Origin of the sequence: Pseudoalteromonas sp. SR44-8 (assembly GCF_014163635.1) — a bacterium.
GTDB lineage: Bacteria > Pseudomonadota > Gammaproteobacteria > Enterobacterales > Alteromonadaceae > Pseudoalteromonas > Pseudoalteromonas rhizosphaerae.
This window is the reverse complement of sequence record NZ_JACJDS010000018.1, coordinates 57,672-102,495: the sequence shown is the minus strand read 5'-3', so window position 1 is coordinate 102,495 and position 44,824 is coordinate 57,672. Positions and strand designations below refer to the sequence as shown.

At 41.0% G+C, this 44,824-nt stretch carries 43 protein-coding genes (1 of these 43 running past the window's edge); 14 read left to right on the top strand and 29 right to left on the bottom strand.

Going from position 1 to position 44,824, the window contains the following annotated elements; all coding sequences use genetic code 11:
* Nucleotides 1–136: 136 nt before the first annotated feature.
* The 4 genes from H5183_RS11020 to rpe form a co-directional block, all read right to left on the bottom strand.
* On the bottom strand, nt 137–445 hold the full coding sequence (locus H5183_RS11020; protein ID WP_145238560.1) for a hypothetical protein: 309 nt from the start codon (nt 443–445) through the stop codon (nt 137–139).
* A 157-nt stretch (nt 446–602) separates the two neighbouring features.
* Nucleotides 603–1,607 (bottom strand): tryptophan--tRNA ligase, encoded by a 1,005-nt coding sequence (gene trpS / locus H5183_RS11015; RefSeq protein WP_145238557.1) that lies wholly within the window; start codon nt 1,605–1,607, stop codon nt 603–605.
* Between the two features lie 50 nt (nt 1,608–1,657).
* Nucleotides 1,658–2,323 carry an HAD-IA family hydrolase gene (locus H5183_RS11010; RefSeq protein ID WP_145238554.1) on the bottom strand — a complete coding sequence of 222 codons (666 nt, stop codon included), beginning with the start codon at nt 2,321–2,323 and terminating at the stop codon, nt 1,658–1,660.
* Complete coding sequence (gene rpe, locus H5183_RS11005) at nt 2,323–3,006, bottom strand: ribulose-phosphate 3-epimerase (protein ID WP_145238551.1); 684 nt, start codon at nt 3,004–3,006, stop codon at nt 2,323–2,325. The genes H5183_RS11010 and rpe overlap by 1 nt, the downstream gene beginning before the upstream one ends.
* 284 nt (nt 3,007–3,290) lie before the next feature.
* Here rpe and H5183_RS11000 point away from each other — a divergent pair, with 284 nt between their 5' ends.
* Complete coding sequence (locus tag H5183_RS11000; RefSeq protein ID WP_145238548.1) at nt 3,291–3,584, top strand: hypothetical protein; 294 nt, start codon at nt 3,291–3,293, stop codon at nt 3,582–3,584.
* 4 nt (nt 3,585–3,588) lie between these two features.
* Nucleotides 3,589–3,774 carry a DUF2970 domain-containing protein gene (locus H5183_RS10995; protein ID WP_145238545.1) on the top strand — a complete coding sequence of 62 codons (186 nt, stop codon included), beginning with the start codon at nt 3,589–3,591 and terminating at the stop codon, nt 3,772–3,774.
* Here H5183_RS10995 and H5183_RS10990 read toward each other — a convergent pair.
* From H5183_RS10990 to H5183_RS10950, 9 genes are all read right to left on the bottom strand, one after another.
* Complete coding sequence (locus tag H5183_RS10990) at nt 3,737–4,588, bottom strand: Dam family site-specific DNA-(adenine-N6)-methyltransferase (RefSeq protein WP_145238542.1); 852 nt, start codon at nt 4,586–4,588, stop codon at nt 3,737–3,739. The genes H5183_RS10995 and H5183_RS10990 overlap by 38 nt on opposite strands.
* Nucleotides 4,589–4,641: 53 nt before the next feature.
* Nucleotides 4,642–5,982: an AAA family ATPase gene (locus H5183_RS10985; RefSeq protein ID WP_145238539.1), complete on the bottom strand. Its 1,341-nt coding sequence runs from the start codon at nt 5,980–5,982 to the stop codon at nt 4,642–4,644.
* Nucleotides 5,982–7,052, bottom strand: coding sequence for a 3-dehydroquinate synthase (gene aroB / locus H5183_RS10980; RefSeq protein WP_145238536.1), 1,071 nt, complete (start codon nt 7,050–7,052; stop codon nt 5,982–5,984). Before aroB ends, H5183_RS10985 begins: the two co-directional genes overlap by 1 nt.
* 25 nt (nt 7,053–7,077) lie before the next feature.
* Nucleotides 7,078–7,596 carry a shikimate kinase AroK gene (gene aroK / locus H5183_RS10975; RefSeq protein WP_008466255.1) on the bottom strand — a complete coding sequence of 173 codons (519 nt, stop codon included), beginning with the start codon at nt 7,594–7,596 and terminating at the stop codon, nt 7,078–7,080.
* 184 nt (nt 7,597–7,780) lie between these two features.
* Entirely contained in the window at nt 7,781–9,865 is a 2,085-nt protein-coding gene (locus H5183_RS10970; RefSeq protein WP_182731698.1) for a type IV pilus secretin PilQ, read from the bottom strand.
* Nucleotides 9,852–10,388: a pilus assembly protein PilP gene (locus H5183_RS10965; RefSeq protein ID WP_182731697.1), complete on the bottom strand. Its 537-nt coding sequence runs from the start codon at nt 10,386–10,388 to the stop codon at nt 9,852–9,854. Before H5183_RS10965 ends, H5183_RS10970 begins: the two co-directional genes overlap by 14 nt.
* A complete protein-coding gene (locus H5183_RS10960) occupies nt 10,385–11,005 on the bottom strand; it encodes a type 4a pilus biogenesis protein PilO (RefSeq protein WP_182731696.1) in 621 nt (206 codons plus the stop codon). Before H5183_RS10960 ends, H5183_RS10965 begins: the two co-directional genes overlap by 4 nt.
* Complete coding sequence (locus H5183_RS10955) at nt 11,005–11,568, bottom strand: PilN domain-containing protein (RefSeq protein WP_145238523.1); 564 nt, start codon at nt 11,566–11,568, stop codon at nt 11,005–11,007. The genes H5183_RS10960 and H5183_RS10955 overlap by 1 nt, the downstream gene beginning before the upstream one ends.
* The gene (locus H5183_RS10950) at nt 11,556–12,635 is read right to left on the bottom strand and encodes a pilus assembly protein PilM (RefSeq protein ID WP_145238520.1); all 1,080 of its coding nucleotides are present in this window, start codon (nt 12,633–12,635) and stop codon (nt 11,556–11,558) included. The genes H5183_RS10955 and H5183_RS10950 overlap by 13 nt, the downstream gene beginning before the upstream one ends.
* Nucleotides 12,636–12,767: 132 nt before the next feature.
* Between H5183_RS10950 and H5183_RS10945 the strand changes: the two genes are divergently transcribed.
* A complete protein-coding gene (locus H5183_RS10945) occupies nt 12,768–15,263 on the top strand; it encodes a penicillin-binding protein 1A (protein WP_182731695.1) in 2,496 nt (831 codons plus the stop codon).
* Nucleotides 15,264–15,344: 81 nt separating this feature from the next.
* Here the strand turns inward: H5183_RS10945 and metL are convergent, their stop codons facing one another.
* Together metL and metB are read right to left on the bottom strand one after the other, a co-directional pair.
* Nucleotides 15,345–17,690: a bifunctional aspartate kinase/homoserine dehydrogenase II gene (metL, locus tag H5183_RS10940; RefSeq protein WP_182731694.1), complete on the bottom strand. Its 2,346-nt coding sequence runs from the start codon at nt 17,688–17,690 to the stop codon at nt 15,345–15,347.
* A gap of 6 nt (nt 17,691–17,696) precedes the next feature.
* On the bottom strand, nt 17,697–18,959 hold the full coding sequence (metB, locus tag H5183_RS10935; RefSeq protein ID WP_145238511.1) for a cystathionine gamma-synthase: 1,263 nt from the start codon (nt 18,957–18,959) through the stop codon (nt 17,697–17,699).
* Nucleotides 18,960–19,194: 235 nt separating this feature from the next.
* On the opposite strand from metB, the gene metJ reads away from it, so the two are divergent.
* The gene (metJ, locus tag H5183_RS10930; protein ID WP_016709540.1) at nt 19,195–19,515 is read left to right on the top strand and encodes a met regulon transcriptional regulator MetJ; all 321 of its coding nucleotides are present in this window, start codon (nt 19,195–19,197) and stop codon (nt 19,513–19,515) included.
* Nucleotides 19,516–19,624: 109 nt separating this feature from the next.
* Here metJ and H5183_RS10925 read toward each other — a convergent pair whose 3' ends face one another.
* Nucleotides 19,625–20,866 (bottom strand): malic enzyme-like NAD(P)-binding protein, encoded by a 1,242-nt coding sequence (locus H5183_RS10925; protein ID WP_145238508.1) that lies wholly within the window; start codon nt 20,864–20,866, stop codon nt 19,625–19,627.
* Between the two features lie 564 nt (nt 20,867–21,430).
* On the bottom strand, nt 21,431–21,643 hold the full coding sequence (gene rpmE / locus H5183_RS10920; protein ID WP_145238505.1) for a 50S ribosomal protein L31: 213 nt from the start codon (nt 21,641–21,643) through the stop codon (nt 21,431–21,433).
* A gap of 233 nt (nt 21,644–21,876) precedes the next feature.
* On the opposite strand from rpmE, the gene priA reads away from it, so the two are divergent.
* The 5 genes from priA (at nt 21,877) to H5183_RS10895 (ending at nt 26,997) form a co-directional block, all read left to right on the top strand.
* Entirely contained in the window at nt 21,877–24,063 is a 2,187-nt protein-coding gene (priA, locus tag H5183_RS10915) for a primosomal protein N' (protein ID WP_149982625.1), read from the top strand.
* Between the two features lie 21 nt (nt 24,064–24,084).
* Nucleotides 24,085–24,615, top strand: a complete 531-nt coding sequence (locus tag H5183_RS10910) for an SPOR domain-containing protein (RefSeq protein WP_149982624.1) — start codon at nt 24,085–24,087, stop codon at nt 24,613–24,615.
* Nucleotides 24,616–24,695: 80 nt separating this feature from the next.
* Nucleotides 24,696–25,214 carry an ATP-dependent protease subunit HslV gene (gene hslV, locus H5183_RS10905; RefSeq protein ID WP_145238496.1) on the top strand — a complete coding sequence of 173 codons (519 nt, stop codon included), beginning with the start codon at nt 24,696–24,698 and terminating at the stop codon, nt 25,212–25,214.
* Between the two features lie 11 nt (nt 25,215–25,225).
* The gene (gene hslU / locus H5183_RS10900) at nt 25,226–26,554 is read left to right on the top strand and encodes an HslU--HslV peptidase ATPase subunit (protein WP_182717691.1); all 1,329 of its coding nucleotides are present in this window, start codon (nt 25,226–25,228) and stop codon (nt 26,552–26,554) included.
* Between the two features lie 68 nt (nt 26,555–26,622).
* Entirely contained in the window at nt 26,623–26,997 is a 375-nt protein-coding gene (locus tag H5183_RS10895) for a gamma-butyrobetaine hydroxylase-like domain-containing protein (RefSeq protein WP_182731693.1), read from the top strand.
* Between the two features lie 376 nt (nt 26,998–27,373).
* Here H5183_RS10895 and H5183_RS10890 read toward each other — a convergent pair whose 3' ends face one another.
* The 9 genes from H5183_RS10890 to H5183_RS10850 all read right to left on the bottom strand — a co-directional run bounded on the left by H5183_RS10890 (nt 27,374) and on the right by H5183_RS10850 (nt 35,199).
* Nucleotides 27,374–27,859, bottom strand: a complete 486-nt coding sequence (locus tag H5183_RS10890; RefSeq protein WP_182731692.1) for a hypothetical protein — start codon at nt 27,857–27,859, stop codon at nt 27,374–27,376.
* A 411-nt stretch (nt 27,860–28,270) separates the two neighbouring features.
* Complete coding sequence (locus tag H5183_RS10885) at nt 28,271–28,615, bottom strand: hypothetical protein (protein ID WP_182731691.1); 345 nt, start codon at nt 28,613–28,615, stop codon at nt 28,271–28,273.
* Nucleotides 28,616–28,754: 139 nt separating this feature from the next.
* Nucleotides 28,755–29,138 (bottom strand): hypothetical protein, encoded by a 384-nt coding sequence (locus H5183_RS10880; protein WP_182731690.1) that lies wholly within the window; start codon nt 29,136–29,138, stop codon nt 28,755–28,757.
* Between the two features lie 72 nt (nt 29,139–29,210).
* Entirely contained in the window at nt 29,211–29,948 is a 738-nt protein-coding gene (locus H5183_RS10875) for a DUF4145 domain-containing protein (RefSeq protein WP_182731689.1), read from the bottom strand.
* Between the two features lie 135 nt (nt 29,949–30,083).
* Nucleotides 30,084–30,590 (bottom strand): hypothetical protein, encoded by a 507-nt coding sequence (locus H5183_RS10870; protein ID WP_182731688.1) that lies wholly within the window; start codon nt 30,588–30,590, stop codon nt 30,084–30,086.
* 412 nt (nt 30,591–31,002) lie between these two features.
* Nucleotides 31,003–31,443 (bottom strand): hypothetical protein, encoded by a 441-nt coding sequence (locus tag H5183_RS10865; RefSeq protein WP_182731687.1) that lies wholly within the window; start codon nt 31,441–31,443, stop codon nt 31,003–31,005.
* Nucleotides 31,444–31,638: 195 nt separating this feature from the next.
* Complete coding sequence (locus H5183_RS10860; RefSeq protein WP_182731686.1) at nt 31,639–33,519, bottom strand: methyl-accepting chemotaxis protein; 1,881 nt, start codon at nt 33,517–33,519, stop codon at nt 31,639–31,641.
* Between the two features lie 115 nt (nt 33,520–33,634).
* Nucleotides 33,635–34,663 (bottom strand): MJ1255/VC2487 family glycosyltransferase, encoded by a 1,029-nt coding sequence (locus H5183_RS10855; RefSeq protein ID WP_182731685.1) that lies wholly within the window; start codon nt 34,661–34,663, stop codon nt 33,635–33,637.
* Complete coding sequence (locus tag H5183_RS10850) at nt 34,660–35,199, bottom strand: phosphatase PAP2 family protein (protein WP_145238476.1); 540 nt, start codon at nt 35,197–35,199, stop codon at nt 34,660–34,662. The genes H5183_RS10855 and H5183_RS10850 overlap by 4 nt, the downstream gene beginning before the upstream one ends.
* Nucleotides 35,200–35,417: 218 nt before the next feature.
* Here H5183_RS10850 and rraA point away from each other — a divergent pair, with 218 nt between their 5' ends.
* Both rraA and H5183_RS10840 read left to right on the top strand, forming a co-directional pair.
* Nucleotides 35,418–35,915, top strand: coding sequence for a ribonuclease E activity regulator RraA (gene rraA / locus H5183_RS10845; RefSeq protein WP_145238473.1), 498 nt, complete (start codon nt 35,418–35,420; stop codon nt 35,913–35,915).
* 3 nt (nt 35,916–35,918) lie between these two features.
* Nucleotides 35,919–36,965 carry a formimidoylglutamase gene (locus H5183_RS10840; protein ID WP_182731684.1) on the top strand — a complete coding sequence of 349 codons (1,047 nt, stop codon included), beginning with the start codon at nt 35,919–35,921 and terminating at the stop codon, nt 36,963–36,965.
* A 7-nt stretch (nt 36,966–36,972) separates the two neighbouring features.
* Here the strand turns inward: H5183_RS10840 and H5183_RS10835 are convergent, their stop codons facing one another.
* Complete coding sequence (locus H5183_RS10835; RefSeq protein WP_182731700.1) at nt 36,973–38,628, bottom strand: GGDEF domain-containing phosphodiesterase; 1,656 nt, start codon at nt 38,626–38,628, stop codon at nt 36,973–36,975.
* A gap of 130 nt (nt 38,629–38,758) precedes the next feature.
* The gene (gene hutI, locus H5183_RS10830) at nt 38,759–40,006 is read right to left on the bottom strand and encodes an imidazolonepropionase (RefSeq protein ID WP_182731683.1); all 1,248 of its coding nucleotides are present in this window, start codon (nt 40,004–40,006) and stop codon (nt 38,759–38,761) included.
* A 109-nt stretch (nt 40,007–40,115) separates the two neighbouring features.
* Here hutI and hutC point away from each other — a divergent pair, with 109 nt between their 5' ends.
* The 3 genes from hutC (at nt 40,116) to hutH (ending at nt 44,135) form a co-directional block, all read left to right on the top strand.
* Nucleotides 40,116–40,823, top strand: a complete 708-nt coding sequence (hutC, locus tag H5183_RS10825) for a histidine utilization repressor (RefSeq protein WP_145238461.1) — start codon at nt 40,116–40,118, stop codon at nt 40,821–40,823.
* A 103-nt stretch (nt 40,824–40,926) separates the two neighbouring features.
* Nucleotides 40,927–42,600, top strand: coding sequence for a urocanate hydratase (hutU, locus tag H5183_RS10820; protein WP_145238458.1), 1,674 nt, complete (start codon nt 40,927–40,929; stop codon nt 42,598–42,600).
* A gap of 2 nt (nt 42,601–42,602) precedes the next feature.
* Nucleotides 42,603–44,135, top strand: a complete 1,533-nt coding sequence (gene hutH, locus H5183_RS10815; protein ID WP_145238455.1) for a histidine ammonia-lyase — start codon at nt 42,603–42,605, stop codon at nt 44,133–44,135.
* On the opposite strand, the gene H5183_RS10810 is transcribed toward hutH, so the two are convergent.
* Nucleotides 44,132–44,824, bottom strand: the 3' portion of a protein-coding gene (locus H5183_RS10810; protein WP_145238452.1) for an NADP-binding protein. Its footprint extends 81 nt past the window's final position; only the last 693 of its 774 coding nucleotides appear in the window; the start codon falls outside the window, past its right edge — the gene reads right to left on this strand; its stop codon occupies nt 44,132–44,134. The two genes, hutH and H5183_RS10810, sit on opposite strands and share 4 nt — an antisense overlap.

Here is a 44,824-nt window from a genome sequence, read left to right as displayed (position 1 = left end):
ACGGGCTACGGAAAATACTAAAGTCAGTTAATTAAAGTCAAACCTGTTTTTTAATTTGGCAATTACTTTGAGTTAATAGGTGGAAGCTGAGCTTTATATAATAAGCATGTTTATATCCCGCGAGCTAAATAGCTTGTTATCTGATGCTTTTAAGTTCAATCCCTGCAATACGAGTTATCAATTCATCGAGAAAGGACAAATCCACTATTTCGCCGTTACTAAATAGTCGGTAATCCGACTCCAAACCTGCCAACAATTCTCTTGCCTCAGCAACACCTTTAAAAAACTCGCTACTGCGTAAAATACACACCAAGAGATCATCTTGCAGCGCAATGCGCTGCTTTATTTCATGTAGACCTTGTCCTAAATAAGACTTGAGCGTCTTTAAATCAGAAGAAGATATACGTCCATTTTCGAACTTTAACGTAATTTTGAAGTATTCCATGAACTTAATCTCATAACGATTGCACTTAACACTTGAATTTAAATAAGATTAAAGCTGCTGCTTCGAGCCTAAATTTGTATATAACAGCAACAAAAAAGCCAGATATTCCGTTGTAGTTGGAACCATCTGGCTTTATATGATTAGTTATTAGCAAGCGTTACGGACGTGGAATAAATCCTAACGCGTTGTAAACAGACTTTAAGGTTATCTCTGCACGTGCGCTGGCTTTTTCAGCACCGGTTTTCATGATGTTGTTGAGCAATGCTTGATCTTCACGGATCTCCTTAAAGCGCGCTTGGATTGGCTCGATCATGCTTACTACTGCGTCAGCGGTGTCTTTTTTCAGATGACCATACATTTTGTCTTCGTATTCAGGCACTAACTCTTCAATTGAGCGCTTGGTTGCAACAGACATAAGTGTTAGTAAGTTTGATACGCCTGGTTTTTCAGTGCGATCAAAATAAATACGCGCTTGCTCGTCTGAATCGGTTACTGCTTTTTTAAGCTTTTTCTCGATCTTTTTTGGTTCGTCTAACATCATGATAAAACCATTTGGGTTTTCATCTGATTTAGACATTTTTTTCAGTGGATCTTGCAGGCTCATTACGCGCGCACCAAACTCTGGAATGTAAGGTTCTGGGATCGTGAAAACTTCACCATATAAGTTATTAAAGCGCGTTGCGATATCGCGTGTTAGTTCAAGGTGCTGCTTTTGATCATCACCTACTGGTACTTGCGCCGCTTGATAAAGTAAAATATCAGCTGCTTGTAATACCGGATAAGCAAACAAACCAACGTTTACGTTGCTGGTGTTCTTTGCTGACTTATCTTTAAACTGGGTCATGCGGTTAAGCTCGCCCATTTGCGCATAACAGTTTAATACCCAACCTAGCTGTGCATGTTCAGGCACTTGCGACTGCACAAATAAAGCAGCTTTATCTGGATCAATACCACATGCAACATACAAAGCTATACCATCTAATACACGGGTTTTTAAAAGCTCTGGATCTTGGCGTAACGTAATCGCGTGCAAATCAGCTAACATAAAGTGGCTATCATACTCTTCCTGTAGCTTTACCCACTGGTTAATAGCGCCAACATAGTTGCCTATTGTCATTCCACCGGTTGGCTGCATGCCACTTAACACTACTGGTTTACTCATGATGTTCCTTTATATTACAAAAATAAAAAATGCTAAAATTAAAAAATCGCTTAACGCTGGGTAAGAACAGGTATTATATCTAAGAAATTCTCACAGAGGTACTGTGGATTCAAATCAGCAAGATTTTCACCTTGGTTATAACCATAATTAACGGCAAGTACGTCTATATGTGCCGCTTGCGCCGCTAAGATATCACTTTTTGAGTCACCAATCATAATTGCTTGACTCACTGGTACATTTAATTGCTGACAAGCAAATAAAAGAGGCTCTGGTGAAGGCTTTTTGGCCATGTCATCACCACACACTATCACCTCAAAATGACTGCTTAAAGCGAGCTTATCAAGTAGCTTTTCAGTAAAGCAGCGGGCTTTGTTAGTGATCAACGCTTTTGGTATACCACGTAACGCCGCAAGGCCTGTTTCTACGTGTTGATAAAGCACACTGTATTCACCTACTTGTTGCTCATAATGACCATAAAAAAGCGCAATTGCTTTATCTGCTAATGCTGGTTCTAGGTGTTCACTGACTTTCATGTCGCCACTGAGGCCTCGCTTAACCAGCATTTCAATGCCGTTACCAACCCAGCTTTGTACCAACCCCTGACTTACAATTGGAAAAGCTAAATCAGATAAAGTCAGATTCATCGCTATATATAAATCATAAACACTATCAACTAAAGTACCATCAAGATCAAATAAAGCGGCTTCATACTTCATTATTTTACACCCTCTAACTGGGCACGCATTTGTTCAATTACTTGTTGGTAATCTGGCTGATTAAAAATAGCAGAGCCGGCAACAAACATGTCAGCTCCGGCTTGAGCCGCCGCCGCAATATTATCGACTTTAATACCACCATCTACTTCTAAACGAATAGCACGACCTGAATCATCAATTATTTTCCGTGCTTGGCGTAGTTTTTCCAAAGTATTAGGAATAAAACTTTGACCGCCAAAACCTGGATTAACCGACATTAATAAAATCACATCAAGCTTATCAATTACATGTTCTAAATAGCTTAAACTCGTCGCAGGGTTAAAGACTAAACCAGCTTGGCAACCATGATCTTTGATCAGCTGCAAAGTGCGATCAATATGTTCACTCGCTTCAGGATGAAAAGTAATGATTGAAGCACCAGCATCAGCAAATTGCGGTATTAAACTATCGACCGGTTTAACCATTAAATGCACATCAATAGGCGCCGTAATACCATAATCACGCAGCGCTTTGCACACCATAGGCCCAATTGTTAAGTTTGGCACATAGTGATTATCCATCACATCAAAATGAACTACATCTGCACCAGAAGCTAAAACACGCTCAACATCTTCGCCCAAACGGGCAAAATCAGCAGATAAAATAGACGGGGCGATAAGGTACTTTTGTAGTGTTTCTAACATAAACAATCCTTAGTGATATTAAAAATGCGCAAAATAGCAGGGCCGATAATTGCCATAATGTAACCTAAATCAAGCTATTCCCCAAGAATCCCAGCTAATTAAAGCTTTAACTCTATTTGAAGTTTTGCAACGGTTATATTTTAAACAGCTAAATATAAACATTATTTTTACCTTAACCTTTTAATTTTATTAATTTTTTATATTTGTTAAGGATAAATTAAGTTTGTTATTTGAGCATTTTTTATGTATGCTCTAGTGAGTAACACTATTATGGACTTAGTAAAATGCGTGCTTTTAAAATCGGGATCTTAACTGCGGCTGCTATAACTATCGGTACACTAAGCTATTTTTCAAAAAGTGATAATACACTTATCGCAGCTAACGATTGCGAATGTAGCTCAGGCCATTTAAAAATTAATAATGCAGTGCAATGTATGAAGGTCGAACAAGAATCAAGTTGGATGTCATGGATCACTGGTGATAGTCGCAGTGCACAATTTCATTATTTAGATTTACTTGAATTATTAACCAGCTCAGACGAACCACAAAAAGCACGTTCACTTAGTCCTAGGTTCTAGTAAAGTGCGGCAACTGATCAGCGCTATACAAAGTGTTGTTGCGGCATTTTTTGGTGTGCAATCTGAGCACAAGCGTCACGCTGACTTTAAACAACACTCGCCTACCAGTATTATTATCATCGCTATTATTTTATTTATATTTTTTGTAACCGCTATCTATGGCGTGGTGACTTGGGTGCTAAGTACATAGCCATCAACTCATTGACTTTATTGCGCGAACCACCTTTTGGACTAATCGTCCGCTTAACTTGAATTTCAGCTAACGTTGCTTGGCTATATATTTTACGTGTCCATACAGTGTCATGATTCGAGATCAATACCGGTGTTTTGTTTTCAAATGCCGCTTGCTCAGCTAAATTAGCTAGATTCGCCTGATCATCTAAATTAAAGCCACCCTTAGCATAAGAGGTAAACGACGCCGTTTTACTCAAAGGAACATAAGGTGGATCGCAATAGATCACTGCGTTATCGGGTACTAATTTAAATACATCGTCATAACCTAAACAAGTAAACGTGGCTTGTTGCGCTTTTTCGGCAAAAAAGTACATTTCTTTTTCAGGAAAATACGGACGTTTATACTTACCGAACGGAACATTAAAAATTCCTTTCAGGTTATAGCGGCATAAACCGTTGTAGCCGTGGCGATTCATATATAAAAATAAGATCGCTCGCTCGTAAATGTCATTACTTTGATTAAACTGTACGCGATAATCATAATATGCGTCAGGCTGGTTGTTTAAATCAACAAACAGCTTTTTAGCATCGCTGATGAATTCATCTGGAGAGTTTTTTAATTCGTTATACAAGTTAATGAGATCAGCATTAATATCATTAAGAATATAATCTTTAAAATTTGTGTTTAAAAATACCGAGCCAGCACCAACAAACGGTTCAACTAAGGTATCAGCGTGTTTGCTCGCTTCATTTAAGCGCGCGCTAATATCTTCAACTAAGCTGTATTTTCCGCCAGCCCATTTAAGGAAGGCTCTGGTCTTTTTCTGCATCGGCTCTTTACTTCAAACTGGTGTGCCGCGATTTTACACTAAACAGTGTAAATTTACTGATCTAGTAACGCGATTTCTTGTTTTATTTTACTGATTTTTTTATAAAACGGCTGATTTTTACGCACATCTTCAGGTAGGCTTGCTAGCACTTCGCGAGCAGCATTTAAGTTATCAAAGCTGCCATAGGTTACCACCCACCAAATTTTATCGTTGCGGCGTGTTTGATAGACTTTACCAAGTACTTGCAGCGACTGTTTAGCAACAAACTGCTCGGCGATTGTTTGCTGAGTTACCGCTAGTAACTGGATCACGACCTTACTATCCGGCTGTTGTAGATACCAAGCATTATCTGCTGGCATAATTTGCTGCGCTTGAGGAACAGGCTCTACCACAGTGGGTTCTTCAGCCAAGCTAGTCGTGATATCAACAGGCTCTGCAACTGGCGCTAAACTATCGAGTATTGCCGCAACATTATTTTCCTGAGTAGGATTATCAATAAGCGGCTTGTCTTGCTCTGGTTGAGCTTGTTGATCAGCTGATTGAGCATCTGCAGCTTCTACTTGTGAGGAATCTATTGTCACCGCTGGTTCTGTTACAGCTTGCTTTAAAGTATCGACTGCGATTGCCGTCGCCACTGGAGTTTCAGGTTGTGGCTGATAAAAATCATACCACCAACGGGTCATATCAGATTTATATAAAAAGCCAATGATGAGTAACATAATAATCACTAGCAGCGTTATTAAATGTACTCGCCAAGATACTTTATCAGTGACTACAACCTTAGCTGTATGCTGTGTTGGTTGCCACGCTAACAATAAACTCGGATTACCGTGTGCTTCGCGCAAAAAGGTTTGAAATACCGGGTCTTCATCATAAGGTAAATCATTAAAATAGCACTTCATCAACTGTTTACTTTCTGCTATTGAAAGTGCTTCAAGATGAATTTCAACAGCGCTTTTAAATTGCCCCACTGATTGCGATGCCAGTAAGACATATAAAGTAGTAGGACTATGCTTGGTAAGCGCTGTTAACTCTTCGACCATTTCTTCAGATAAATGCCGTCCACCATCTAACACCCATAAACATGGACCACAGTTTTGCTGTTTAGCTAGTTGGTAGAAATTTTCTGACAGGCTTAGGTTTTGATCAATTAACGGCGAGCGGAAGCTTTGTTCCAGTAACTCACTCATCAATTGCATATCACTCATACGCGCACTTAGCTGCACAAATGACTTATTAAAATCACTGTATTTATCAGTAATGAAGGTTTCGAGAAGATAACTTTTACCAAGTCCAGAAGGACCCAGTAAGACAATTAAATTTTGCCCATATTCAAACTGTAGGGCAATCCGATCAACCAAAGCCGCACGGCTAGGTAAGATTTGCGATTGCATTAGCGCCCTATTAAATCTCGGACCTGTTGATCTGAGACATCATCAACCAACGCGCATTGACCAAACTGAGTAGGAAGAATAAAACGGATCGTGCCTTTTTTATTCTTTTTATCTTTACGCATATGATGAAGGAAATGTTCAGCAGTCATCACATCAGGGATCTCACTAGGCAAATTATATTGCGCTATTAAGGTAACGATCCTTGCAACTTCTTGTGCACTTAAATCACCACGAGTATGAGCTAGCTGTGCTGCTAATACCATGCCAGTAGCAACAGCTTCACCATGTAGCCATTGGCCGTATCCCATTTGCGCTTCGATAGCATGTGCAAAGGTATGGCCTAAATTAAGTAACGCTCGTAGTCCTGCTTCTTTTTCATCCTGAGCGACAATCAGTGCTTTAATTTCACAACAACGAAAAATCACATGCTGAATGGTTTCTTCATCCAAAGCCTGTAATTGCGCGGTGTTGTTTTCTAGAAAAGTAAATAATTCTGTATCGTAAATTAAGCCATATTTAATAACTTCAGCCATACCGGCTGCAAATTCACGAGCAGGAAGTGTATGCAATGATTGAGTATCAATAAACACGGCTTGCGGCTGATAAAAAGCCCCAATCATGTTTTTACCCAAAGGATGGTTAACCGCCGTTTTACCGCCAACTGATGAATCAACTTGCGATAATAAGGTAGTGGGTACTTGAATAAACGGTGCTCCGCGTTGATAGCAGGCCGCAACAAAACCAGTCAGATCACCGACCACACCACCACCAAGGGCGATTAAGCAAGTATCTCTGCCGCAATTATTTTCAAGCAAAAAAGCCGAAATTTTCTCAAACCATTCCAGTGATTTATATTGCTCACCATCAGGAATAATAAAACTTAGCGGATTTAAATCAGCTAATAACGCCATTGCATCGCTTAAGTACAAAGGTGCAATGGTGTCATTAGTGATAATGATAGGTCGACAATCACCAATATGATGATGCAGCCTGTCAGTCTGTTGAAGAGCAGATTGACCAATATAAATAGGATAACTTCGCTCGTCTAAATTAACTGTTAATTCAAGCATCGCTAGTATCCTTTCTTATTGGTATTTAAAAATCTAATTTCTCGATGATTTGATTAGCGACAACTTTAGCGCTTTGCTCATCAGTGCGTACAACAAAATCAGCTACTTCTTTATACAACGGTTCGCGTTCTTCAGCTAAGCGCTCTAATACATCACGAGGTGCTTCTTCTGTTTGCAGTAATGGGCGACGCTTGTCGCGCTGCGTGCGTGCAACTTGCTTTTCGATAGGTGTCTCTAGGTATACAACAATACCACGAGCCGAAAGCTTGTTTCGTACTTCTTTACTCATCACAGAACCACCACCAGTTGCAAGTACAATACCTTGCATTTCTGTTAGATCGCCAATGACAGATTCTTCACGAAGTCGAAAGCCTTCTTCACCTTCAAGATCGAACACCCAGGCAATATCTGCACCGGTACGGCGTTCGATTTCTTGATCAGAATCGACAAATTCAAGGTGCAATTGATCTGCAATGTGACGACCAATTGTGCTTTTGCCAGCCCCCATAGGGCCAACTAGAAATATATTACGTTTTTCAGCCATATCTTTTAGTACAAACGAACTCTAAAATTTGAAATAAAACCCCGCCTAACGACCTGGCCCCAAAATTAAGGAGGGGATTATCTCAGTAATTGATTGGGTATTTCAAGTCAATTAGAACAAAAAGCCAATTAACGAGCAATTAAAGTCAATAATTGCCCATTGTGTAAGAATAAATCAGTGTAAATTACTCTATTTGGATTTTCGGAGTAACGAAAATCAGCAATTCTTTCTTTTCATTGAACTCACTAGTGCTTCTAAACAGCACTCCTAGGTAAGGAATATCACCTAATAATGGTACTTTTTTAACTGAGTTAATGATTTGCTGCTGGAATATACCACCAAGTACCACGGTTTGACCATTCTCAACCAGTACTTGGGTTTGAATTTCTTGGGTATCAATTGCAACTGCAGGACCAGTTCCAGTTTGTACCGTATCACCTCGGGTATCTTGGGTAATGATTAAATCCAAGATAACTTTATTATCTGGGGTGATGTGTGGTGTTACCTCAAGACTCAATACTGCCTTTTTAAAGCTAACAGTTGTAGCACCACTTGAAGCAGATTCAACATACGGTATTTCGGTACCTTGTTCAATACGTGCTTTTTTCTGGTTGGCAGTAGTAATACGCGGACTTGCGATAATTTCACCACGGTTTTCTTCTTCAAGCGCGGTTAGCTCTAAATCAAGTAACGTGCCATTTGCTAATTTAGCAACGTGCATACCAATACTGCCAGCGGCACCTGTGATAGGCAAGTTTACATTAAGGCGATCAGAAATACTTGGAATGGTGCCGTTAGAAATCGTATTAGCACCTTCTAAGGTACCTGAAATACCATCAGTGCCTTGTTGATCACTAAACCCCCAACGTACTCCTAAGTCTTCTTTTACGTTATCACGTACAGTAACCATACGTGCCTCAATAATAACTTGTCTAACCGCTATATCCAAAGTTTCGACCATACGGCGAACACTTGCAATGCTTTTAACGGTGTCTTTAATTAACAAGGTATTGGTACGTTTATCAACGGATACACTGCCGCGAGCACTAATAATGCTGTTAGTGTCGGTTTTCAGTAAATCAGCAAACTCTTCCGCTTTAGCATAATTCAAACGAATATATTCACTATAAAGCGGCTCTAAATCTTCAACTTGTTGTTTGGCTTTTAGATCTTTCGCTTCGCGGGCGGCAAGCTCTTCAGATGGTGCAACCATTAATATAGAGCCATCCATACGCTTATCTAAACCTTTAACGCGTAATACCACGTCAAGAGCTTGATCCCAAGGCACACCATCTAAACGCAGAGTTATGTTGCCACTGACTGAGTCACTGGTTACTAGGTTGAAATCATTATAGCCGGCAATAATTTGTAATACGGCACGCACTGAGATGTCTTGAAAGTTTAGCGTCATTGGCCGACCTTGATACTCTTTACCACCTTCTAAATATGAACGTTGCGAGTCATCTTTTTCAACTGTAAGAGTAAGGATATTTTCAATTTGCTGATAAGTAAATTTAAACGCTGCATTAGGAGTTATTACCACCCTGCTCATATTATTTTCTTTAAATGTCTCAATTGAGCTGACCACAGTGCCAAAATCTAGCACATCTAGCTCATATAATAAGTCATCTAAAATATCGGTATGATGAAATTCAGCAATAATTTTACCGCCACTTTCATGCACATCAATCGCAGCTTGAGTGTCTTGCAAGAATACTAATACTCGTGCTTCACCTTTTTCACCACGACGAAAATCAATAGACTGGATTGAGTTAATGTAATTGCCAGTCACTTCTTTGGCGGTATTAGCATCTTCTTGTGACGTGATAGGATTATCGGAAACGTGTAATGAAACAAGATTATTATTAACCGTTGTTTGGTAAATTTTTAAACGCTCTAAATGAACAGTGACAATCAAGTTACCATCAGCAGCTACACTATTAACTTTTTCAATACCGCCTTGGTTGATTTGTACTTCACTTATACCTTGTTCAACATCAGTGGCATTAAAGCGCATTTCAATACGGGCTGGGTTATTAAATACCTGAACTTTTGGTTCTTCACTCAGCTCCTCATCAAATACCAGCTGTAACTGTGTTTCTCCAGCTATTAATGGGCTATAACGAATGTCATACAATAACGGAGTTGCCATTGCTGATTGCGTGATAAAAAGGGCAATAACAACAAACAAAGCCTGATGAATGCGATTACTCCAAGATACTCCCTTATGCATTTTAATTTTACCTTTTTTATTTTTAACTAGTGCCATTGGAGCCCGCCTCTAACATTTCAAGCTTCGTAAGACGTTCTTTCCAACAACCAGACCCGTCGGGTATTAATTCTAACAATTCTATATAATCACTTTTAACATCTTGTACAACACCATGATATAAACCAATATGATTACCCACAGTCACTCGGTGCAAAGTATCATCTGCAGCTTTAATTAATGCCCATGTTTGGCCACCAGAACCCAGTGTGCCTTTCATTGCCAGATTATCCAACGGATATTTCTCTAAAACTTCACGCGTACGATCAGGATCAGGATGTAAACAGTTTTTAACTTGGATCATGTTATTTTGAATAATTTCTGGCTGCGGCGCAACAAAAGGACTACGTAGTTGCTGTGCATTGTATTCAAAGTGCTCAAATTGGATCAGTTTTGGAATGGCCTCAACTTTAGGTGTAGTGCTGGCTTTTACCTGATCAATAAACTCTTTTTGCTCAGAGGTATCATCGTTACATGCGCTCACCAAAATACCGCCGAGTAAAACCAAGGCTAATTTTTTCATTTTTTAGCCCCTGCTTTTTTCACGCCGCCTTCGTAGCGGTAAGTTTTGGCGACCACGCTAAATGTCAGCTTGCCTGAATCTGAACTAGTAATTGAAAAGTCATGCAAACTTACGATACGAGGAAGTTGCGCTACTTTGCCAACAAAATCACCAAACTCATGGTAGCTACCTATTACTTCAATTTTAATCGGCAACTCAGTATAAAACTCTTTTTCCACTTCTGGTAACCAGCCAATTTTAAGAAAGGTTAAGCCACTGGTCGTGCCCACATAAGATAAATCATCAAGTAAGCCTGGCGTTTCGTTTGAAGTCGGTAAGCGCTTTAGCAATAAAGAAAACTTTTCTTCCATTTCAACCATTTGTTGACGGTAAATTTCTAGATTACTCGCTAGTGAGTATTTCACTCGGTAGTTACTGCGTAACTCAACTTCTTTACTAACCGCATTATGGTAGCTGTCTATTTCATCTGAAACCAATAAGCTGTAACTGAAAAACAATACGAGGGCAGCTACAAAAGTGCAGCAAATAATCTTGACAACTATTGGCCAGTCGCCAATGTTTTCAAGCTCAATTTCGTTCCATTCAATCTCTGTTAACGCTTTGATATCAAGGTTCATTATTTAACCTCTCCAATCTTATCAAAGGGTTTTACATAAAATTCCATATTAAAATCACTCAATAAACGAGACGATTTTTCACCAGCAATAATACCTTGCATTATCGGCTTTTCGAGCAGATAGGAATTTTGTACTTGGCGTAACATATTTGACAAGTAATTATTTGATTCGCTACGACCAACCACATGAATTGCACTACCACGACGCTCTAACTTAGTTAGATACACCCCCGTTGGTACAATTTTGGCAACTTCATCCATAATTTGCGTACCCAAGTTTCGACTACTTTGCAGTTCTTCGATTAAGCGCATACGTTGCTGCAAGTTTTCTTTCTTTTTGTCTAATTCACGTATTTCACTAATACGTTTATCTAATTGGCCAATTTCAGCTGAAAGGTAATTATTTTTAATATTTTGACCATCTCGTAAACTACCGTAATAACTACTGAGTAAATACATACTGATAAAACTGCCAAGCACCACAAAAAACAAAACAGTGGCAAACTTATTCTGTGATTGTTTGCGCTGCTGTTCGCGCCAAGGCAGTAGATTTATATGTGGCATGATGAAAAACTCCTTAATGCCAAACCCGTCGCTATTGCAAATTGAGTACGATGACGCTGTAACACATTGCGATCGACATGATGGGAAATATCCATATTTTCAAAAGGCTCTGCCACTATGGTATGGATGCCTAGTTCTTCGATTAGCAGTCGATCGAGGCCATCAATCATCGCTGTGCCACCAGTGAGCACAATGTAATCGATTTGATCTTTGCCACTGGTAGTTAAAAACATCTGCACTGCGCGGCGTACTTGCTGTAATAATGAGGTTTGAAATGGTGCCAATACTTCAAACGTGTAGTTAGGCGGAAGATCGCCTGTAGTTTTACCTATTTCAGCTTCATCAAAACTTTTATTATAATAAGCTACTATGCTGTTAGTGTATTGATCGCCACCAAATACTTGGTCTCGGGTGTAAATCGTTTCACCGCCAAGTACCACACTTACCAACATAAGTACCGCGCCAATATCGACCACTGCTACACACTTATTAAATGCATCGCTTGGTAATTGCTGATAATACACATCCATTGCGCGACTCAGGGCATAGCTTTCTACATCAACTACTTTTGCTATTAAGCCAGCTGATTCTAATGCACCAACACGAGCTTCAACACTTTCGGTACGCGCAGCTGAAAGCAACACATTCATTTTGGAAGGATCGGCTTCGTTGGTACTGAGCTTTTCAAAGTCTAGGCTAACTTCATCTAAAGGATAGGGAATAAGGCTGTCAGCTTCGATTTCTATTTGCGACTCAAGCTCTGCATCGCTAAGCGTAACATCCATAAAAATTACTTTCGTAATGACGGTTTGTCCCGATACTGCAACTGCTGCCGAACGAATTGACTTTGGTAACTTACGCTTTAATTTAGTAATGATATTACCAATCGCCTCAATATCTTGAATATTGCGCTCAGCCATTGTACCTTTTGGCATTGGCTCAATTGCTAACGCTTCGAGCCTATAGCCACTGTCCGTTTCATTCAGTAACACTGCTTTTATAGCATGTGAACCGATATCTATCCCTACCATCATCGATGAAGACTTACTCAATAGTTGACTTAGCATGTTCGCAACTTGGCCTTTGTTTTAAGAATAAACAAGTTATAATTTTTATATGAAAAAATACTATTCATTTTTTAATCAATATATACTAGCAGTCTCCGATTCTAATTGGGAGTCCATTTAGGGAAAATATAAGTGATTTTATTAAAACGAACTTTACAATTTTTTATCATCTGCGCGTTTTTAGGGCTCATTACCTTAGTAAGCCTTTATTATTACGTTAAATCTGATATCCCCAGTGTGCAAGTTTTAAAAGACGTGCAATTACAAACTCCTATGCAAGTCTTTTCGAAAGATGGTTTGTTAATCAACCAGTTCGGTGAAAAACGCCGCATTCCAGTGACTATAGAAGAGATCCCACAACCACTCATAAATGCTATTTTAGCCACTGAAGATAACCGTTTTTATGACCATATAGGTATAGATCCTATAGGTATTTTACGTTCAGCGCTCGTATTAATTTCAACTGGTGAGAAAAAACAAGGCGCAAGTACTATAACAATGCAGTTAGCTCGTAACTTCTTCTTAACACGTGAAAAGGCCTATATTCGTAAAGTAAAAGAGATCTTCATTGCGTTACACATTGAGAACTTACTTACCAAGGATGAAATACTCGCTTTATACCTAAATAAAATAGAGTTAGGTAATCGTGCTTTTGGTATCGGAGCCGCTGCACAAGTCTATTATGGTAAGCAACTAAACGAGTTAACTTTAGCGCAAATGGCAATGATTGCAGGCTTACCAAAAGCGCCTTCAGCTTTAAATCCGATCAGAAACCCAGTTCGCGCCAAGGCACGCCGTAATGTGGTACTCAGACGTATGCTTGATGAAGGTTATATCTCTCAAGCAGACTACAACCAGAGCTCTCAAGAACCAATTACGGCAAAATTTCATGGTGCCGAAATAGACTTATATGCGCCTTATATATCTGAAATGGTGCGTGCAGAAATGGTCGCTCGTTATGGCTACGAAAAAGCATATAATACCGGCTTTAAAGTTTACACCAGTGTTGAATCTGACGTACAAGCCGCAGCGCAAAAAGCACTCGTTGATAATCTCCATGCATACGATATGCGCCATGGCTATCGTGGCCCAGAGCAGCAACTGTGGGATTTTGAAACGCAACCTGCCCTAAGCTCTAGTGAAATTTTAGCAAAGCTTGAGCCGGTAAAAGAAATTGCCCCGCTATTAACGGCAGCAGTTTTGTCTGTAGGAGAGCAAACGGCAACAGTGTTATTAAAAAGTGGTGAGCAAGTCACTCTAGACTGGGATAATCTCAAATGGGCGCGCAAATACATTACGCGTTACCGTCAAGGTTTCCCACCAAAAACAGCTGCTGACATACTCAATCCAGGTGAGCAAATTTGGCTACGTAAAAATGACGATGGCAGTTATCTACTCAGCCAATTACCTGAAGCCTCAAGTGCATTAGTATCGCTGGATCCGAATGATGGTCGCATTAAAGCAATTGTTGGCGGTTATAGCTTTGAACAAAGCCAATATAACCGAGCCGTGCAAGCAAAACGTCAGGTCGGCTCTAACATTAAGCCGTTTATTTATTCTGCGGCGCTGAATAATGGTTATACCTTAGCGTCTATTTTAAATGATGCGCCAATCAATCAATGGGACAAGAGCCTAGGGGTTGCATGGCGACCAAAAAACAGCCCTGCGGTATATAACGGCCCAATCCGTATTCGTCGTGCTTTAGCACAATCGAAAAACGTTATTTCGGTGCGCTTACTGCGCGGTGTAGGCTTGCAGCGCACAGCTGATCACCTATTAAAATTTGGCTTTCAAAATAATGATATCAATCGCAGTGAATCGCTAGCTTTAGGTAGTGCGTCAATCACTCCTTTAGAGCTTGCCCGTGGCATGAGCACATTTGCCAATGGCGGTCATTTGATCACCCCTTATTTTATTAATGAGATTCAAGACTCTGCAGGTAATGTGTTATTTAAAACAAAACCATTATTAGCGTGTGATCCTGTTACGCCTCAGCTAACAATGACTCAATTTGAGTCCACTACAGGGTTAAATACCAGCCAAACAGCAAATCATTGTGCGCCGCGCATCATATCTAAACAAAACGCGTTTTTGATAGCTGATGCGATGAATAGCGCAATTTGGGGGGGCGGTAGTTGGGCCCATAAAACGGGTTGGAGTGGAACCGGTTGGCGTGCTCAGGTATTAGATCGTCGCGATCTTTCCGGTAAAACGGGTACTACTAATGACTCTGTCGATACTTGGTTTAGCGGCTTTAACCGTAATGTTATGACCTCGGTCTGGGTTGGATTTGATAATCCAGGTAACCCGCTTGGTCGCTCGACGTATAACAACAACATGGATAATACCCAGATCTCTGGTGCAGAATCTGGTGCTAAAACAGCTCAACCGGCATGGATTGACTTTATGCGAGTAGCACTCAAAGATAAGCCAGAAGCACCAATCGAGCCACCTGAAGGATTAGTGTCGGTACGAATCGATCTAGCAACGGGACTCTTGAGTCAAAAGAACGATTACACTAGTCGCTTTGAATACTTTGAAAAAGGCACCTCGCCCACTAAGTATGTGATGCCGCATGTAGAAAACGTTTTTGAAGAAGAGACTAAAACAGAAGAAGAGCTGTTTTAATATTACTATGTCGCGATATAAAATCGCTGCTACATAAAAAAAGCGCCAATCGGCGCTTTTTTTATTTTACAAACTCAGAGCTCATTTTAAGTTTTGTATTAACCAATATAAATCAGAATGCACGCCTGCTGCGGTAACTTCTTTGCCTGCACCAGGACCTTGGATCACCAACGCATTATCGCTATACCACTGACTGTTGATAACAAAGATATTATCACCTGGAGTTAAGTTAGCTAAGGCATCACCCTGTGTTGCATAAGCCAAACCGACTTTGGCTGTTACTTTGCCATCAGCAATTGTTAACGCACCGGTATAACGCAGTACTTTGTTTTCTTTGCCAGCTAACTGCGCTTTTTCAGCAATAAAGTCATCAAGCAACTGCTTATTAGCTAAAAAAGACTGCCAATCACCTTGCGCTAGTTGCTCTGGCATCAACGGTGTTAAGCCAATCTCATCAAGCTCTAAGGTGAGCCCTAATTCACGTGCTAAAATTAATAGCTTACGCTGCATATCACGCCCTGATAAATCTTCCCGTGGATCAGGCTCGGTATAGCCCATTTTTTGCGCTTGCAACACTAAATCGGAAAACGCTACACTGCCATCATAACTGCTACACAACCACGATAAAGTGCCTGAGAACACGCCTTCAATATGGGTAATACTGTCGCCACTGTTTTGTAAATCAGCTAACGCAAAATTAATTGGTAAACCCGCACCAACACTGGTGTTATAACGCCATAATAAGTTACGTTCAGCTAAATTACGGCGTAAATTTTGATACCAGTCATTATTTGCAGTGCCCGCATATTTATTAGCACTGATCAGGTGACAATCTAAATTAACAAACGCCGGGTAAAGCTTACTAAACGCTTCACTAGCAGTAATATCAATCAGCACTTTGTGTTCGTAATCGAGTTCGCTGATACGTGTCAGTAAATCAGCTTCTTGGTAATCTATTGCTTCGTTTTGCCACTGTGACTGCCATTGCTCAAGCACGATACCACTTGGGCTGAACAACATAGAGCGCGAGCGTAATAAACCAACCAGCTTAACGCTGAAGTGTTGCTGCAAACGATTAAGCTGCTGACTTAGTTGCTCAATAAATACTTCACCAACATTACCAAGGCCAGCAACAATAATGGCAAGCTCTTGGCCTTTGTTAATCAACTTATCATGCAATAAGGTCAATACATCACTATCAATAGATTGATCCGTTAGTAGTAATATGTAGTCTGCGTCTTGATGGCTAAAGCGCGGCACTAAACTTTGCTCACTAAGCACTTGCGTTGCTTGTTCAAATAATTGCGCTACATCATTTCGTGGCGCCACAACAGCGCAACCATGTAAGTTCGACTCAATAATATTAGCGCGCCCTTGCAAATGACTCACCACCTGATGAGTCGCTGCTGCCGGCACTAGTAAGTAGGTATCGCCGTTTTTAATAAAATGATGCAAGCTGTGTTGAATAAGCTGACTTAATTCGCCAATTTCACCGCCACGCAGCTGATCAATACGCAGTAAATCAATATTTTCTAAGGTAGTGATAAAACGCTTAGCTTTGCTGTAACCTTCTTTGACAATTTCTGTCGCGCTAGCTTCGCTGTCGTAACTACTGCGAACGACTAATTTGATATCAGTATTTTTTAATGGCGAGAGAGTTTTAGCATGTAACACTGGGTTGCCCAAACGCGCCAGTAAGTTTGCTTGGCCACGACATACTTTAGAATACTTAATCGCTTTTTTTACTTTACGAGGGTCGGTACTAAACACCCCTTGGGTATCAGTCCAAATTGATACCTGACTAGCATGACAATAACTGCTTAACAAAGTCGCGCTGTAATCACTGCCATTGCGCCCCAAAGTAACTGTATTTGCTTGGCAATCAGCGGCTATAAAACCAGTAACAATATTAATGCAATTGGCTGAAATTAACTCGGCACAGGCTTGTTGATTTTTTTGATGTAATAATTGCCCATCATTAAGGGTAAACAATTGACGAGCATCAACATCTTGAGCTGCAACATTTAACTGTTTTAAATAGCTAGCCAATAATCGTGCCGACCAAACTTCACCGTGAGCAAGCAATGCGGCTTCCTGTAAGCTTTGCTGTTGAGTTTGCTGTGCAATTAAGGCTAGCTCTTGTTCTAATACGTTTAATGCCGTATGTCGCGCTGCTGGACTCAATAACTGCTCGATCAAAGTACGTTGATGATTATCAAGCTGCAATAAAATATCACTCACTGCCTGTTGATCACCTTGCTGGTAACTCTGCCATAGCGTAACTAACGTATTAGTAGTTTTACCGGCTGCGGATACCACCACACAATCACCGGCTTCCGTATGGGCTAGAATAATATTTGCTACGGCCTGATAACGCTCTGCAGAACTAAGGCTAGAACCACCAAATTTATGAACTATATTTACCATTTTTTATTACCACAAAGCCGTATGTGCAGGAGTCAGTTTAAATGAGCTTGATTGCTCATCATCTTGTTGTTGAACAGAGGAAGCGATTACTTTTGCGCCGTGCTGAGCTTGACCTGGTTTCACTTTATTGAATACACGATCTAAGTCAGCGATTAAATCTTTTACATCTTCAATGCCCACCGAAATACGGATCAGGGTATCACCTACTCCCGCAGCAAGACGAGCAGTTGCCTCCATACCTGCGTGGGTCATAGTTGCAGGGTGACAAATCAAACTCTCAACCCCACCTAATGACTCAGCTAAGCTAAATTCTTCTAAGCTGGTCAAAAATTCTGCAGCATCATTAATATCACCTTTGATATCAAAGCTTACCATGCCACCAAAACCACGTTGCTGCTGTTTAGCGAGTTCATGCTGTGGATGAGATACTAATCCAGGGTAATATACTTGGCTTACATAAGGGGAGTTTTCTAGATATTGGGCAATAATAAAGGCATTTTCTTGATGCTGACGTAAACGAACATTCAAAGTACGTAAACCACGTAACGTTAAGTAGCTATCAAACGGGGCACCGGTAATGCCAATGTTATTAGCCCACCAAGCAAGCTCATCACCCAACTCTTGGGTAGCGGCGATCACCGCACCACCAACAACATCTGAGTGACCGTTAATATATTTAGTGGTCGAATGCACCACAATATCAACACCAAACTCAATTGGGTTTTGCAAAGCAGGTGATAAAAATGTGTTATCGGCACCAACCAACGCACCGCACTGCTTAGCAATCGTGGTGATCGCTTTAATATCGGTTAACCGTAAGATAGGATTACTCGGTGTTTCAATCCAAATTAGCTTTGGTTTTATCTCAAGAATTTTTTGATGATTTTCAGATTTAGTTAAATCTAAAACCACTAACTTTAATAAGCCACGCTTTTCAAGTGAGGTGAATAAGCGGTAACTACCGCCATAGCAATCATGTGGGATCACTAAGGTATCGTCACTGTTTAGCAGCTGAGTAGCTAAATGCACCGCAGCCATGCCCGTTGCAGTGATAATCCCCTTAGCGCCACCTTCAAGCTTAGCGAGCGTTTCAGCGAGTAAATCACGGTTTGGGTTGCCGCTACGGCCATAATCATATTGGCGCTTTTTATCAAAATCAGCAAATGAGTAGGTGGTCGATAAATGAATGGGAGGCACAACCGCGCCGTGATGTTTATCTGCATCAATACCATTGCGTACTGCAATGGTTGCTTTATTCTTTTGACTCATACCGTCACCTACAATTAAATGGATGTTTAGACGTCTAAAAGGTTAGAGGATCAAATTTAATAAGTCAAAGCATTTATGCGGTTTTAGCCGCAAGATTAGAAGTAAAAACATTTAAGCCGCTAGATGGCTAAAAAACAAGTATTTGACTATCTTTTTTAACACGATAGAATTTCGCCATCTTTGCGCTGCAAAAGGTCGCGCAAACAATTAACAACCTGAGGCAACGATACATCCTATGGCTAAATGGAATGGTGAATATATTCACCCATACGCAGAACACGGGAAAAAATCAGAACAAGTTAAAAAGATCACCGTTTCGATCCCGCTAAATGTATTAAAAGTTTTGACTGATGAGCGTACTCGTCGTCAAATTAATAATCTTCGCCATGCAACAAATAGCGAATTACTTTGTGAAGCATTTTTACACGCATTTACTGGCCAACCACTGCCAAACGATGAAGATTTACGTAAAGATAATCCAGAGAAAGTGCCTGAAGAAGTGAAAAAAATCATGCTTGAAATGGGTCTCGAAGTACCTGTACTCAACGAAGATTAAGTTATCATTTGTATATATTCCTGCTTCAGGAATGGGCTACAAAAAAACCTCAGTAACGTAAGTTACTGAGGTTTTTATTATTGTGCCATTACCAATTGCAGCTAAGCAGCTACTCCATGTAGTTTTCCGGCATATCAATTTGTGCAACACCAGAATCAATTGCCGCTTGCGCTACTGCTTTGGCAATGCGCGGTAATAAACGCGGATCCATCGGTTTTGGAATAATATACTGCGCACCAAATTCAAGTGTCTCAACACCCGCCGCTTTTAATACTTCCGCTGGTACTGGTTCTTTAGCAATGCTACGAATAGCGTCAACCGCAGCAATTTTCATTTCATCATTAATTTTGCTTGCACGCACATCTAGCGCACCACGGAAAATAAATGGGAAACACAGCACGTTGTTAACTTGGTTTGGATAATCTGAACGACCCGTTGCCATGATTAAATCATCGCGAGCACCATGAGCAAGCACTGGTGAGATTTCTGGATCTGGGTTTGAACAGGCAAACACTACAGGTCGATCAGCCATTAGCTTAAGATCGTCAGGAGAAAGTAAATTCGGGCCAGATACACCAACAAATACATCGGCATCAGCAATAACATCTTGCAGTGTGCGCTTATCTGTATTGTTAGCGAATAACTGTTTGTACTCGTTTAAATCATCACGACGAGTATGAATAACGCCTTTACGATCTAACATGTAAATATGTTCACGCAATGCGCCACACTTGATCAGTAGCTCCATACACGCAACCGCTGCGGCACCGGCTCCTAAACAAACGATAATCGCATCTTCGATTTCTTTGCCTTGTACTTCAAGTGCGTTGATCATACCAGCAGCCGTTACAATCGCGGTACCGTGTTGATCGTCGTGGAACACTGGAATGCTACAACGCTCGATCAATGCTTTTTCTATTTCAAAACACTCTGGCGCTTTAATGTCTTCTAAGTTAATACCGCCAAACGTATCAGCGATGTTAGCAACTGTATTGATGAAATCTTCGGTGGTATTGTGTTTCACCTCAATATCTATCGAATCTAGACCCGCAAAGCGTTTAAATAATAACGCTTTACCTTCCATAACCGGTTTTGAAGCCAATGGACCTAAGTTACCTAAACCTAAAATAGCGGTGCCGTTAGTAATAACCGCAACCATATTGCCTTTACCGGTGTATTTGTAGGCATTAGCGGGATCAGCAGCTATTTCACGTACCGGTTCTGCAACACCGGGGCTGTATGCGAGTGCAAGATCCTGTACGGTTTCAGCTGGCTTTGTAAGCTCAACGCTAATTTTTCCTGGAACGGGGTGCGAATGGTAATGTAAAGCTTGTTCACGAAAGTCTGACATAACGCGATTTTATCCTGCAAGTAAGTTAAGTTGAAAGTGAGAGTAAGCAGTTCTTATATCTTATAGGGAACGATACCTATATTATAATTAAATTCAAGCAATATCAGGTCTATCCTGTTATATGCTATATCCGTTAATTTTATGCGTTTTGTCAGCATTTTTTGCAAAAAAGCTTCAATTTTCGGCTATAAAAACGCCACAAAGCATCAAAAAACCCATCTTAAAATGCTCATTATGCAACGCTTTAAAGCAAAAATAATGGCCCATGACTAAAAACCATCAAAGTAAGACGTTAACAACATTTAACCGCAAAAGACCTAACTTTACCGACAAAAACGTTTAATTTATCGCTTTAACGAGAATGACAATATAGTCAACAAATCACTATTTGTCTGTTATTTACTCGCTATACTGGATATAAAAGTGGGAAATAGTCACAACATAATGAATGCGTAAAGCTGGAGCACTAGAGCAAGAAATAAAGACTAAAAGGCGGTGTTTTTAATAAATAGCAGGCATAAAAAAAAGCACCCTAAGGTGCTTTTTCCGACAAAACAACAAGAATTACTTGCTGCTAAGTGAACCGAAACGCTTGTTAAAGCGATCAACACGGCCACCTGTGTCTAAAACTTTTTGCTTACCAGTGTAAAACGGGTGACACGCAGAACATACGTCTAAGTGAATGTCTTTACACAGAGTAGAACGAGTTTCGAATTTATTTCCACATGAACATGATGCTGAAATTACTTCGTACTTAGGGTGAATACCTTCTTTCATAGAAACCTCTAGTTAAGGCCGCATCGCTCTCCAAACCCGGAGTCTGGCACCATACGTCGTTAAAACAAATTATTTAGGACGCGTATTCTAAGCAACAACCCCACTTGCTACAAGCTTTAAATGTCGTTTTTGCTAATAAAATGAACAAAAGTTTTAAAGAAGATATTTGCAGGTAGGTTTTCAGCCATAATTTTAGTACATTAACTCCCTTATTCGTTCTTGTTTGGGTTGTTATGAGTTTTGTTGAAGTTGCTATAAAAGTACCGTTGCATCGCACCTTTGATTATCGCATTCCAGAGCAACTCGATGGTTTATCGGTGATGCCTAAAGTCGGTGCGCGGGTATGGGTGCCATTTGGTAATCAGCGCAAAGTTGCGGTAGTACTGGCGCTAAAAACCAACACCGATGTGCCGGTTAATAAACTTAAAGCAGTGCTTGAAGTGATTGATGATGAAGCCGTTTTATCAGAGCGACATATCGAATTATTGCGTTTTACTGCGCGCTATTATTGCTACCCACTAGGTGAAACAATTCATATCGCCCTGCCTGGCGCGCTGCGTCAAGGACTGTGCCCAGATAAAAGCAGTATTAGTATGGTGGCACTAACTGAAAAAGGCGCTAAATTACCGTCTTTAAAAGCAAAGAGCCAACTAAGCTTACTCAAACAACTGGCAGATTCGGGTAAATCATCACTTACAGAATTAAAAGCGCTGGGGTTTAGTAAAAAAACTATCGACAGCTTACTTAACAAGGAGCTGATCAGCCAAACGATTGAACACGACAACCAATGGCAACAACAACTTCCCACCGTAGGCACTAAGCCGACTCTAAATAAAGAGCAAGCAGTAGCCTGTACCACCATTAATCAAGCGGTCGGTTTCAATAGCTTTTTACTAGAAGGTGTCACTGGCAGTGGTAAAACCGAGGTTTACTTACAATGCCTTGAAGAGGTTTTAAAACGCGGTGAACAAGCACTCGTACTAGTGCCTGAAATTGGCCTTACGCCACAAACGGTTAATCGATTTCGTCGTCGCTTTCCTGATACGCCGATTATGCTGTGGCATTCAGCACTGACCGATAACGAACGCTTACAAACTTGGCGCTTTTGTGAAAAAGCCAGTTGCGCAATTGTGATTGGTACACGTTCGAGTATCTTTTTACCATTTTTAAAGCTTGGTATGATCATTGTTGATGAAGAACATGACGGTTCATTTAAACAACAAGATACCTTACGTTACCATGCCCGTGATTTAGCCGCATACCGCGCTTTTCAACATAAAATACCGCTGATCTTAGGCTCAGCAACCCCGGCGCTCGAAACCTTGCATAAGGCAATTCATAATAAATACCAACTACTGAGCCTAACACAACGTGCGCAAACCAGTACCGACAATAAATTTCAGCTGATTGATATGAAAGGCCAGCCGGATCAAGCTGGTATAGCTCATGCCAGTCTTGCCACTATGCGTCAGCATTTAAAACGAGGCAAACAAGTGATGGTATTTTTAAACCGTCGCGGTTTTTCGCCTACCCTGATTTGCCATGAATGTGGTTGGTTAAGTGAGTGCACACGTTGCAGCACTAGTGCGACTTTTCACAAAGCCATCGGCCAGATGATTTGCCATCACTGCGGTGAACAAGAACGCGTGCCGCATCAGTGTCCAGACTGTGGTAGTACACAAATATTTCCTAACGGCAAAGGCACCGAACAAATAGAAGAGTTTTTAACAACCGAGTTTCCTGATACCCCGATTAGCCGGATTGACCGCGACTCAACGCGTCGTAAAGGCAGTTTAGAAAAAGCCCTAGACGATATAAACCAAGGCGGTGCACGGATTTTAGTTGGCACCCAAATGCTTGCCAAAGGTCATCACTTTGCTGATGTGAGCTTAGTATTGATCCTTGATGTCGACGGCGGCTTGTACTCGTGCGACTTTCGCGCCACAGAGCATTTAGCACAATTAGTTACTCAGGTGGCTGGCCGTGCTGGGCGCAGTGGCGAACCAGGTCATGTATTATTGCAAACTCACTTTCCCGAGCATCCTTTATTACAAGATTTAGTCAATAATGGTTATCAAGATTTCGCCCGTTTTGCACTGCAAGAGCGCGATGACGCACAGCTACCACCAATAACTAATATGGCGATTGTCCGCGCCGAAGGTCACAACATAAAGCAAGTGGTCGATTTTTTAACAGATTTAGTTCCAGTCCAAGGTCTAACTGGTATACAATTGCTAGGTCCGATCCCTGCACCGCTCGAGCGAATTGCGGGGAAATATCGCTTTCAATTGCATATTCAAGCGCTCGAACGCCCTCTATTACACCAATATCTCGCGCAAATGGTAGACTACTTAAGTACCAGTAAATTAGCGCAAAAGGTGCGATGGAGCTTAGATGTAGATCCAATAGATATGATTTAAGGTTAGAAGCCCAATACCACCATGGCACAACACGATTTTATTAATAAAAAACCGGGCAACCGTAATAGCAAAAAAACAGCGCCACCGAAAAAACCATTCCCCGTATTATTAGTACTGGTTACCGTGCTACTTGTTGGCGGTTTTAGTTTTGGTTTATGGTATGTCAAAACCAATGCAGATCCAAAGCTGGTTGAACAACAAGCAAACCCAACACCTGCAAAAGTGCAACAAGAGTTGCCTAAACCACGCCCTCCTGAATTCATAAAAGAAATCAAAGAGCATGAAATTCAAGTTGAAGTAAGAGAGCTTGAACAAAAAGGCCCTTATGTAATGCAATGCGGCTCGTTCAGAACCCATGGCCAAGCAGAAACCTTAAAAGCTAAAATTGCATTTGCCGGATTAATCGCCGAAATTCGTGAAACAACTGGCACTAACGGTGTCTGGTATAAAGTGCGTTTAGGTCCTTATAAAACCAAACGTTTAGCCGAAAGTGATAAAAACAAACTAAAGCGTAGCAAAATAACTGGTTGCGGAATTTGGAATTGGACTTGATTTTAGCCCATTAACCCATATTAACTCATCATCAATCGCTTTTAACGAGTCGCCCCTGCGACTCGATGATGAGGAATAACATGACCACTATTGTAAGTGTACGTCGCGGCGATAAAGTCGTCATTGGTGGCGATGGCCAAGTTTCACTTGGTAACACCGTAATGAAGGGCAACGCCCGCAAAGTTCGACGCCTTTATAATGGCAAAGTGATCGCCGGTTTTGCTGGCGGCACTGCTGATGCCTTCACCCTGTTCGAACGTTTTGAAAGCAAGCTTGAAATGCACCAAGGCAATCTAACCAAAGCCGCTGTTGAAATGGCTAAAGATTGGCGTAGCGATCGCGCCTTGCGCAAACTCGAAGCATTGCTTGCTGTTGCCGACTCCACAGCCTCACTGATAATTACTGGTAACGGTGATGTTGTGCAGCCTGAAAATGATTTAATTGCCATTGGTAGTGGTGGTAACTTTGCCCAATCAGCTGCAACTGCCCTACTTGAAAACACCGATTTAAGCGCCCGCGAAATTGTTGAAAAAAGCCTGACAATTGCCGGCAACATTTGTGTATTCACAAATAACTTTCAAACCATCGAAGAATTGTAATAGGAACTGCTATGTCTGATATGACTCCCAGAGAAATCGTTCATGAACTTGACCTGCATATAATTGGTCAAGCAAAAGCAAAAAAAGCAGTGGCTATTGCCCTTCGTAATCGCTGGCGCCGCATGCAATTAGATGAAGATCTTCGCGCTGAAGTAACGCCGAAGAATATCCTGATGATCGGTCCAACCGGTGTTGGTAAAACTGAAATTGCCCGTCGTTTAGCAAAACTTGCCAACGCGCCTTTCATTAAAGTCGAAGCGACTAAGTTCACTGAAGTGGGCTATGTTGGTAAAGAAGTTGAAACCATCATTCGCGACTTGGTTGATGTATCAATCAAAATGACCCGTGAGCAACAAACTAAAAAATTCAAACATCGCGCAGAAGAAGCTGCCGAAGAACGTATTTTAGATGCACTACTGACTCCAGCTAAAGATTCGTCTGGTGAAAGCCAACGCGATGAAGGCTCTTCAACGCGTCAGATTTTCCGTAAAAAATTACGCGAAGGTCAATTAGACGATAAAGAAATTGATATTGATTTAGCCCAAGCACAACCAAATGTTGAGATCATGGCACCACCTGGTATGGAAGAAATGACCAACCAGTTGCAAGGCATGTTCCAAAATATGGCGGGTGACAAGCGCACTAAACGCAAACTTAAAATTAAAGAAGCGTTTAAATTATTGGTTGAAGAAGAAGCCTCTAAATTAGTAAATCCTGAAGAACTAAAAGAGCAAGCAATCTTCGCAGCCGAACAAAACGGTATTGTGTTTATCGACGAGATAGACAAAATCTGTAAGCGCGGAGAATCATCAGGTCCAGACGTAAGCCGTGAAGGCGTACAGCGTGACTTACTGCCACTGATTGAGGGCTCAACCGTGAGCACTAAGCATGGCATGGTGAAAACTGACCATATGTTGTTTATTGCCTCTGGCGCATTCCAAATGGCAAAACCATCTGACATGATCCCAGAACTACAAGGTCGCTTACCTATTCGTGTAGAGCTTGAAGCATTAACCGCTGACGACTTTAAACGTATTTTAACCGAACCACATGCCTCACTGACCGAGCAACAACATGCACTACTTAAAACAGAGCAAGTAAGTGTAGAGTTTAGCGATGACGCCATCGAACGCATTGCCAAAGCGGCATGGCAAGTTAATGAAAAAACTGAAAACATTGGTGCACGTCGCCTACATACGGTAATGGAAAAACTGATGGAAGAAATTTCCTATGATGCATCAGAGCAAGCTGGCACCAGTTTAGTCATTGATGCTGCCTATGTTGAGAAGCATTTAGGTGCACTGGTTGAAGATGAAGACCTAAGTCGCTTTATTCTTTAATTTTAAAACTAGAACTTAGGGCTCAGGCTCTAAGTTCTAGGTTCTAGGCTCAATACACAGGCATAACAATGAAACAAGTTATCAAGGTACATCATCATACCGTTAGCAAAACCCTTGATGTCTATTTTGACGATGACACCCACTGTACTTTTAGTAGTGAGTTTTTACGTGTTCATTCACCGTCTGCCGAAGTACAAGGCCATGGTAACGAACCAATGAAATTGGTACTCGGTAAATCGCAGGTTAGCATCAAAAACATCGAGCCAGTCGGCCACTACGCACTGCGTTTAGACTTTGACGATGGCCACAACAGCGGTTTATTTAGCTGGGCATATTTCACCCACCTACAAGCCCAACATGACGATTTATGGCAAACCTACCAACAACGCCTCGCAGAACATCAAGCCAATAAAGACAGCGTACCGATCAAGTTTGTACCTTAGCGAGTTTGCGAGAGTATAGTTAGCGAGTTAAAAGGTTCAAGGTGAAAGTTAGCGCAGCTCGGCGTTAAAGCTCACTATGTGATTGTGGTTGAGTGTAGTGAAGCGTAATGAGAAAGCGCTAGGTAACTGGCGATTCTGGTTGATTACAGCGAAGCGTAACGAGAACTCGCTAGGTAACTAGGTTCTAGGTTTTTTGAGTCCTAAAATGGTCTGAATAAGCTTTAACTTGTTCTGTCAGATTAATAAGTCTCAAGAAAATTTGATAGCAGAGTTTGTACTTTTATATCAAGTGGTTAACGCCTAAAAACAGACAAGCATCAGTTGGTTAAAATAAGTGAGACGGAGCAAGAACCAACTGTTATCTGTCCTTTTTTAATTACTTTGTTAGCTTTACGATTTTTATGATTTTGTTTTCTTTGGTTATTGATAAGTAGCTAACTTCTAAGCAACTACCATTTTTTACAACTTTACCAGGTAACTCTTTTTCATAGAAAAAAGGGGTTTTTGTGTAACTATTAAATGAAAACTCAACCCCCTCAACTTCGAATGTGGCTGTTTGCCTCTTAACTTTATCTAACCTATAGTTTTGAATGCAGCCTGATACAACTGAAAAATCTCCCGCATCGATCTGTTTTTTAATCTCGCTGTCTTGTTTCAACTCTGAGGATGTTACAAACAACCCTATGAAAAAAATGAACCCGGTAATTGTTAAAAGCCAATTGCGAGAAATATTTACTAAACTCGTTGCAAGGTCAGAAACAGCCGAAAACCTGATCAAAATAGTAAACAACAATAAAGCGGGGAACACCCACAAAAAGTAATCCACGCTGGGATCTATATTAATTTCAAAATAAGGACTCAAAATTTACCTAGTACAGCTCACGAGCCTGTAGAATAACTCGTTTTTATTGTTATTGATGGTTTAACCATAGCGGAGTTGCTATTTTGATTCAATCGCTTAGTAATATTCGTGTTAGATTATCGATTATTTAAATATGCCAATACTAAGCGCTAAGTTTCCCTCATTTACTTCTCATTCCCTTCTCTTTGTGCAAAAAATTTAGTGAATTATTTACAAAGTGGTTAAGAGGCGCTGCGCTTATATGTATCTGCCGTAAGCTACTTGCTTAACTGCCACATCGTCAGACGAAGTAAACGAATTTGCTTATTGAATTAGAGTTGATTTAGAATTGACCGTCACTATATAAAAACGGTCAAATAAAATACTAGTGCCTATTGACAGAGTTTAGGCTCATATGTGTAAGCATGTTTACTACTCAGTTAGCTCTGGCAATATCAATTTCTTTTGCAACTCAACGAACGATTCTTTCGTGTATGGACCAAAGACAAACTCGGTAGCACCCGCAAATTTATGGTCTTTTTCCCGATCTATGTAGTAGTAAGCACATGTCTGTTCTGGGCAAGCATATACTGAAATGAATTTTTCATTTGCATAGATACTCTTGGGCTCATCAATACGCCCAATATAAACTCCATCACCAACGTTAAAGCCAAGACTTTTAACACCGTCTATCCAGTAAACTTCATAGGGTCCGTCACACCAAGAAGAGGAGCATCCCACCAGAAGTACTGCAACCAAAAATGAAATGTGCTTCACGATTCCCCTTGCATGCTAACGACGCAAACAACGGCAGACTTTTTGTTGATTGTTTTGTGCGAAAATGGCGAAGCCACGCACAAAACGAGCAACGAAAAGGCTGTCCAAGGAGCGAAGCTAGTGAGGCTGATTTGCCTTGTTATAAGCTGACATTTTTACGCACATAGTTCCATGCTGTTATGGCACAAGCTGCACCGAATAAACCATAGAGCCCGAGAAAAGTAACCGATTGAATACTAAATATTGTACCCGTCACACCAAACATTAAAACTGGCGTGAGCGCGCCTAATACAAAGCCAGTAAACAAGTAGATGGCAAAATATGCATATTCAGGTAGCCTAAATTTCTGACGAAGTTTTATTAAAGGATATGCCAAAATAAGACACCACATTATCGCAATGGGAAAAGCAATAAAACCAAATATTGTGGCTACCCCACCAAAAGCTGGCAGACTAATTAGAATAATAAGTAAGGCACCTACAAACGCTGCTTGAATACTTGACGCAATTATATGCTTAAACATTGCTTAGCCTTATAACGCCCAAATATGCCGACGAAAGGAGCGCAGCGAGTTGAGGTCGGTATAATTGATTTGTTATGTGCCATCTCGCTGCTTAATATGCTCTTGCGTTTCAGTTGGGATTAAATCGGCGTATAGCTGCTCAAGTTCTTTTGGCTTTGTTAATAGTTCTTCAGCAATAAAGTTCAAGATTCCGAACAGTTTTTGGGCAACATCAGCATTATCGTCTAAGTTTATCTGGCCAGGATGAACAGCATTGTTTCCTACAACTCTAAGTAAATCTAAAGCTTGTTGAATTTTAGGACTCAGACCTTCTGCAACCAATTCTTTGATATCTCCATTGATATTCTTGCCACTCTTACCAACTTGTTCTAACAATTTCTGGAGTGCCAGTCTCAGCAAAGCTGTTGAACCTTTCGGTGAGTCGACAAGAATTGAGGAAGCCTCAAGGTAAAGCGATTTTATATCTTCGCTTAAGTCAGCGTTTGGTGGTGGCAGCGTGGTTTTCTTAGGAAAAACAATTTCCTCATTAACCCAAAGTGTAAATTCTTCACACGAGGAGCATGTCGCCACTGCGAAGCCATCAGGAACGAAGTTATAAAAGTTTCTGCTAAATGAATTTTCAATTTCCTCTAGAAACCTGCTTATTTTCCCTTGCGAATAATCATCAATCTTTGCCCTGTAATTCAAATAGAGATGGTTAATTATTTTGGTAGCTGTCGAACTTGCATTGTTCGCCGTGAACCACTCTTGGGTAGCAACTGTTTCGCAGTGTGGGCACTGAAATTTCTTACTTCCATACTCAGGAATCATTATTCACTCCGAAATTTGATAGCACATAACGCCGCTATAACCTGCCCAAATTATGGAGCAGTTTTGTGCGACAATGAGCGCAGCGAATTGCACAAAATCGCGTAGTAATTTGGGTCAGGTTGATAGCTTTGTTAGCTACTGAACCTTTCGATAAAACATGTTACCGAATTTAGACTCGAAAACGTAATAAGATTTCCGATTCCCCCTGTATAGAGCAGGATATTGATCGACCAATTCGTGTTCCTGCTCCATGACTATACGGAATAACATTGGTGGTGATTCCCTATACCACTCAATTACTCCTTGAACAGTTTTAACACTTCCATCTTTGAGTTTTTCACTAAAAAGAAATCTATCATCTTTTGTTATTTCAAAAGTAAAATGTTCTTTTTGCCAGTCAGAATTTCTGCCTGGGTAAAAGCTACTATCAATCTCGTATAGTCCTACGACATGCTCTTTCGTTATTGGAAAATGAGCGTATAGAGCAAGCCCAACTAGAATGCTAGGCAACACCCAAATTACGCCAAGTTTTTTAAGGTAAATTAACTCTTTCGTTTTTACGTACTTCCATACATTTATAAGCGAAGACACACCCACGAATATGACAAAGAGAAAGAAAAACAAAAAACCAAAAAACGGCACGTACTATATTCCCTTAGGTAGCTAACAGCTTATTGAACACCATTTTGGTGGTTTATAACACACCAAAACGGCGTATATTATATACTCTGATAATTCCACCAATAATTACTTTTGTAAACAAGTAATTAAAATAGCTAAAATACAAAGCTTGTTATTTTGCATCAAAACGGCGGTTAATAATGTTATCGGACAAAATTAGGATCCTACTCAAAAAACAGGACTAAGTTTAACTTTTACCGGCGTCCGCTTTTGCTCATAAATGCCAGTTAGATGAAGTCCAAGTCTATTTATCGAAACTGTAAGATAAGATATGAGCCACTACAAATAATCATAACTTTTCTATTATTTAAAGCACTGCACTTTAGAGTAAAAAGATTGATATCGCCCTTGCCTATTTACTTTAAGTTAGCTATTACTTGCTCTCTGGTAGCCTAACTTTTTTATATGTTTTATTACACTTTGGACAAAAGATGTCTAAATCAAACTTATAATTCACACATTGAAAAAAGAATCCAAAAACCTTACTGCCAATTTTTATGAATGTGAGGATAAATGCTGTTGCAACCATTAAGTTAAACTCATACATTCCAGCCTTATCAAGAGCCCAGTCAATAACAAGCTCAACGATTAAAAGTGCAACCACTTTTTTGTGTTTTTTAATTGCGGCAAAAATTAGAACGGCAAAAGCAATAAAGCGAGCAAAACTTTGCGACTCCTCAGCTAAGAAAGCCACAATCCCAATGGGTATAGATAAACAAAGGCTGAGAAAGATAAACCCAACCATGTCTATTTTTGACATCCAAAAATGTATTTTGAAATCTTTTTTAGCCGCACACTGATTACACTTTAGCAAAGAGGCTCCAATTAACTGGTTTATCGTCGAGAAATAAAACTGAGAGTAACCTTTAACCTAAAAATAAAAATAAAAAAGTGTGAAAACAAAAAAGCCATAACTTTCAAACAACTCAGGGCTGCTTAAAACTTATGGCTTAGCGCTTAAAGCTCAGCTAACTCCTAGAGCCTAAACCCTAGAACCTAGCTTCTGTTTTTAAACCTTAAACTTATCTATCGCGGCGTAAAGTACCCTAGCTTGCTCTGATACTTCTTCGCTAGTTTGTGCATTTCTTGATGAATGAGCTGAGGCATCTTCGGCGATATCACGAATACGCACGACGTTTTTATTCACCTCAGAAGCAACTTGGCTTTGCTCGTCAATTGCGGTGGCAATATGCGTGCTCATTTCCATAATAGTTTGCACATCTTCGGTAATAGAGTTCAGTAGTTCACCCGCCTTTGTTGCTTGTGCTGCGCTTTCGCCGCCTTGTGTTCGGCATCGTTGCATTATGCTTACGACTTCTTGAGTACGCCCTTGTAAAATCGAGATAATACTCTCAATCTCTTTGGTTGACTCTTGAGTACGCTGTGCAAGTGAACGCACTTCATCAGCAACAACAGCAAAGCCTCGGCCTTGCTCTCCGGCGCGCGCAGCTTCGATTGCGGCATTGAGTGCTAGTAAATTAGTTTGTTCAGCGATACCACGAATAACATCCAATACTGAGCCAATAGTTTCACCGTCTTTTTCAAGCTGTGATACTACGGTAGAGGCATTACCCAGTGAATCGGATAATTGATTGATCTGCTTAACCGTTGCTTCAACTTCTTTGCGCCCCTGTTGAGCACTTTGATTAGTTGATTCTGCTTTTTTGGCTGCGGCCTCGGTATTATGAGAAATGTCTTGAATGGTGGCTTGCATTTCCGTCGCGGCGGTTGCAACCATATCAGCTTCATGCAACTGCTCTTGCATACCCGAGCTCGTTGCTGCGGTGCTCTCCGATAAGTGATCGGTAGCAATATTTAAAGTCGTTAAAGCTGTATTTACTTCGTAAATGAGTTTTTTGAAGTCACTTATAAGACTATTAAAATCAATTGTCATGGTGGTTACTTCATCTTTACCACTGTGTTCTATAACAAGTCTTAAATTATTATTTCGACGAATTTCATTGATGGTGTGATACACCCGTTCAATTGGGACGATAATCGAACGACTTGTAAAGTACACCAAGATCATCACCAGCAAGCTGGCAACAATAAAAATTATTATTGCGAGCATTTGCGTTTTTGCAGCAGTAGACTCAACTTGCTGCTTAGTTGCAGTTGTAATTAAAGTAACTAAATCATCACTTTGTTTAACGCTGTCTCTCATTTTACCAAGTGCACCTGAACCTAAATCCAGACCTAATGCAACTTGCTCATCAACTAACGATTTAAACTTACTTTTATAAATAGCAAGTAAACGTAACAGCTCTGACTGGTCACTTAAAGCTAAGTTTTCGTTGCGAATTTGGCGCTCAAGCTCCGATACACCGTCTTCAAAACGAGTTAAATATTTTAGGTCAAAACGCAGCATAAAATCTTTTTCAGAGCGTCTAAGCTGTAACATCAAAGTGAGTAAATGATAGTTATCTTGTTTGTCTAACAACGTTTCCATTTTATGTACTGCGTCTCGCAGTTCGCCATAAAGCGCATCTTTGGGGTGTAAGCCTATTTTCTTCTGTAATTGCACAACCTTTTGAAAATCATCATTATACTGCTTAGCAAGTACTGCAAATTGCTCTACTTGCACAGTGGCAATATCAAGCTCGGCTGATAATTGAGCCAATTTTTTAATTTTAATCTGCAACTGTTCATATTCTTGATCGAATAACTCTAAGCTGCTTTCTTGTTTATAAAACAAAAAGTCTTTTTCGTACTTGCGCATTGACAGTTCATGTATATCGAGTTTTTCAGCATACTGAATCGTTTCATTTAGTTTTAGCATAATGCGTGCCTCATAAATAATGACGCACAACATAACGACCATAGCGAGACCAACAACTAATGCATTGACTTGTAAACGACGTTTAATAGTCAAATTTTGGAGTAAACTCATTAACAACAGCCTATAAAATAAATCACTGCAAGATAGTATAGTTAAATAACTAACAATTGGCTTACATTATTATTGTTTTTTCTACAGTGTTTTAAAAAATCAGTTGATTTTAAATTTAGCCTACCGAAGACCACAAATTTTGATGTAATTCCTGTGTGTTATGCCACTGTCTTGCAGCTAACCACTCAACTAATGGCTGTGGATCACTTGGAAAATTAATCTGTTTTTGTGAGGTACTATTGAGCCAATCATCCAACGCATTGGAGTTTAAGTAATTCATTACGTGCGCGGCTTTCATTGCTAATAATGTTTGTGCATTGGCGTCTTGTTCAAACTGCCCTGACAATGGTTTCAATAACAGTTTTTTACCTAATTTTAGTGCTTCGCTAGAGAGCTCAAAACCCGCATTTGCGATCACACCACTGGCATTAGCTAAATCATTTAAAAAGCCACCACGTGAAGGGGCTCGTAGATGAATATTCGCGGTTGAACTATTTTGTGCTTGCGGGTGGTAACAATAGAATTCTTTTTCAGGAAACTCTTGTAAGTAATCAATCACACTTCGCAGTTCTTCAAAAGGTAAATATACCAAAACTTTATTGTCAACATTGACTGGATTATCATGCTGATGATGAGCAATAAAAGGAGGGATGATATTTTGCGCAAATGGTTGCCAATGCACGCCTAAATAGGTATCAGCAGGAGCATAATATTTTATGAATGAGCGGCGCAGCAAACTATGCCCAAACATTGGTACTTTGGGTGATAAAAATGCAGCTTGATGACTCATGCCTATGACTGGCACTGCTTGGCGTTTTGCTGCCCATGCGGTGATCGGTTCAAAGTCATTAAACACAAAATCATAACCCGATACATCTAACTGTTTAATATCTTTTAGTAATCTGCATATACGGCTATTTTTCACTGTTTGGTAACTATTGACTTGACCATTTTGAGTAGTAAAAGATAACCCCCGAAAGCTGCGATAATTAGTAAACTCGTCCATATCAAAGTAATTCTGCTGGGCTCGCCCTGAAAACACATAATCTACAGCAATCCCCATTTGCTTAAACGCATTCGCCATCACCCGTGCTCGGGTTATATGACCATTACCAGTTCCTTGAATGCCATAAAGTATTTTCATAAGGTAGCCACTATCAAGATTGCCAATAAACCACAGCTTCCCCCCATCAATGCACCAAGCACTACATCAACAGGAAAATGTACCCCAAGTAACACCCGCGATGCTGCGACCCCAGTTGCCCACAAAAAACATAACTCTGCGAATTGCGGGAAATACTGCGCTAAGATAACGGCCACTAAAAATGCGCCAGCACTGTGCCCTGACGGTAAACTAAATTTATCACTGGGCGTAATGTAAGCGCCTTTTACTAAACAATCACATGGCCGAATTCTGGCAAAACTATTTTTAGCCACGTAATAAATGGGTCGCTCAATTAAAAAGCCCAGCAATAGAGTCATCGCCATAAGCCGTAATTCAGCTTCACTGCTAAGCCAGCCAAAACCAACAGCGATTAATACATAAAGCCCTCCATTGCCTGTTTTTGAGAAACCTAAAGCTGAATTTTTTAACCATTTTGGGGCATTGCCATTAAATAGCATCAAAAACAAACTTTGGTCCAGTTGGACAACTTTTTTTAGCATGTTGTTCTCACTCATTACTTGCTCCTTTAATTGTGCAAACTCTGTACACAAATTCAGCTTAGGCGGTGAAAATAACAATTGAGTGACGCTTTTAAGACACTAATATTGCTTTTCCTGTTTTAGCGCAATAATTGTTTAAAAAGAGCGCAATTTACTGTTATTAAGTCGTTGTTATTGCATTTAAGAAAGGTATACTGAACATCAGCTCACGTATCTTTAGAAAGGATAGAAAAATGGATTACAGCACTTCAGATTTATGCGATCACTTTGCCGATGTGGTCGATGTGCTCGAACCTATGTTTATTAACTTTGGTGGTCGCCACAATTTTAGTGGCCGTATTAAAACCGTCAAATGTTTTGAAAATAATGAACTGATCCGCGACATACTCTCTCAAGACGGCGAAGAATGTGTATTATTAATTGATGGGGGTGGTTCAACTCGTCGCGCATTAATCGACATCGAGCTTGCTGAACTAGCTGTAGAAAATAACTGGCAAGGCATTGTGGTATACGGTGCAGTACGTCATGTTGATGAACTTGAAGAGCTTGATTTAGGTATTCAAGCAATTGCTTCAATCCCTGTTGCAGCAGACAGCACCGGGGCTGGTGAAGACGGCATTGGCGTTAACTTCGCTGGTGTATCATTCTTTGATGACGACTTTATCTATGCAGATAGCACCGGTATTGTATTATCTGGTGAAGAACTTGAACTGGAAATCGTAGAAGAATAACGAGTGTCAAACCACCTACATATCTATGATGAAGCGACTGTAAAACCTTGGTGTAGCAGTCGCGCTAATGAAAGAAAAGCATGGCAGTCAATAGCCCTACTTGACACTGGTGTTGATCCTTTACAAGCCATGCACGATGCCGCGCAATTTGGTATTAAGTATGTATTACTAGGTATTTGCGAAGATATCGGGCCACGCGCCAACTTAGGCAATGGTGGTGCCGAAGATGGCTGGCAAGCATTTCTTAAGCGCTTTTTAAATCAACCTGATAACCAATTTTTAGCGAACGAAAAAGTTTTGTTATTAGGCGAAGTCGCGATCAGCGATTTGACTCTTGCGGCGCGCGATTTATCAAACCAGAATCCTCAGCAACTAACACAATTACGCCAGTTATGCGCCCAGCTTGATCAACGTGTTGAGCAAGTGCTGAGCTTAATTTTTGCTGCAGGGTTAGAGCCAATCGTTATTGGCGGTGGCCATAATAACTGCCTTGGTATTATTCGCGCATTAAGCAAGCATAAACAGCGCCCAATAAACGCGATCAACTTTGACCCTCATGCCGATTTCCGTGACTGTGAAGGCCGCCATAGTGGTAATGGTTTTCGCTATGCATATAACGAGCAACACTTAAATAATTATCATGTTATTGGCATGCACGAGCTGAAAAACAATCAAGCAATTATTGATGCTTTAGCTGCTGCCCAATTTAGTTATGATAGCTACCAAGCGCTGCAAGTTAGGCGCGAAAAAACCTTAACTGAAGCATGCCAGCAGGCACTATATAATCTAATTGATGCACCACTTGGGGTTGAAGTGGATCTTGATAGCATTTCATTAATGCCCGTCAGTGCGTATACCAATTGTGGTTTTAGTGTTAGCGATGCCGAACACTTTGTGCATTTAGCTGCCAGTCAAGTAAACAGCCAATACTTGCATTTATGTGAAGCAGCCCCCAACCAACATCCTAGTGGTATACAGGCCGGAATGAGCGATGCAGGGCAAATAATCACAGCTCTCGTGAATGCTTATTTACAAGCCAAAGCAAACTAAAAAACGATTACGGATGCTCTATTTGCCATTGTTTTAACCAAGAGATCATGCCAACACTGCTAAGTGGATGACTATAGTAATAACCCTGCGCGGCATAGGCGTTTAAACTTTTTACAAAATTAAGCTGCTCCAGTGTTTCTACCCCTTCGCAAATTACCTTCGCATTTTGTTGGTTATGCATATCAACCATACCACTTATCAAACTACGAACATGGCTTTGATGACTGAAATCAGCTGTTAATGAAGGCGCTATTTTTACATATGCAACGGCTAAATTTGGTAACTTAGCAAGCCAAATAGGGCTATCACCAAGGCCATCCACACAGACTTTAATACCAATGCTATTGATGCGTGCGACCATTGCTTTACCTTGCTCATCTAAACTCATAAACAGATTAAGTGGACACTCGACAATTAAATCGCCAGCTTGTAGTTGATGTTCGATAAAAATGTGATCAAGGAATTCGATAAATTCTTCATTTAGCATTTCAGAGCCAAATAAATTTATACTCAAAGGCATCGTTATGCCTTCCATGCGCAGTGCCATTGCAAGCTCTGCGGCGCGTTCAATAACAAATGTGGCTAATGGATAAGCAAGCCCTGCAACACGTATATCATCAATAAATCGATTAGCCGATAAAATCCCTTGTCTGGGATGTTGCCAACGCAGTAACAACTCTAAAAATTCAATTTTTTCATCGTGATTGCAAATGATGGGTTGGAAATACAATTCAAGTTCGCTAGAAAAATCGATATTTGCTAATTCTTTCAAACGCGCTTGCTGTTCTAATTGCTCTATTCTCATTTGTTGATGGTACACCACCACTTGTTGTTTTGGGTGGCTATCTAAAGCGAGGTAAGCAAACGAAATTAAATTATCAAAGCTATTTTCTTGTTCATCGCAATCAACGAAACTGGCCCGTGCATTGACTTTAATAGTGCAATTAGCCACATTAAACGGCTTCAAGGTGGCCCCTAGTATTTGATTGATTAATTGCTCATGTAGATGTTTTTGCTGCGCTAAATTACATATAAACGCAAAATTTAGGCCACCAAGGTGAGCTAATTTTTGTTCCCCAGCTAAATTAATCACTTCTTCAATAAGCAGTAGCTGCTTAATACGGTTTGCAGACTGCGCTAATAGTAAATCCCCAAAGTCTCGGCCAATATGCTGATTAACCTGAGCAAACCCCTCCAACCGGATAACCACCAACGCAGCTCGTTGTTGATTGTTTTTACGCCAGTCGTAATAGCCTTGGCGTAACTGCTTAATATCGGGAAGATTTAATAACGGCGCAGGCTCCATAAAGTGATTTATATGCGCTGCGTCATCAGCCTCAGCAACAAGTTCTTCATCATCAAAATAGCCAGACATCGCCAGTACAATGCTCGCCAGTACAATTAAATAAAGAGGTAACTCAAGTAGTAAATGAGCCGCTAAGCACACCGTAAATACGAGTGCTGAGCAACAGCTCAAAGTGAGCATAGTCCACTTATTTTGCGAAAATGCCAGCCATAAATGCAAACCAATACTCAGTGCAAATAGTAACTCCAAAAAGTTAAAGCCGCCACTTAATACTGCCAACCCAAGTACCCCATTGCTGAGATAGCTAAAGCGCAGTAATGGCTTTTTAACCACGCACAAGGCACAGATCATCGCCATAAAAATAGCGCCGGCTAAAAAAGTAGGCGTCAATATATTGTTTAAAAAAGCGCTCCCTGCAGAATATTCAAGTCCCGTATTTGTTAATAGCGCAAGTAAAATCATTTTTTGAGTACAACATTACAACAGACTAATTTAGTCTACCCAAAATCCACAGATTTAACAGTTTATTCACGCCAAATTGATAACTTAATTGTGCTGGGTGGGATATTTGCCAATGAGCTATATCGGCACGCATGCCGACTTTTAACACTCCGCGATCAGTTAAACCCAATGCTTTTGCGGCATTACGCGTAACTCCGGCGAGAGTTTCTTCAGGAGTTAAGCGAAATAAAGTACACCCCATATTCATCATTAATTGCAAAGAACACAAGGGTGATGTACCTGGATTAAAGTCTGTCGAAATCGCTATTGGTACTTGATACTGCTTTAATAGCTCAATTGGCGGCTGTTTGGTTTCGCGTAAAAAATAAAATGCCCCGGGTAATAATACCGCTACAGTGCCTGCTGCAGCCATGGCCTTTACTCCAGCTTCATCTAAATGTTCAATATGATCAGCAGATAACCCATTAAATTCAGCGACTAATTGTGCTCCTTGCTGATTTGAAAGCTGTTCAGCATGACATTTCACTGGCAAATTATGTTTTTTTGCGGCATTAAAAACTCGGCGAGTTTGCTCATTACTAAAACCAACATTTTCGCAAAACACATCGACAGCATCGGCTAAATTTGCAGTGACCACTTGCTCAAGCATCTCATTACAAACCAGATCGATATACTCATCACTGCGACCTTTATATTCCAAAGGTAGGGCATGCGCCCCCAAAAATGTCGTTTTTACATCAATCGGGTGATTTTCACCTAACAAACGTGCCACTTCGAGGATTTTAACTTCATTTTCGCAATCAAGTCCGTAACCAGATTTGATCTCAACGGTACTCACTCCCTCGGCATAGAGGGCATTGAGACGATCCTTCGCGAGCACAAATAAAGCCTCATGATCCGCAGCTCGTGTTGCTGCTACCGTACTAGCGATCCCCCCACCTTGCGCTGCTATTTGCTCGTAACTAACACCTTGTAAACGCTGTTCAAACTCTTCAGCTCTTGAGCCGGCAAACACTAAGTGGGTATGACAATCAATTAAACCAGGTGTTAGCCACTGCCCTTTTGCTGAAAGCATCGGCGTTGCTAATACGTCGAATTTAGGTAAATCGGCTTGTTTACCCAACCACACAATGACACCTTTGCGGATAGCCAATGCTGCATTTTCGATGGCGCCATAAGGGGCTGCAATACTGCAATCCATAGTTGCGATATTGGCATCTGTGATCAATAAATCCCAGTCATTAGCCGGATCATTTGCAGTGATTGTTGTCATATTAACTCCGAAAATTATTTTTTATCAGTCTAACAAGTCATCTTGTATATACAAGGTAAATATGCCATCTTATAGTTAATAACAAATTTAAAAGACCATAATAATTCAAATGACGACACCTAAGTTCGCACAAATAAAGCAATTTATTGTTGATAATATCCGCAGCGGCGCATGGCTTGAAAACCAACGTGTGGCTTCTGAAAATGAATTAGCAGAACAATTTAGTGTTAGTCGAATGACTGCGCGCCGAGCATTAAGCGAGCTCACCGAAGCGGGTATACTGACTCGTAGTCAAGGTTTAGGCACGTTCGTTGCCAGTTTTAAATCGCAATCATCATTGCTTGAAATCAAAAATATAGCAGATGAAGTCAAGGCCCGTAACGGCAATTATAGCTGTACAGTATTAGTGCTTGAATCTATCAGCGCCGTTGCGCCAATTGCGATTGCACTGGGTGTTGAAGTAGATAGCGTGGTGTATCGCAGTGTATTAGTGCATAACGAAAACGAACAGCCACTGCAAGTTGAGGAGCGCTTTGTTAACCCTGCACTAGCAACAAGCTACCTTCAACAAGATTTTACTGCGTTAACTCCGCACGAATATTTATCGAGCGTCGCACCATTAACGGAAGCGCGCCATACGGTAGAAGCAATAATGCCTAACAGCGAAATGTGCCAATGGCTTAATTTATACCATGAAGAGCCATGCTTACAGGTGATTAGGCGTACTTGGTCATCATCTGGGATTGTTAGTTTTGCCCGTTTAGTATCACCGGGTAGTAAGTATCGCTTAGGCGGACATTTAACTTTTAAAAAGTAATATGTAATAAATAACATTAGAAAGAATATAAAAATCAAAAATGATGCGCTTCACAGCGTATTTTTTGAAACCAATAAGCTTGTATATACAACAGGAGTAATCTATGAACAACAGACTTGATGAATCTCGCGTTATCCGCGCCCCACACGGCGATAAAATCAGCGCTAAGAGCTGGCTCACCGAAGCAGCTAAGCGCATGTTAATGAATAATTTAGATCCTGAAGTAGCCGAACATCCACATGCTTTAGTTGTGTACGGTGGGATTGGTCGTGCAGCGCGTGATTGGCCTTGCTTTGATAAAATCATCGAAACTCTCGACAGACTCGAAGACGACGAAACGCTACTCGTACAATCAGGCAAACCTGTTGGGGTATTTAAAACTCACAGTAATGCACCGCGAGTATTAATTGCCAACTCAAACTTAGTACCTCACTGGGCTAATTGGGAGCATTTTAACGAGCTCGATAAACTTGGTTTGATGATGTATGGGCAAATGACTGCGGGATCATGGATCTACATTGGATCACAAGGCATAGTACAAGGTACCTACGAAACCTTTGTAGCGATGGCAAAACAACATTTTAATGGTGACGCTGCTGGAAAGTGGGTGCTAACCGGTGGCTTAGGCGGTATGGGCGGCGCGCAGCCACTTGCGGCAACCATGGCGGGATTTAGCGCACTCGTAGTTGAATGCGATGAAACGCGTATCGATTTTCGGATCAAAACCCGCTATGTGGATGTTAAAGCAACCGATTTAGATCATGCACTGGAGCTTATCAACGAGGCGTGTGGCAAAGGCGAAGCGCTGTCAGTCGGCTTACTTGGTAATGCCGCTGATGTATTTAGTGAGCTTGTTAACCGAGCTATTACTCCCGATGTAGTGACCGATCAAACCTCTGCTCACGACCCGTTGAATGGCTATTTACCGCAAGGTTGGAGCATGCAACACGCGGCTAAAATGCGTGAACAAGATCCACAAGCGGTTGTCAAAGCAGCTAAGCAATCGATGGCTGTGCAAGTCAACGCAATGTTAGCACTACAACAAGCTGGTGCTGCAACAACTGACTACGGCAATAACATTCGTCAAATGGCATTTGACGAAGGCGTAACAAATGCCTTTGATTTCCCAGGTTTTGTGCCAGCTTATATTCGTCCATTATTTTGCGAAGGAATTGGTCCATTCCGTTGGGTGGCATTATCAGGCGATCCTGAAGATATTTATAAAACCGACGCAAAAGTGAAAGAGCTTATTCCTGACGACAAACACTTACATAACTGGCTTGATATGGCTCGTGAACGTATTCAATTCCAGGGCTTACCTGCTCGTATTTGCTGGGTTGGCTTAAAAGACCGCGCTCGTTTAGCGCTGGCGTTTAATGAGATGGTCAAAAATGGTGAGCTTAAAGCACCGATTGTGATCGGCCGTGACCATTTAGACTCAGGCTCAGTTGCGAGTCCAAACCGTGAAACCGAAGCAATGAAAGACGGCTCAGATGCAGTATCAGATTGGCCATTACTTAATGCATTACTGAATACCGCAGGAGGTGCAACATGGGTGTCACTTCATCATGGTGGTGGTGTAGGTATGGGCTTTAGCCAACATTCTGGCGTAGTCATTGTTGCTGATGGCACCGACGAAGCAGCTGCGCGGGTTGGTCGCGTATTATGGAATGATCCTGCAACGGGCGTTATGCGCCACGCGGATGCAGGTTACGATATTGCAATTAATTGTGCGACCGAGCAAGGCCTCGACCTGCCAATGTTAAATAAGGAATAATCATGTTTAAACTCACCCTAACACCTGGAAAGCTCGATTTAGCAACACTGCGCCAAATTAATTTATCACCAGTGACGTTAACGCTCGCCAAAGATAGCGAGATAAAAATAGCAGCCAGTGCACAAACCGTGCAAGACGTGATTGACCAACACAGAACGGTTTATGGCATTAATACCGGTTTTGGCTTACTCGCCAATACTAAAATTGCTGAACATGAATTAGAGTTACTCCAGCGATCCATTGTACTTTCCCATGCTGCGGGCATCGGTGCTTATATGGATGACAGCACAGTACGATTGATGATGGTATTGAAAATTAATTCATTATCACGTGGCTTTTCTGGCATTCGCCTAAAAGTGATCGAATTCTTTATGCAGTTACTTGCTGCACAAGTCTATCCATGCGTGCCAAAAAAAGGCTCGGTAGGTGCATCTGGCGATTTAGCGCCACTTTCACATATGTGTTTACCACTGCTCGGCGAAGGCGAAATGCGCTATCAAGGTAAACTCATTAGCGCTGCTGACGGTCTTAAAATAGCCGGTCTTGAGCCATTAACACTGGCTGCTAAAGAAGGCTTGGCTTTGTTAAATGGCACTCAAGCCTCTACCGCATTTGCGCTTCAAGGGCTATTTCGGGCTGAGGATTTATATGCACAAAGCTGCGCGATTGGCTCAATTAGTATTGAAGCAGCAATGGGAAGTCGCTCGCCATTTGATGCACGTATTCATGAAATTCGTGGCCAACTTGGTCAAATCGATACCGCGGCAATGTTTCGCGATATGCTCGGTGAACATTCACAGATCAGCGAAGCTCATGTGGATTGTGAAAAAGTACAAGACCCGTATTGCCTACGCTGTCAGCCACAAGTACTTGGTGCGTGTTTAACGCAAATTCGCCAAGCAGCCGAAGTGTTGTTGTGTGAATCTAATGGTGTAACCGACAACCCATTAGTATTTGCTGATGTAGGCGATATTATTTCGGGAGGTAACTTCCACGCCGAGCCTGTGGCTATGGCAGCCGACAATTTAGCATTAGCGATTGCCGAAATTGGTGCACTAGCTGAGCGTCGTATTGCGTTACTCATTGATTCAAACTTATCAAAGTTGCCACCTTTCTTAGTTGAAAACGGCGGCGTTAATTCAGGCTTTATGATTGCACAAGTAACCGCAGCAGCATTAGCGTCTGAAAATAAATCATTGGCGCACCCTGCTTCTGTGGATAGCTTACCAACTTCAGCTAACCAAGAAGACCATGTTTCTATGGCAACTTTTGCAGCACGTCGTCTGCAAGAAATGGCTGATAACACGCAAGGCGTACTGGCAATTGAATGGTTGGCATCTGCGCAAGGGTTAGAATTTAGAAAGCCATTGCAGGCATCAGCCAAAGTTGAACAAGCTAAAGCAACACTGCGCACAAAAGTGAGCTACTACGATAAAGACCGTTATTTTGGCCCAGATATCGAAGCAGCTAATTTATTATTACAGCAAGGTGAGTTGTGTAATTTATTACCTAAAGGCGTATTACCGTCGTTTTAAATAGCAAACTGATAGTTAAAACCAAGTGATTCAATAGCCGAACCATCAATGATGCGTTCGGCGCTTTCGTCACTCGTAAATGTAGGAGGGGTTGTTCCGTATTGCTGGCATTTTTGCTGATAGTAATCTGCTTTGGTTGGATGAGCTGGATTGACTACATTGTAAATTGGCGCTGCAACTTGCCAATTCTCCAACACAGTAACAATCGCATTAATAACATCTTGTTGCTGCACCATATTAACGGTTTGGTTGCTCGAACTTTGTAGTTCTTTGCCTGCCACAAAACGCCCAGGCTCTCGCTCTGGCCCAATTAAACCACCGAGTCTAAGTACTTTTCCACCCGCATTTAATACCAGTTGCTCAGCATCAATTAATGGCTGTTGGCGTGCAGTGCTTACTTTAATCTCACTTTGCTCTGTATAGGTTAGATTATCTTGAGCATACACAGCCGTTGATGAACACAACAAAAAGCCTTTTGCATTCATGGTGCCTGCCAGTTCAATGGCTAATTTTAACGTGGCTAAATAATGGCTATCAGCGTGGCGACTACGTGGTGGTATAGCACACACCCACCACGCATTATGTAAATCTAGTTGATGAGCTAATTGCTGATCTGCAAATACTAACTGGCGCTGAAAAGCATGTTGATGCTCAGCGCTGCGATGAGTGCCTTGAACATCCCAACCTTT

Bases quoted from the DNA above. Each gene is read 5' to 3' on its own strand.
- H5183_RS11020 (WP_145238560.1), bottom strand. From the start codon at position 445: ATGGAATACTTCAAAATTACGTTAAAGTTCGAAAATGGACGTATATCT.
- trpS (WP_145238557.1), bottom strand. From the start codon at position 1,607: ATGAGTAAACCAGTAGTGTTAAGTGGCATGCAGCCAACCGGTGGAATG.
- H5183_RS11010 (WP_145238554.1), bottom strand. From the start codon at position 2,323: ATGAAGTATGAAGCCGCTTTATTTGATCTTGATGGTACTTTAGTTGAT.
- rpe (WP_145238551.1), bottom strand. From the start codon at position 3,006: ATGTTAGAAACACTACAAAAGTACCTTATCGCCCCGTCTATTTTATCT.
- H5183_RS11000 (WP_145238548.1), top strand. From the start codon at position 3,291: ATGCGTGCTTTTAAAATCGGGATCTTAACTGCGGCTGCTATAACTATC.
- H5183_RS10990 (WP_145238542.1), bottom strand. From the start codon at position 4,588: ATGCAGAAAAAGACCAGAGCCTTCCTTAAATGGGCTGGCGGAAAATAC.
- H5183_RS10985 (WP_145238539.1), bottom strand. From the start codon at position 5,982: ATGCAATCGCAAATCTTACCTAGCCGTGCGGCTTTGGTTGATCGGATT.
- aroB (WP_145238536.1), bottom strand. From the start codon at position 7,052: ATGCTTGAATTAACAGTTAATTTAGACGAGCGAAGTTATCCTATTTAT.
- aroK (WP_008466255.1), bottom strand. From the start codon at position 7,596: ATGGCTGAAAAACGTAATATATTTCTAGTTGGCCCTATGGGGGCTGGC.
- H5183_RS10970 (WP_182731698.1), bottom strand. From the start codon at position 9,865: ATGGCACTAGTTAAAAATAAAAAAGGTAAAATTAAAATGCATAAGGGA.
- H5183_RS10965 (WP_182731697.1), bottom strand. From the start codon at position 10,388: ATGAAAAAATTAGCCTTGGTTTTACTCGGCGGTATTTTGGTGAGCGCA.
- H5183_RS10960 (WP_182731696.1), bottom strand. From the start codon at position 11,005: ATGAACCTTGATATCAAAGCGTTAACAGAGATTGAATGGAACGAAATT.
- H5183_RS10955 (WP_145238523.1), bottom strand. From the start codon at position 11,568: ATGCCACATATAAATCTACTGCCTTGGCGCGAACAGCAGCGCAAACAA.
- H5183_RS10950 (WP_145238520.1), bottom strand. From the start codon at position 12,635: ATGCTAAGTCAACTATTGAGTAAGTCTTCATCGATGATGGTAGGGATA.
- metL (WP_182731694.1), bottom strand. From the start codon at position 17,690: ATGGTAAATATAGTTCATAAATTTGGTGGTTCTAGCCTTAGTTCTGCA.
- metB (WP_145238511.1), bottom strand. From the start codon at position 18,959: ATGAGTCAAAAGAATAAAGCAACCATTGCAGTACGCAATGGTATTGAT.
- metJ (WP_016709540.1), top strand. From the start codon at position 19,195: ATGGCTAAATGGAATGGTGAATATATTCACCCATACGCAGAACACGGG.
- H5183_RS10925 (WP_145238508.1), bottom strand. From the start codon at position 20,866: ATGTCAGACTTTCGTGAACAAGCTTTACATTACCATTCGCACCCCGTT.
- rpmE (WP_145238505.1), bottom strand. From the start codon at position 21,643: ATGAAAGAAGGTATTCACCCTAAGTACGAAGTAATTTCAGCATCATGT.
- priA (WP_149982625.1), top strand. From the start codon at position 21,877: ATGAGTTTTGTTGAAGTTGCTATAAAAGTACCGTTGCATCGCACCTTT.
- H5183_RS10910 (WP_149982624.1), top strand. From the start codon at position 24,085: ATGGCACAACACGATTTTATTAATAAAAAACCGGGCAACCGTAATAGC.
- hslV (WP_145238496.1), top strand. From the start codon at position 24,696: ATGACCACTATTGTAAGTGTACGTCGCGGCGATAAAGTCGTCATTGGT.
- hslU (WP_182717691.1), top strand. From the start codon at position 25,226: ATGTCTGATATGACTCCCAGAGAAATCGTTCATGAACTTGACCTGCAT.
- H5183_RS10895 (WP_182731693.1), top strand. From the start codon at position 26,623: ATGAAACAAGTTATCAAGGTACATCATCATACCGTTAGCAAAACCCTT.
- H5183_RS10880 (WP_182731690.1), bottom strand. From the start codon at position 29,138: ATGTTTAAGCATATAATTGCGTCAAGTATTCAAGCAGCGTTTGTAGGT.
- H5183_RS10875 (WP_182731689.1), bottom strand. From the start codon at position 29,948: ATGATTCCTGAGTATGGAAGTAAGAAATTTCAGTGCCCACACTGCGAA.
- H5183_RS10860 (WP_182731686.1), bottom strand. From the start codon at position 33,519: ATGAGTTTACTCCAAAATTTGACTATTAAACGTCGTTTACAAGTCAAT.
- H5183_RS10855 (WP_182731685.1), bottom strand. From the start codon at position 34,663: ATGAAAATACTTTATGGCATTCAAGGAACTGGTAATGGTCATATAACC.
- H5183_RS10850 (WP_145238476.1), bottom strand. From the start codon at position 35,199: ATGAGTGAGAACAACATGCTAAAAAAAGTTGTCCAACTGGACCAAAGT.
- rraA (WP_145238473.1), top strand. From the start codon at position 35,418: ATGGATTACAGCACTTCAGATTTATGCGATCACTTTGCCGATGTGGTC.
- H5183_RS10835 (WP_182731700.1), bottom strand. From the start codon at position 38,628: ATGGCGATGATCTGTGCCTTGTGCGTGGTTAAAAAGCCATTACTGCGC.
- hutI (WP_182731683.1), bottom strand. From the start codon at position 40,006: ATGACAACAATCACTGCAAATGATCCGGCTAATGACTGGGATTTATTG.
- hutC (WP_145238461.1), top strand. From the start codon at position 40,116: ATGACGACACCTAAGTTCGCACAAATAAAGCAATTTATTGTTGATAAT.
- hutU (WP_145238458.1), top strand. From the start codon at position 40,927: ATGAACAACAGACTTGATGAATCTCGCGTTATCCGCGCCCCACACGGC.
- hutH (WP_145238455.1), top strand. From the start codon at position 42,603: ATGTTTAAACTCACCCTAACACCTGGAAAGCTCGATTTAGCAACACTG.